At 61.7% G+C, this 54,182-nt stretch carries 64 protein-coding genes (1 of these 64 running past the window's edge); 49 read left to right on the top strand and 15 right to left on the bottom strand.

What is annotated here, in order from left to right; genetic code table 11:
• The 5 genes from creB to creD all read left to right on the top strand — a co-directional run.
• Positions 1–117 carry the final stretch of a two-component system response regulator CreB gene (gene creB, locus F2P46_RS30060; RefSeq protein WP_166897229.1) on the top strand. It extends 570 nt beyond the left edge of the window, so the window shows 117 of its 687 coding nt (coding positions 571–687); the start codon falls outside the window, past its left edge; the stop codon is at positions 115–117.
• Positions 114–1,544 (top strand): two-component system sensor histidine kinase CreC, encoded by a 1,431-nt coding sequence (gene creC / locus F2P46_RS30055; RefSeq protein WP_166897227.1) that lies wholly within the window; start codon positions 114–116, stop codon positions 1,542–1,544. The genes creB and creC overlap by 4 nt, the downstream gene beginning before the upstream one ends.
• 360 nt (positions 1,545–1,904) lie before the next feature.
• Positions 1,905–2,462 (top strand): type IV toxin-antitoxin system AbiEi family antitoxin, encoded by a 558-nt coding sequence (locus F2P46_RS30050; protein WP_166897224.1) that lies wholly within the window; start codon positions 1,905–1,907, stop codon positions 2,460–2,462.
• Positions 2,459–3,466 (top strand): nucleotidyl transferase AbiEii/AbiGii toxin family protein, encoded by a 1,008-nt coding sequence (locus tag F2P46_RS30045; protein WP_208296827.1) that lies wholly within the window; start codon positions 2,459–2,461, stop codon positions 3,464–3,466. The genes F2P46_RS30050 and F2P46_RS30045 overlap by 4 nt, the downstream gene beginning before the upstream one ends.
• A 119-nt stretch (positions 3,467–3,585) precedes the next feature.
• Positions 3,586–4,998, top strand: a complete 1,413-nt coding sequence (creD, locus tag F2P46_RS30040; protein WP_166897221.1) for a cell envelope integrity protein CreD — start codon at positions 3,586–3,588, stop codon at positions 4,996–4,998.
• A 70-nt stretch (positions 4,999–5,068) separates the two neighbouring features.
• On the opposite strand, the gene F2P46_RS30035 is transcribed toward creD, so the two are convergent.
• The 8 genes from F2P46_RS30035 to F2P46_RS30000 all read right to left on the bottom strand — a co-directional run bounded on the left by F2P46_RS30035 (position 5,069) and on the right by F2P46_RS30000 (position 13,530).
• The gene (locus F2P46_RS30035) at positions 5,069–6,328 is read right to left on the bottom strand and encodes a TerD family protein (RefSeq protein WP_166897219.1); all 1,260 of its coding nucleotides are present in this window, start codon (positions 6,326–6,328) and stop codon (positions 5,069–5,071) included.
• A gap of 28 nt (positions 6,329–6,356) precedes the next feature.
• Positions 6,357–7,271 carry an HpcH/HpaI aldolase/citrate lyase family protein gene (locus F2P46_RS30030; RefSeq protein ID WP_166897217.1) on the bottom strand — a complete coding sequence of 305 codons (915 nt, stop codon included), beginning with the start codon at positions 7,269–7,271 and terminating at the stop codon, positions 6,357–6,359.
• On the bottom strand, positions 7,264–8,355 hold the full coding sequence (locus tag F2P46_RS30025) for a cysteine protease StiP family protein (RefSeq protein WP_166897214.1): 1,092 nt from the start codon (positions 8,353–8,355) through the stop codon (positions 7,264–7,266). The genes F2P46_RS30030 and F2P46_RS30025 overlap by 8 nt, the downstream gene beginning before the upstream one ends.
• A complete protein-coding gene (locus F2P46_RS30020) occupies positions 8,352–9,116 on the bottom strand; it encodes a hypothetical protein (RefSeq protein WP_166897212.1) in 765 nt (254 codons plus the stop codon). The genes F2P46_RS30025 and F2P46_RS30020 overlap by 4 nt, the downstream gene beginning before the upstream one ends.
• Positions 9,103–10,269: a phosphoribosyltransferase domain-containing protein gene (locus F2P46_RS30015; protein WP_306667720.1), complete on the bottom strand. Its 1,167-nt coding sequence runs from the start codon at positions 10,267–10,269 to the stop codon at positions 9,103–9,105. The genes F2P46_RS30020 and F2P46_RS30015 overlap by 14 nt, the downstream gene beginning before the upstream one ends.
• Before the next feature lie 2 nt (positions 10,270–10,271).
• A complete protein-coding gene (locus F2P46_RS30010; RefSeq protein WP_166897206.1) occupies positions 10,272–11,306 on the bottom strand; it encodes an ATP-grasp domain-containing protein in 1,035 nt (344 codons plus the stop codon).
• 57 nt (positions 11,307–11,363) lie between these two features.
• Entirely contained in the window at positions 11,364–12,680 is a 1,317-nt protein-coding gene (locus tag F2P46_RS30005; protein WP_166897203.1) for a VWA domain-containing protein, read from the bottom strand.
• 274 nt (positions 12,681–12,954) lie between these two features.
• Positions 12,955–13,530, bottom strand: coding sequence for a TerD family protein (locus F2P46_RS30000; protein ID WP_166897201.1), 576 nt, complete (start codon positions 13,528–13,530; stop codon positions 12,955–12,957).
• Positions 13,531–13,786: 256 nt separating this feature from the next.
• Here F2P46_RS30000 and F2P46_RS29995 point away from each other — a divergent pair, with 256 nt between their 5' ends.
• The 30 genes from F2P46_RS29995 to F2P46_RS29850 all read left to right on the top strand — a co-directional run bounded on the left by F2P46_RS29995 (position 13,787) and on the right by F2P46_RS29850 (position 29,540).
• Positions 13,787–14,290 carry a hypothetical protein gene (locus F2P46_RS29995; protein ID WP_166897198.1) on the top strand — a complete coding sequence of 168 codons (504 nt, stop codon included), beginning with the start codon at positions 13,787–13,789 and terminating at the stop codon, positions 14,288–14,290.
• 380 nt (positions 14,291–14,670) lie between these two features.
• Positions 14,671–15,327: a 50S ribosomal protein L3 gene (gene rplC / locus F2P46_RS29990; protein WP_166870758.1), complete on the top strand. Its 657-nt coding sequence runs from the start codon at positions 14,671–14,673 to the stop codon at positions 15,325–15,327.
• Positions 15,328–15,329: 2 nt separating this feature from the next.
• Complete coding sequence (gene rplD, locus F2P46_RS29985; RefSeq protein ID WP_166897193.1) at positions 15,330–15,956, top strand: 50S ribosomal protein L4; 627 nt, start codon at positions 15,330–15,332, stop codon at positions 15,954–15,956.
• Positions 15,953–16,270, top strand: coding sequence for a 50S ribosomal protein L23 (gene rplW / locus F2P46_RS29980; RefSeq protein ID WP_166870762.1), 318 nt, complete (start codon positions 15,953–15,955; stop codon positions 16,268–16,270). Before rplD ends, rplW begins: the two co-directional genes overlap by 4 nt.
• Complete coding sequence (rplB, locus tag F2P46_RS29975) at positions 16,270–17,097, top strand: 50S ribosomal protein L2 (protein ID WP_054265823.1); 828 nt, start codon at positions 16,270–16,272, stop codon at positions 17,095–17,097. The genes rplW and rplB overlap by 1 nt, the downstream gene beginning before the upstream one ends.
• Positions 17,098–17,106: 9 nt before the next feature.
• Positions 17,107–17,382, top strand: coding sequence for a 30S ribosomal protein S19 (rpsS, locus tag F2P46_RS29970; RefSeq protein WP_054265824.1), 276 nt, complete (start codon positions 17,107–17,109; stop codon positions 17,380–17,382).
• Positions 17,379–17,711 (top strand): 50S ribosomal protein L22, encoded by a 333-nt coding sequence (gene rplV / locus F2P46_RS29965; RefSeq protein WP_181002795.1) that lies wholly within the window; start codon positions 17,379–17,381, stop codon positions 17,709–17,711. The genes rpsS and rplV overlap by 4 nt, the downstream gene beginning before the upstream one ends.
• A 9-nt stretch (positions 17,712–17,720) precedes the next feature.
• On the top strand, positions 17,721–18,572 hold the full coding sequence (gene rpsC, locus F2P46_RS29960) for a 30S ribosomal protein S3 (protein WP_166897191.1): 852 nt from the start codon (positions 17,721–17,723) through the stop codon (positions 18,570–18,572).
• Between the two features lie 2 nt (positions 18,573–18,574).
• On the top strand, positions 18,575–18,994 hold the full coding sequence (rplP, locus tag F2P46_RS29955; protein WP_054265827.1) for a 50S ribosomal protein L16: 420 nt from the start codon (positions 18,575–18,577) through the stop codon (positions 18,992–18,994).
• Between the two features lie 12 nt (positions 18,995–19,006).
• Entirely contained in the window at positions 19,007–19,198 is a 192-nt protein-coding gene (gene rpmC / locus F2P46_RS29950) for a 50S ribosomal protein L29 (RefSeq protein ID WP_054265828.1), read from the top strand.
• On the top strand, positions 19,195–19,467 hold the full coding sequence (gene rpsQ / locus F2P46_RS29945; protein ID WP_054265829.1) for a 30S ribosomal protein S17: 273 nt from the start codon (positions 19,195–19,197) through the stop codon (positions 19,465–19,467). The genes rpmC and rpsQ overlap by 4 nt, the downstream gene beginning before the upstream one ends.
• Before the next feature lie 329 nt (positions 19,468–19,796).
• Positions 19,797–20,165, top strand: coding sequence for a 50S ribosomal protein L14 (gene rplN / locus F2P46_RS29940; protein ID WP_008444317.1), 369 nt, complete (start codon positions 19,797–19,799; stop codon positions 20,163–20,165).
• 9 nt (positions 20,166–20,174) lie between these two features.
• Positions 20,175–20,489, top strand: coding sequence for a 50S ribosomal protein L24 (gene rplX, locus F2P46_RS29935; protein ID WP_166897189.1), 315 nt, complete (start codon positions 20,175–20,177; stop codon positions 20,487–20,489).
• A gap of 6 nt (positions 20,490–20,495) precedes the next feature.
• Complete coding sequence (gene rplE / locus F2P46_RS29930; protein ID WP_054265831.1) at positions 20,496–21,035, top strand: 50S ribosomal protein L5; 540 nt, start codon at positions 20,496–20,498, stop codon at positions 21,033–21,035.
• Positions 21,036–21,039: 4 nt separating this feature from the next.
• Complete coding sequence (rpsN, locus tag F2P46_RS29925; RefSeq protein ID WP_054265832.1) at positions 21,040–21,345, top strand: 30S ribosomal protein S14; 306 nt, start codon at positions 21,040–21,042, stop codon at positions 21,343–21,345.
• Between the two features lie 14 nt (positions 21,346–21,359).
• Positions 21,360–21,755 (top strand): 30S ribosomal protein S8, encoded by a 396-nt coding sequence (gene rpsH, locus F2P46_RS29920; protein WP_166897186.1) that lies wholly within the window; start codon positions 21,360–21,362, stop codon positions 21,753–21,755.
• Positions 21,756–21,767: 12 nt separating this feature from the next.
• A complete protein-coding gene (rplF, locus tag F2P46_RS29915) occupies positions 21,768–22,301 on the top strand; it encodes a 50S ribosomal protein L6 (protein WP_054265834.1) in 534 nt (177 codons plus the stop codon).
• An 11-nt stretch (positions 22,302–22,312) separates the two neighbouring features.
• Positions 22,313–22,675: a 50S ribosomal protein L18 gene (gene rplR, locus F2P46_RS29910; RefSeq protein WP_054265835.1), complete on the top strand. Its 363-nt coding sequence runs from the start codon at positions 22,313–22,315 to the stop codon at positions 22,673–22,675.
• Positions 22,676–22,687: 12 nt separating this feature from the next.
• A complete protein-coding gene (gene rpsE / locus F2P46_RS29905) occupies positions 22,688–23,206 on the top strand; it encodes a 30S ribosomal protein S5 (RefSeq protein WP_054265836.1) in 519 nt (172 codons plus the stop codon).
• Between the two features lie 10 nt (positions 23,207–23,216).
• A complete protein-coding gene (rpmD, locus tag F2P46_RS29900; RefSeq protein WP_054265837.1) occupies positions 23,217–23,405 on the top strand; it encodes a 50S ribosomal protein L30 in 189 nt (62 codons plus the stop codon).
• Between the two features lie 28 nt (positions 23,406–23,433).
• Positions 23,434–23,865, top strand: a complete 432-nt coding sequence (rplO, locus tag F2P46_RS29895; protein WP_054265838.1) for a 50S ribosomal protein L15 — start codon at positions 23,434–23,436, stop codon at positions 23,863–23,865.
• Positions 23,866–23,897: 32 nt separating this feature from the next.
• Entirely contained in the window at positions 23,898–25,232 is a 1,335-nt protein-coding gene (gene secY, locus F2P46_RS29890) for a preprotein translocase subunit SecY (protein WP_166897184.1), read from the top strand.
• Between the two features lie 36 nt (positions 25,233–25,268).
• Positions 25,269–25,487 (top strand): translation initiation factor IF-1, encoded by a 219-nt coding sequence (gene infA / locus F2P46_RS29885; protein ID WP_005663428.1) that lies wholly within the window; start codon positions 25,269–25,271, stop codon positions 25,485–25,487.
• A gap of 37 nt (positions 25,488–25,524) precedes the next feature.
• Positions 25,525–25,638 carry a 50S ribosomal protein L36 gene (rpmJ, locus tag F2P46_RS29880; RefSeq protein WP_010394471.1) on the top strand — a complete coding sequence of 38 codons (114 nt, stop codon included), beginning with the start codon at positions 25,525–25,527 and terminating at the stop codon, positions 25,636–25,638.
• A 28-nt stretch (positions 25,639–25,666) separates the two neighbouring features.
• A complete protein-coding gene (gene rpsM / locus F2P46_RS29875; protein WP_166897181.1) occupies positions 25,667–26,032 on the top strand; it encodes a 30S ribosomal protein S13 in 366 nt (121 codons plus the stop codon).
• A 12-nt stretch (positions 26,033–26,044) separates the two neighbouring features.
• Entirely contained in the window at positions 26,045–26,449 is a 405-nt protein-coding gene (rpsK, locus tag F2P46_RS29870; protein ID WP_008444339.1) for a 30S ribosomal protein S11, read from the top strand.
• 229 nt (positions 26,450–26,678) lie between these two features.
• Positions 26,679–27,302, top strand: coding sequence for a 30S ribosomal protein S4 (gene rpsD, locus F2P46_RS29865; protein ID WP_054265841.1), 624 nt, complete (start codon positions 26,679–26,681; stop codon positions 27,300–27,302).
• A 215-nt stretch (positions 27,303–27,517) separates the two neighbouring features.
• Entirely contained in the window at positions 27,518–28,495 is a 978-nt protein-coding gene (rpoA, locus tag F2P46_RS29860) for a DNA-directed RNA polymerase subunit alpha (protein ID WP_166897178.1), read from the top strand.
• A gap of 108 nt (positions 28,496–28,603) precedes the next feature.
• Positions 28,604–28,999, top strand: a complete 396-nt coding sequence (gene rplQ / locus F2P46_RS29855) for a 50S ribosomal protein L17 (RefSeq protein ID WP_099873839.1) — start codon at positions 28,604–28,606, stop codon at positions 28,997–28,999.
• 103 nt (positions 29,000–29,102) lie between these two features.
• Entirely contained in the window at positions 29,103–29,540 is a 438-nt protein-coding gene (locus tag F2P46_RS29850; RefSeq protein ID WP_166897175.1) for a hypothetical protein, read from the top strand.
• 7 nt (positions 29,541–29,547) lie between these two features.
• On the opposite strand, the gene F2P46_RS29845 is transcribed toward F2P46_RS29850, so the two are convergent.
• Positions 29,548–29,844 carry a hypothetical protein gene (locus F2P46_RS29845; protein ID WP_166897173.1) on the bottom strand — a complete coding sequence of 99 codons (297 nt, stop codon included), beginning with the start codon at positions 29,842–29,844 and terminating at the stop codon, positions 29,548–29,550.
• Between the two features lie 155 nt (positions 29,845–29,999).
• Here F2P46_RS29845 and dsbD point away from each other — a divergent pair, with 155 nt between their 5' ends.
• Positions 30,000–31,823 carry a protein-disulfide reductase DsbD gene (gene dsbD, locus F2P46_RS29840; RefSeq protein WP_166897170.1) on the top strand — a complete coding sequence of 608 codons (1,824 nt, stop codon included), beginning with the start codon at positions 30,000–30,002 and terminating at the stop codon, positions 31,821–31,823.
• A 5-nt stretch (positions 31,824–31,828) separates the two neighbouring features.
• Here dsbD and F2P46_RS29835 read toward each other — a convergent pair whose 3' ends face one another.
• Positions 31,829–32,491 carry a hypothetical protein gene (locus F2P46_RS29835; protein WP_166897167.1) on the bottom strand — a complete coding sequence of 221 codons (663 nt, stop codon included), beginning with the start codon at positions 32,489–32,491 and terminating at the stop codon, positions 31,829–31,831.
• Positions 32,492–32,737: 246 nt separating this feature from the next.
• Positions 32,738–33,223: a Spy/CpxP family protein refolding chaperone gene (locus tag F2P46_RS29830; protein ID WP_166897164.1), complete on the bottom strand. Its 486-nt coding sequence runs from the start codon at positions 33,221–33,223 to the stop codon at positions 32,738–32,740.
• Between the two features lie 173 nt (positions 33,224–33,396).
• Between F2P46_RS29830 and F2P46_RS29825 the strand changes: the two genes are divergently transcribed.
• The 6 genes from F2P46_RS29825 to F2P46_RS29800 all read left to right on the top strand — a co-directional run bounded on the left by F2P46_RS29825 (position 33,397) and on the right by F2P46_RS29800 (position 42,948).
• The gene (locus tag F2P46_RS29825; protein ID WP_126077535.1) at positions 33,397–34,125 is read left to right on the top strand and encodes a response regulator; all 729 of its coding nucleotides are present in this window, start codon (positions 33,397–33,399) and stop codon (positions 34,123–34,125) included.
• Complete coding sequence (locus tag F2P46_RS29820; protein ID WP_166897161.1) at positions 34,122–35,486, top strand: ATP-binding protein; 1,365 nt, start codon at positions 34,122–34,124, stop codon at positions 35,484–35,486. Before F2P46_RS29825 ends, F2P46_RS29820 begins: the two co-directional genes overlap by 4 nt.
• Before the next feature lie 81 nt (positions 35,487–35,567).
• Complete coding sequence (locus F2P46_RS29815) at positions 35,568–36,773, top strand: efflux RND transporter periplasmic adaptor subunit (protein WP_166897158.1); 1,206 nt, start codon at positions 35,568–35,570, stop codon at positions 36,771–36,773.
• On the top strand, positions 36,770–39,862 hold the full coding sequence (locus F2P46_RS29810; RefSeq protein WP_166897155.1) for an efflux RND transporter permease subunit: 3,093 nt from the start codon (positions 36,770–36,772) through the stop codon (positions 39,860–39,862). Before F2P46_RS29815 ends, F2P46_RS29810 begins: the two co-directional genes overlap by 4 nt.
• A gap of 95 nt (positions 39,863–39,957) precedes the next feature.
• Entirely contained in the window at positions 39,958–41,865 is a 1,908-nt protein-coding gene (locus F2P46_RS29805) for an FAD/NAD(P)-binding domain-containing protein (protein WP_166897152.1), read from the top strand.
• Between the two features lie 174 nt (positions 41,866–42,039).
• Positions 42,040–42,948, top strand: a complete 909-nt coding sequence (locus tag F2P46_RS29800) for a hypothetical protein (protein ID WP_166897149.1) — start codon at positions 42,040–42,042, stop codon at positions 42,946–42,948.
• Positions 42,949–43,120: 172 nt separating this feature from the next.
• Here the strand turns inward: F2P46_RS29800 and hemB are convergent, their stop codons facing one another.
• On the bottom strand, positions 43,121–44,131 hold the full coding sequence (hemB, locus tag F2P46_RS29795; RefSeq protein WP_166897146.1) for a porphobilinogen synthase: 1,011 nt from the start codon (positions 44,129–44,131) through the stop codon (positions 43,121–43,123).
• 33 nt (positions 44,132–44,164) lie between these two features.
• Positions 44,165–44,887, bottom strand: coding sequence for a ribosome biogenesis GTP-binding protein YihA/YsxC (gene yihA / locus F2P46_RS29790; RefSeq protein ID WP_229476843.1), 723 nt, complete (start codon positions 44,885–44,887; stop codon positions 44,165–44,167).
• Positions 44,888–45,086: 199 nt separating this feature from the next.
• Between yihA and F2P46_RS29785 the strand changes: the two genes are divergently transcribed.
• The 6 genes from F2P46_RS29785 to F2P46_RS29760 all read left to right on the top strand — a co-directional run bounded on the left by F2P46_RS29785 (position 45,087) and on the right by F2P46_RS29760 (position 52,178).
• On the top strand, positions 45,087–45,764 hold the full coding sequence (locus F2P46_RS29785) for a cytochrome c (protein WP_166897143.1): 678 nt from the start codon (positions 45,087–45,089) through the stop codon (positions 45,762–45,764).
• A 309-nt stretch (positions 45,765–46,073) separates the two neighbouring features.
• On the top strand, positions 46,074–48,176 hold the full coding sequence (locus F2P46_RS29780) for a cytochrome c biogenesis protein ResB (protein WP_166897140.1): 2,103 nt from the start codon (positions 46,074–46,076) through the stop codon (positions 48,174–48,176).
• Positions 48,177–48,215: 39 nt separating this feature from the next.
• Positions 48,216–49,385 (top strand): c-type cytochrome biogenesis protein CcsB, encoded by a 1,170-nt coding sequence (gene ccsB / locus F2P46_RS29775; protein WP_166897137.1) that lies wholly within the window; start codon positions 48,216–48,218, stop codon positions 49,383–49,385.
• Between the two features lie 77 nt (positions 49,386–49,462).
• Entirely contained in the window at positions 49,463–50,434 is a 972-nt protein-coding gene (gene msrP, locus F2P46_RS29770) for a protein-methionine-sulfoxide reductase catalytic subunit MsrP (protein WP_166897134.1), read from the top strand.
• A 4-nt stretch (positions 50,435–50,438) separates the two neighbouring features.
• Positions 50,439–51,056 (top strand): protein-methionine-sulfoxide reductase heme-binding subunit MsrQ, encoded by a 618-nt coding sequence (locus tag F2P46_RS29765; protein ID WP_166897131.1) that lies wholly within the window; start codon positions 50,439–50,441, stop codon positions 51,054–51,056.
• A gap of 42 nt (positions 51,057–51,098) precedes the next feature.
• The gene (locus F2P46_RS29760; RefSeq protein ID WP_166897128.1) at positions 51,099–52,178 is read left to right on the top strand and encodes an Rpn family recombination-promoting nuclease/putative transposase; all 1,080 of its coding nucleotides are present in this window, start codon (positions 51,099–51,101) and stop codon (positions 52,176–52,178) included.
• On the opposite strand, the gene lysA is transcribed toward F2P46_RS29760, so the two are convergent.
• Together lysA and F2P46_RS29750 are read right to left on the bottom strand one after the other, a co-directional pair.
• Positions 52,171–53,448: a diaminopimelate decarboxylase gene (gene lysA / locus F2P46_RS29755; protein WP_166897126.1), complete on the bottom strand. Its 1,278-nt coding sequence runs from the start codon at positions 53,446–53,448 to the stop codon at positions 52,171–52,173. The genes F2P46_RS29760 and lysA overlap by 8 nt on opposite strands.
• 17 nt (positions 53,449–53,465) lie before the next feature.
• Positions 53,466–53,639 (bottom strand): lipoprotein, encoded by a 174-nt coding sequence (locus F2P46_RS29750; protein WP_208296826.1) that lies wholly within the window; start codon positions 53,637–53,639, stop codon positions 53,466–53,468.
• Positions 53,640–53,680: 41 nt separating this feature from the next.
• Between F2P46_RS29750 and cyaY the strand changes: the two genes are divergently transcribed.
• Positions 53,681–54,010 carry an iron donor protein CyaY gene (gene cyaY, locus F2P46_RS29745; RefSeq protein ID WP_166897120.1) on the top strand — a complete coding sequence of 110 codons (330 nt, stop codon included), beginning with the start codon at positions 53,681–53,683 and terminating at the stop codon, positions 54,008–54,010.
• Positions 54,011–54,182: the final 172 nt, after the last annotated feature.

The following is a 54,182-nucleotide window of genomic DNA, read 5'->3' as shown; positions in this document are numbered from 1 at the left end:
GACCGCACCGTCGACGCCCATATCAAGTCGCTGCGCGCCAAGCTGCGCCTGGTCGACGCCGACGACGATCCGATCCAGACCCATCGCGGCATGGGCTACAGCCTGGCGGGCCCATGAGAATCGGCCTGCGCATCTTGCTCGGCTATTTTCTGATTGTCGGGCTGGCTGCGTGGTTTTTGCTGAACGTGTTCGTGGCCCAGGTCAAGCCGGGCGTGCGCTCGACCCTCGAAGACACCCTGCTCGACACCGCCCACCTGCTGGCCGAGGTCGTCGCCGACGATGTCAAGGCGGGCAGCATGGACGATTCCCGGATTCTCGCGCGCCTGCAATCGTTCGGACGGCGCCATGTGGACGTCTCGATCGATGGCGTGAACAAGCGCAGCCTGAACTACCGGGTCTACATCACCGATGTACAAGGGCGCGTCACCTTCGACTCCAGCGGGCACGACCTGGGCAAGGATTATTCGCGCTGGAACGATGTCTACCTGACCCTGCGCGGCGAATACGGCGCGCGCAGCACGCGCGACGCCAGGTCCGACGACGCCAGCGCCGTGATGCACGTGGCCGCGCCGATCATGGATGGCGAGCGCATCATCGGCGTGCTGACCGTCGCCAAGCCGGTCTCGACCGTGCAACCCTTCGTCGAGCGCAGCCAGCGCATCATCCTCACGCGCGGCGCCGTGCTGCTGGTGCTGTCGCTGTTGATCGGGATGGCCTTCGCCTACTGGCTCAACCGCGCCCTGCAAATGCTGATGCGCTACATCGCCGATGTCGAGGCCGGCCGCAAGGCCACCTTGCCGGCGCTCGGCAACAATGAAATCGGCACGCTCGGGCGCGCGCTCGAAGCGATGCGCAACCAGCTCGAAGGCAAGGAATACGTGGAAGAGCTGATGCACACCCTGGCGCACGAGCTCAAGAGCCCGATCGCGGCGATCCAGGGTTCGGCCGAGCTGATGCAGGAAGACATGCCGGCCGCCGAGCGCCGCCATTTCCTGAACAATATCCTGAACCAGAACCTGCGCCAGAAGCAACTGATCGACAAGTTGCTGGCCCTCATTCGCGTGGAAAAGCAGCAACGCCTGAGCGCGCCGGAGACGGTCGCGCTGCGCAGCCTGGCCGAAGAGGTGCGGGCCGATGTGTCGGCGCGTTTGCTCGCGCGCGGGCTGAGCTTGGAAACCTTTATCGACAAGCTGATCGTGAAAGGCGACCCGCTATTGCTGCGCCAGGCGGTGGGCAACCTGCTCGACAACGCCATCGACTTCTCGCCGCCGGGCGGGGTGATCACCATGCGCGCCGAGACAGTGGGGGACGAGGTGATCATCAGCGTGAGCGACTGCGGCGCCGGCATTCCCGCGTTCGCGCGCGAGCGGCTGTTCGAGCGTTTCTACTCGCTGCCGCGCCCGGATGGCGCCAAAAGCACGGGCCTGGGCCTGCCCTTCGTGCGCGAGGTGATGGCCTTGCATGGCGGCACGGTGACGGTTGAGAATGCTCAGTCGGGCGGAGTGCGCGCCGTGCTGCACCTGCCGATGGTGCTGGTTTCTTGACCAGGCGCGGAATGGAGCCCGCTAACATCAACGCCGTCTTTTCAGCTTAATTGCCGCTGGCATCAGCGCCGCCTTAGCAGCGCAAGCAAGAATTCAAGTATCTATCACTTAGCCAACGTGTCTTTGGATGCCGCCTTTGCGGGAACTTGTTTTTAGGCAATATTGGGACCCACAGGACTCTGGACGAATGTGAGAGCATCGCTCAAGCAGACCCTGGTTCACATCCCCAGCTCACCAGTAAGTGACCTAAAACCCTACAAAAAAATAGGGTAATCGATTACTTGTACTTGACCTCAGATCGACATGAGCTTAGACTAAGTCCACCGGTACCCTACTTTAATATAGGGTTTTAGGATACTTATGAAAAAAACCGAATTGATCCGTAAGTTATCGGAACTTGATAGACGCGGGGTGTATATCATGGCCCGACGCGATATCGAGAAGTTATTCCCCGAAGAGGGGGACAAGGCAATGGAGAAATCCTTGCAGCGGATGGTCGCCGATGGCTTTCTTCAGCGGGTCGCCAAGGGACTCTACCTGAACCCGGCCGCGACGAGCAAAAATCGCTGGGTTGCCGAGGAGATCGCCAAGGCGCTACGTCCAGGTTGCCTCTCTTATGTAAGCTTGGAGTCGATCCTGTCCGAGTACGGGGCAATTTCGCAAATTCCGATCAACCGGATGACCGTGATGACGACCGGGAAGAGCGGCGTGGTCGACACCCCTTTTGGGACGATCGAGTTCACCCATACCAAACGTGGCGTCGCGCAGATCATCCAGCGAACAATGCTGGCTAAGGGGCGGCCTCTTCGCATTGCCACCAAGCGCGCGGCCATCCGCGACCTCTTGCGCGTCGGGCGTAACACCAACATGATCGATCAGAGCGAGCTCGAAGACGAGTCACAAGGAGAAGACGCATGAGTGTGGACATGAAGGATTTCAGTGAGTTGGTCGACTTGGTCATGGCCAACCCGGGACTGTCGGCCATGAGGCCGGTGGTAGAGAAGGAACTGCTGCACTACGAGATCTTCCAGGCGCTTGACGCCGAGGGCCTGCTCAAAGATCTGGTGTTCCAGGGCGGTACCTCGCTACGGCTATGCCGCGGGTCGGATCGGTTCAGCGAGGACCTCGACTTCGCCGGCGGCGTGAATTTCTCTTCCGAGAGCATGCAGAAGATCAAGGAGTGCGTCGAGAAGCGTATCGGTGCGCGATTCGGCTTGAATGTTTTGGTCAACAATAAGCCGGCCAAAGTCGGCGAGAATGGCACCAAGCATGTCCGAGTCGACAAGTGGTGGATATCGATTCAGACCTCGCCGGAGAATCCTGCGATGCCGAGACAGAAAATCAAGCTGGAAATCGCGAACATTCCTGCTCATACCCGCGAGCTTGTGCCGCTGAAGGCCAACTACGATGTCTTGAGCAGCATGCCGATGGTGATGGTCAACACCGAGTCTCTAGACGAGATCATGGCGGATAAGGTGCTGGCCTTCCCGACATCACTCCTGGACAATGAAGGTCGGCCGGTCGGGCCTGACTCAGCCAAGATTCGCCACCGGGACATCTGGGATCTGGCCTGGATGGCGACGCGTCGCGCCAAGCTCGCTCCGGAGCTCGTGGTCGCAAAGATCAAGGATTACGGCGTGGTGGACTACCCCGGGCTGCTGGCGCGCGCAATCGAGCAGATCCCGCAGATCGTCAAGAGCCAGGAATTCAAGGCTCAGATGACGCGCTTCATCGATTCGTCGACGATCGCCAGAACGCTGAACGTCGCCGGTTACGATGATTACCTGGCGTCGTCGGTCGGTGACTTGTTCACCCAGATGCAAAGTGCCTTGAACGCCATGCCTCTTGATGCATGGCAGCAAACGACCGATCCCGTGGCGCAAGGTCCTTCCGCAAGCAAGGCCATACCCCCCGAACCTTGAGCTGCCCGCAGGAATCGGCGCTAAGCCGAATGACGCTATTCGCACTTCACTTCACACGCAGCGCATATTGAACGCATACACGCTCCCTACACTGGTGCCATCACCAATCGGGAGCCCCCATGCAAAAAACACTGTTGTACAAGATACTCGCCATCCTGGCGCTCACTGTGCTGATCTGCCTGCCTTTGGCAATGATCCAGAGCACCATCCGCGAACGCAGCGATTTCCGCGCCGAGGCGGTCGCCAGCATCGCCGCCGATTCGGTGCGCGAACAGTCGATCATCGGCCCGGTCATGGTCATTCCCTACACCGACGAGTTCGACGTCACGGTGCCCGTTGCCAACGATGCCAGCAAATCGGAAACCGTGAAACGCTCGGTCAGCCGCGTGCACCTGGTGTTCCCCAACCAGCTCAATGTCGAGGGCAAGTTCGATACCGATTACCGCTATCGCGGCATCCACCGGGTACTGTTCTACAGCGGCCAGCACAAGCTGACGGGCGACTTCGACCTGCCGCTGAAATCGGCGCTGCCACGCGCCAACTCGCTCTCGCGCATCACGCTCGGCCAGGTCAGCATCGCGGTCGGCATCGAGGATGTGCGCGGGATCCGGAATATCCCCACCATCGCCTGGGGCAAGCAGTCGATCGAATTCCAGCAGGGTACCGGTTCCATCGCCCTCGGCAGCGGCCTGCATGCCGACCTGCCGGCCATGGACCTCGAACAGACCGCGCGCGTTCCCTTCGCCTTCAACCTCGGCCTGGACGGCATCGAACGCCAGCATTTTTCGCCGGTCGGACGCAATAACCAGGTCAGCCTGACGTCGAAGTGGCCCCACCCTCAGTTCGCCGGTAACTTCTTGCCGTCGACCAAGGACCGCGTCATCAACGATGATGGCTTCAAGGCCAATTGGGCGATCTCGTCCTTGTCGACTGCCGCCCAGCAGCAGTTGCTGGCCCTGCATAACGGGGCGGCCAGCGCCGATGCCGCGCAGGCCGGGCAAGCCGCCGCCGCGCGTCCGGCGGTGCAGGTGGACCGCTTCAGCGTGGCCTTCATCGAACCGGTGAATGTCTATTCGCTGGCCGAGCGCGCCACCAAGTATGGCTTGCTGTTCGTGGCGCTGACCTTTGCCGCCTTCTTCATCTTCGAAATCCTCAAGCGCCTGCCGATCCACCCGGTGCAATATCTGCTGGTCGGGATGGCGCTGGTGCTGTTCTTCCTGTTGCTGGTGGGCTTGTCGGAGCATATCCAGTTTGTCGTCGCATATGCCATCGCCAGCACGGCGTGCATCTTGCTGCTGGGTTTTTATCTGAGTTTCGTGCTGCGCAACTGGATGCGCGGACTGGGTTTCGGCGTGGCGCTGACCGTGCTCTACGGCGCGCTGTATGGCTTGCTGGTGTCGGAGAATAATGCGCTGGTGCTGGGCAGTATCCTGCTGTTCGCGGTGCTCGGCGCGATCATGGTGGCAACCCGCAAGGTGGACTGGTACCAGGTCGGCAAGACCGACGCGGAGCCGGTCACGGTGGTGGCCTGAAGTAGTGTCCTGAAGCACCGCCGCCGCCGGCCTGCACAGGGCAGGTCCGGCGGCATGCACGCCTAGTCTTTCAGTCTTTCGAGCCGGTGGCCCAGCGCAGGCCGAAGCCGAAGCGGCGGTCCATCAGTTCGTGCGCGCTTTGGCGGCCGACCTGCGAGAAGTACTCGGCCAGCTTGGTCACCTGCATGCTGCCGCCCCGGTTTTCGATCATGGCGATCGCACACATCATCTGGTTGCCGCCCTGGTCGAGCCGCACTTCGATCGGCGCCTGGTCGGGCATGTTGATGGTCACTACGCCGTCGGTGGCGGCCCAGTTCGGCGCGCCGTCGTAGATGAAGGCGAAGATCAGGGCCCGCTTCATGTCGTTGAAGTGGTCGCCGTTGATGGTCAGGTTTTCACCGTCCGTCGCTTGCCCGGTGCGGTCGTCGGCCGCCAGGCGCATGTACGGTGGACGGTCAAAGTCGCCCCAGGCGTTGCCCAGCGCCTGCACCAGGCCCGGACGGCCGTCGGCCAGTTCGTACATGCAACCCAGGTCCAGGTCGATGCCCTTGTTGGCATTGGCGGCGCCGGTCAGGCGCGCCAAGAATCCTTGCTTGGGCGCTGCCGCGGCGGGCGCGCCGCGGTTCCAGTTCAGGTTGACGTGGATGCGGCCGAAACCCCCGCTGCCGCCGCGCTTGTCGAGCGAGACCTTGTCGCCGCGCTTGTCGAGCGTGACTTTCGACAGCGACACCGGCTTTTGCGGCGGTGGCGCGGGTGGCGGCGGTGGCGGCGCCGAAGCTGGAATCGGCACCGCCGCCGGTGGCGTCGGCGCCGCGCTCGGCACCGCCTCGGTGCCGCCGAAGTGTTTCAGCAGGGCCGACAAGCCGCCATTGAAACCCTGGCCGACGGCGCCGAAGCGCCAGATGCCTTCTTTTCGATAAATTTCGCCAACGATGACGGCTTTTTCATCCTGGAAGTCGGCGCCCGACCAGGGGAATTGCACACTGTCGCCGAGCTTGATGCTGCTCGCGCCGACGCTGCGCATGGTGCCGTTGCCGTCGATGGCGGCCACGAACACCAGCTTGGCGATCGAGGCCGGCAAGGCGTCCAGGTTCACCGCGAAGCTGGCGGCGCGCCCGGCCAGGGTCATCTTGATTTCATTGGCGGGGCTGGCCAGCTGGTTGTAGAACACCATGTAGCGCTCGTCCGAGAGCTTGTCGCTGCCGTCCAGGCCGAAGCAGGAGATGTCGACCACCAGCCCGGCCGTGTCGATGTCGACCATGACGGTGAAGGGGGCGGTCAAGCCCAGGTCGGCCAGCTTGCCTTTTTGTCCGCGCGAAAAATGTGTCACGTTGTGGTCCTTTTCACTGAAGTGATGGTCAGAGTTCCCGTGGAATTGCCGGGCTCATCGGCGGGACGTCGTGATGAGCGCCAAATACCTTCGACTGTTCGATGGTGCGTTCGGCCCAGGCACGGTGGGTGGCCACTTCGCACATCGAATTATGCATCTTGAACACAGCCGGCGCATCGACATCGAGGATGGCGCGGGCGGCCGCCAGGTCGTTCGGCTTGACCCGGTAGTGCTGCTCGATCGGCGCGATCTGGCTCGGGTGGATGGCGGTCTTGCCGACCATGCCGTGCGCCAGGTCCTCGATCACTTCCTGGTCCAGCAGTTCGGGCAGGTCGAGGTGTTCGAACACGGGCGCGGTCAGCACAAAACCGTACGGGCGGAACGTGGTCACCAGGCGCGCCATGACCGGCCCCAGGGGCGTGCGGTACAAGGTCATGGTGCGCGGACGGCGCAGGCCCAAGAGGGCCAGCAGGTCGTTGCCGCCGATGCGCAGCGCCAGGATGCGGTGACGTACGCCGGGCGCTTCGAGCATCTTGCGAAATTGCCGCATTTCCCAGTCGTTGAACACTTCGGCTGTCTCCAGCGTCGGCATCAGCATGTGGTCGGTGTTGCGGATCTGCTTGAAGTAGGCATCGAAGTTGGTGCGCGTCGCTTTCGGGATCACGAAGCCGGTCAGCTTGTCGGCGCCCGGCATGGCCAGTACGCGCGCCATGATTTCGGGATTGCGCACGCGCACGAAGCGTTCGGCCGTGCCGTCGGTGCGCATATTGGCCAGCACCACGGACAGGTTGAACAGCGCCCAGCTCAGGTCGGCGTCGGCGACCGCGTCTTCGGTGCAGAAAATCAGCGAGCGCACGTGTCCCATGCGCTCGCCATTGGCCACGTCCATCAAGTATTTGTGATTCGCCGGTACGTACAGCGACGCTCCCATCGATTTAACCATCCAGTGCACTCCTGATCAATGAAACGGCGTGATACGGCAAGCTGCTGTCGACGATCACGGGAATTGCTTTTTCCTGCGCGAGCAGGGCCAGGTGCGCCACGTCGGGCGCGTCGGCGTCGCGCAGGATCAACAGGCGCGGGCTACGGCGCAGCAACACGCGGGTCGCTTCGCCGATGCCCGGCTTGATCATGTTGACGTCGCTGATGCCATGCTGCGCAAGCGCCGCCAGCATGTAGGCGCGCGAAACGTCGCCGGCCTGCTCGCGGTCGACCGCTTCTGCATCGGGCGTGCCATCGGCGGCGGCGATTTCCAGCGCGGCCGCCACCAAACCGTCGGCGAAGCTTTGCGACTGGTCGTGCGCTTCGAACTGCTGATAGTACACGCAGCCGTGGAAGTCGCCGGGTCCGATTGCCTCGTTCAGGATCGAACGGCTGATCAGGCCGGAGACGGTGGCGTTCAGTATGCTCGACGGAATCAGGTAGTCGTCGCAGGAGGCGGCGCAGGCGGCGCTGCCGGCCAGGTCGGACAGCACGTACAGGCCGCCGTCAATGGCGGTGCCACGGCGCGCGTTGAATTCGTCGATGGCGGCGGACAGTTCGCGCGAGATCACGCCCTTGCCGGTCCAGCCGTCGATGAAGACGATCGATTCGGGGGCGTGGCCTTGCGCCAGGATATGTTCGAGCGCAACCTGGTCGATGCCGCGGTCACGGATGATCGAGACCGAATAATGCGTGCTGGCGCGCCCGAACACCTTGGGCAGCAGGCTGTTCAACACCACGCCGACCGGGGTGCCGGCGCGCGCCAGCGAGACCAGGGTTACCGGGCCGCTGCGCCGCTGGGCGATCAGGCCGGCCAGGGTCAGGCAGTCGCGCGCCATGCGCGCCGTGTTGGCCGCGCAGGCTGCGCGGAACACGGCCAGGTAGCGCTCCGACGGCAGCGATTCGGGCGAGAGCATTTCGCTGTAGTGGCGCTGGCCCGACTGGATCAGGAATTCTTTTTCGGGAACATCGACGAAGTCCTGCATCGCCAGCGGCTTGAGCAGGAAGCTGACGTCTTCCGAACGGTAACTGCCGGAAAAATTCATAGGGTCTCCAGGGTCAGGCCGGCCAGCTGGGTGCGGCTCGGCATGATGGCGTAGTCGCAGGCGGCCATGAAGCGCGCGTCGGACTTGCTGTCGCCCATGCCGAAGGTAAGGATGTCGCCATGTTCGGCGCGCAGGCGCGCGCTCACGTGCGCCACCGCGTGCGCCTTGTTCAGCGCTGTTGGCAAAATCGCCAGGTTGTTGCCGTTGCGATGGATGAAGTAGTCGCGATTGCCGGAGGCTATCCATGGTTGGACCACGTCACGCTCGATCGGCTCCAGGTTGGCCGCGATTTTTTGCGGGTCCTTGACCACCAGATAGAAGGGCGTATCGAAATCCTCGATCAGGCGGGCGCGGTTGCCGAAACCGGTGCGTTCGGCCCAGGCGTCGATCAGGCCGCCCAGTTCTTGCAGGCCGGGCAGGGCGGCCTGCATGGCGCCGCGCATGTGTTCCAGCCATTCCTGGTCGACCGAGCCGTCCGGCAACAGCACGATGCCGCCGTAGTCGAGCACGGCGTAGCTGTGGAAGTCGATGCCCACGCGCCGGTACGCATTGACGTTGCGCGCCGTGGTCGGGATCATCGTCATGCCATCCTGGGCAAAGGCGAGAAAGGCGCGCTGGCCCGGCGTGGTGTACGAAATCGGGCTGCCATCCTTCAGGAAGGCGGCCGCTTCGATTGGCGTGCCGCGGCCCTCGCACTTTTCCAGCGACTGGAACAGGGTGTCGTCCAGGTCGGCGAACAGGAATTTCTCAAACTTCTTCAATATGGGTCTCGGTCTTAAAGTGGAAAAGGCGCGCGCCTAGCGTGTCCGCAAGGTCGCGCAGCGCCTTGCTTGGGGCGGTTTCGTGGCAAATGAAGACGTGCCGGTACTGGCCGGGGGTGACGTTATACAGGAAATTGGCCACGCCTTCCCCATAATTATCCGGGAACGTGAGCGCGGCTGCGACCGCGCCCCAGGTCAGGATCGGCGAGCGCGTGGTCGATTGCACAACAACGTCCACGCCCAGTTGTTCCAGGGCGGCGCCGAGCAGGTAGGACGGGTGCATGAATTCGCCGGTGCCGAGCACCAGCACGCGCTCGCCCGGCTTGACATCGGCCGCCAGGCGTTCGGCCAGGCCGCTTGGCAAGCTCAGGGCGCGGTGCAGGCCGTAGCGACCGAAGTCGCCGCTGGCGCCGCGATCGGCCGCCGGGTCGAACAATTGCGCCGGGGCGCTGGCGCTTGCCAGCTGGCCGGGGGTGAAGCGGTATTGCCCGCTGACCGGCGCGCCCATCGTCACCGGCAGGCCGAAACGCGCCGACAGGGCCTCGGTGGCGGTGGCGCCCATGAAGTTGGTGATGGTCGCCAGGTGCACGTGGGCGATGCCGGGATTGAGCTTGCGGCAAGCCTCGGTCAGGTTCAGGAAGGTGTTGCCGGTGCTCGCTTCGTCGTCGACCAGGACCAGGGCCTTTGCGCCCAGCAGCAGGTCGCGCGTGTGCGCGTCCGGCGGCATGTGCAGGAACTGGCGCGGGGCGTGGCTGTGCGCTTCTTCGAATTCGATGATGGGGGCGTCGCCGACCCGGTAGCGCGAGGTGTGCAGGAACAAGCCTTCGCGCCCGGGGTGGGCGGCCAGCCAGGCTTCGAACACGCCCTGGCCCAGGCCAATGGCGGTTTCGGCCATGGCGATGAAGACCACCGGGCCGGGTAGCTCGGGCACGGTGTCGGCCAGGCTCTGGTGCACGGTGCGCATCATGCCTGGGGTGACCGGCCAGTGCTTGCCCAGCACCTTGCTCAGGAACAGGAAGCCGCGCTTGGCGTTGGCGCGCGCGGCAAAACCCATCACCTCGTCCAGCGCAAAGGCGCTGTCGTGGATGTCGAGTTCGAGCTCGCCGGTGGGCAGGCTCAGGCGGTGGCGCTGCACGTGGAGTGCGTCAGGCATGCTCATAGCAGGTCCACCGAGTGCAGCTCGGCCGGGGCGCTCAGCTCAGCCACGCGGATGCCGTCGCGCACGGGCGGCACCAGCACCTTGTCGAAGCCGTCGGCAAAGCCCTTCAGGGCGATGTAGGGCAGGTTGGGACCGGCCACGCAAGCCATGCCGATGCCGCCCGACATGCGCGGATTGATTTCCAGCAGGTGCAGCTTGCCGTCGCCTTCGCGGAACTGGACGTTGAAGGCGCCGTTCAGGCCGTGGATGCGGGTCAGTTCGGCGGTCGCTTCGAGGATGTCGTCGCGCATGTCGATCAGCTGGCCGCGGCCGGCCGTCATCGGTTTCTTGCGCGCCACGGCGGCCACCAGGCGGCCCTTGTCGCCCACGCAGTCGACGCTGTATTCATGGCCGTCCAGGTAGGCCATCAGCAGCATGGTGCGGAATTCGCCCAGCTCGGCCAGGCCGCGCCGCATGTCGTCACGGCCGATGTGATATTCGGCGCCGGCCAGCAGCAGGGCGGCGCTGCTGCGCTCTTCGTCGAGGATGGCAAAGCCCAGGCCGTACACCGAGCGCGAGGGCTTGACGCACAGCTTGGGATAGCGCGCGCGCAGCTCGGCATAGGCGCAATCGAACTGGGCCACGTTTTCGAACACGCGGAATTCGGCCACCGGGGCGCCGGCCAGCTTGGTGGTGGCGTAGAAGCGCGCCTTGTCGTGGATCAGTTCGAGCTGCTCCTGGGTGGCGGCGCTGAGCACGCGCGTGCCCTGCGCTTCAAAGCGCGCGTGGGCGCTGGCCAGTTCGGTCGACAGGCGGCCCGGAATGAAGATGTCCACCCGCTGCTCGCGGCAAAAGGCCAGGCACCAGTCGATGTATTGCTCGTTGTCCAGGCCGGTCGGCTCGACGAAGAAGTCGTGCGCCACGCGTCCGGCCAGGGCGTGTGGATTGGCATTGCTGTAGATGAGGTGGAAACGGCCTTCCAGATCGGCTTCGCGGATGAGGCCGATTGCCGCGTACACGGACGAGAACGTCCTGTTGAACCAGACACGCATGAGTTGCTTTCTTATTGAATCGTAATTGTTGCGATTATTGCTATTGTTGCTGTCGTGCTAGGCGAGCAGGCGGTGTTGTTTTGCCATTTTGATCCAGCCTGGGTATTCTGCCATGAGCAAGTCGTATAACCCGGAATCCGAGTGTTCGTCGGGCGATTCGACCGAAAAGAAGTCGGCATTATCGATCAGGCGGCCGGACAGGTCATCGAGTTGCTCGAGGAAGGGGAAGTCGGAGTGGGCGAATGCCGCCAGCTTTTTGCTCTTCGATTTCTTGCCTTTGCCAATGCCCATGAATTGCCAGAAAATCGGTTCCTGGCTGGCCCAGCGCAACTGTTTTTCGGTGAGTGCCTTGTCCGAGGTGGAGCCGTCGGTGACGAACATCACGAACACCGGCACGGGGGCCGACAGCGGGCTCTTGCGCTCGCCGCCGTTGGCGTCAGGGAAGTAGAAACGGCGCACGGCTTCCATCGCCTTGCCGTAGCAGGTGTCCGCTTCGAGCGGATGGGCTTGGACGACGTCGCGGATATAGGTGCGCGCGTTAGCCAGGCTCATGGGGGCGGGCTGGTGGACATGTTTACCGAACAGGAAGACGTCGATCTCGCCGTCGTCGTCGAACTTGCAGCCCAGGGCCAGGATGCGGTCGGCGAACTGCTGTACCAGGCCTTTGCGGTAGAGCGCACCCATCGAGCCCGAAATGTCGAGCACCAGGGCGACCTTGGCGCGGTGGTCGGCAAGACCGGCTTTTTCCAGCGAGACGGTGGCATGCTTGACCAGGCTGACCAGGTGCGGCGCCGTGCTGGCGATGCGTTTCTCGAGCGAGATGCGGGCCGGCGCCGGGGTGGCCACCGGGGCCGGCGCCGCGACAGCGCCGCCGAAGTGGGCCACCAGCGCGTCCAGGCCGCCGTTGAAGCCCTGGCCGACGGCCATGAAGCGCCACTGGCCGTCCTTGCGATACAGATTGCCCAGCATGATGGCGCGTTCCTGGGCAAAATCGTTGCCGGAAAACGCGAAGCGGGCTTTTTCTTCGCTGCCGGCGAGCAGGCGCAGGTAGCCGCCGCTCAGCTGCGCCATGGTGCCGTCGCCGTCCACGCTGGCGGTGATGGCCAACTGGTCGATATTGGCCGGCAGCAGGCCCGTATCGATGGAAAAGCCGGTGAGGTCGCCGGGAATGCTGGTCAGCCTGGCGCCGCCGCAGGGCGTGCGCGGCTGGTTGAAGAAGGTCATGTACGACTCATCGAGCAGCTTGCCGTCGGCGCCGAGGCCGAAGCAGGCGAAGTCGAGGCGCAGTCCGGCGGCGGACAGGCCAATGTCGATGCGGCCGTCGGGGGCGATGCCGGCCAGCGGCAAGCGCTGCCCGCGTGATAAGTTTTCCATGGTGTTTGTTTTCAGGAAGAGTCAGGTAAGCGGTGCGACGTATTGTCCGTCGCCCTAAAGACCGTCTTTCCCGCGCAGGCGGGAACCCATAGCACCTTCGCTGAGCACAGGTGCTATGGGTTCCCGCCTGCGCGGGAAAGACGGCTCAACAGCTGGAGCTTGTCGACGCGCACAAATATACATACGCAGGCCCACACGTCACAACGCCCGCAAGGCGCTGCGCTTGAGCAGCCATCCTTGCGGGCGCAAACCTGCGGGTCGTGCGGGTCTGGCTTTAAGCGTCGACGCCGAAGGACTTGGCCAGAGGCCCCAGGCCGCCGGCGAAGCCTTGGCCGATCGCCTTGAACTTCCACTCGGCGCCGGCGCGATACAGTTCGCCGAAGATCATCGCCGTTTCGGTCGAGCCGTCTTCCGACAGGTCGTAACGGGCCAGTTCCTTGTCGCCGTCGGCGTTCAGGCAGCGGATGTAGGCCTTGCCGACCATGCCGAAGTTTTGCTTGCGCGCTTCGGCTTCGTGAATGGTCACGCAGAACGAGATCTTGTCGATCTCGGCCGGCACCGCGCTCAGGTCGACATTGACCTTCTCGTCGTCGCCTTCGCCGGCGCCCGAGGTGTTGTCACCCGCGTGCGCCACCGAGCCATCGCTCGACTTGAGGTTGTTGTAGAAAATGAAATCGGCGTCGGCGCGGACCTTGCCGTCAGCCTTGAGCATGAAAGCGCTGCCGTCGAGGTCGAACGCACTGCCGTCGGTCGCGCGCGGGTCCCAGCCGAGGCCGATAACGACCTTGGTCAGGCCCGGAGCTTCCTTGCTCAGGTTGACGTTGCCGCCTTTTTGCAAACTGATTGCCATGTAAAACTCCTTGTAACGGGTTGAGGGACACTTTCACGCCAGCGTACTGGCGGCGATAATAAAATTACAGTGTTGCAATTTCCGGTCGTAATATACAACGTGCTTGCCCGCCTGTATATGGGCGCACTTGATTAGTAGGCAAGCCCTAAATTTTGTTTTTGAGGTTTTCGCGTCACGCCGGCGGGAGCGTTGCTGGACAGAAATCACCGCTGGCCATAAACTGACGAGGTTACCTCCAAGCGTCGCCACCCTGTCCATGACCCCAGATCTTGCTATCCGCCGTTCCATCCGCAAGGTCTCGCATGCCGACTTTGCCGCCTATCCCATCTGGGAATGGGCGATCGACGAGGAAGTCAACCTGGGCAACGGCGAGTCCTTCGTGCGCCCGACCAGCCTGGACGCGGTGCCGCTCGACGGCCCCGGTCATTATATTGTGGCGGCCAACACCACCCTGAGCGATGGCGTGATCCTGCCGTCCTGCGTCGAGGTCAGCACGCGCGGCAAGAAGCAGCATGTCGAGCCGATGTTCGTGTTTCTACTCGACCGGCACCTCGATTTCGCCGGGGTCGAGACCACCGCCTTGTTGAGCCGGTATACCAAGCGCGTGAATATTTATCCGGTGCGCTGGGAAATGGCGGTGCCGATGGCGGGCGAGGCGCGCCTGCGCAGCGGCAAGGTGCGGCGCGGGCTGTGGGAGCGCCTGGCGCAGTTCTGGGCCCGCCTGCGGCTCGGCTCGGGCGGACAGCCGCTGGCGCGCTAGCAATGTAAGGCAGCTAGCCTGGAGACCGTCGTTCCCGCGCAGGCGGGAACCCAAGGAGGTAGCGCTGCCAACGGCTTATCGCAAAACTTGGGTTCCCGCCTTCGCGGGAATGACGGATAAAAGGTTAGCGCACTAAGCAGGCGGTATGCGCCTTCATGTACTGTCAGACGCCAAAAAAACACGCTCCGGCACCTGTCCATCAAGCCCCGCATCCCCCGCCGTACAACACATCGACATACCTCCAACTAAGTTGTTGCGTCAAGCCTTTTTGCGTGCTATCCTAGCCGGCTTCGGTATGGATTCGTGTGTTTTTGGATCTGTCCTTTACTTGGTAGTTAAACAGTCAGCCCCGCCCAATCGCAGGTGGGAATGGAGAAAAAATGAGCCTAGGCCTTCTCGGTCGCAAGGTTGGAATGATGCGCATCTTTACGGATGAAGGGGACTCGATCCCTGTCACCGTTCTGGACGTGTCGAACAACCGTGTCGCACAAATCAAAACCCCTGAAACAGATGGTTATTCCGCTGTCCAGGTCGCATTCGGTCAACGTCGCGCTTCCCGCGTGACCAAAGCTGTTGCGGGTCACCACGCCAAAGCTGGCGTCGAAGCTGGCACCATGTTGCGCGAATTCCGCGTCGACGCTGGTAAAGCAGCCGAACTGAAAGCTGGCGATGTTGTCGCCGCTTCCCTGTTCGAAGTCGGTCAGAAGATCGATGTCCAAGGCGTTACGATCGGTAAGGGTTACGCCGGCGTCATCAAGCGTTACCACTTCGCTTCCGGTCGCGCAACGCACGGTAACTCGCGTTCGCACAACGTGCCAGGTTCCATCGGTATGGCGCAGGATCCAGGTCGTGTTTTCCCTGGTAAGCGCATGACCGGTCACCTCGGTGACGTGAATCGTACCGTACAGAATCTCGAAATCGCCCGTATTGATGCCGACCGTCAGCTGTTGCTGGTCAAAGGCGCGGTACCAGGTGCGAAAAATGGCCAGGTGATCGTTTCGCCAGCTATTAAATCCAAAGTTCAGAAGGGAGCTTAATCATGGAACTCAAGCTTCTGAATGAGCAAGGTCAAGCAGGTTCGAACGTCGCCGCAGCCGATACCGTTTTCGGTCGTGACTACAACGAAGCGCTGATCCACCAGATCGTCGTCGCCTACGCTGCCAACGCACGTAGCGGTAACCGCAAGCAGAAAGATCGTGAAGAAGTTCACCACACGACCAAGAAGCCATGGCGCCAAAAAGGTACCGGCCGCGCGCGTGCTGGTATGTCGTCCTCGCCACTGTGGCGCGGCGGCGGTCGGATTTTCCCGAACTCGCCTGACGAAAACTTCACCCACAAAGTGAACAAGAAGATGTATCGCGCAGGTATCTGCTCGATCCTGTCGCAACTGGCCCGCGAAGAGCGCCTGGTTGTGGTTGAAGGCATGACCATCGATGCTCCAAAGACCAAGCTGCTGTCGCAAAAGCTGCAGGGCATGGGCCTGGAATCGGTCCTGATCATCGCTGACAACCTCGTGGATAACCAGAACCTGTTGCTGGCATCGCGCAACCTGCCGAACGTGCTCGTCGTTGAGCCGCATCAGGCTGATCCGATGTCGCTGGTGTTCTACAAAAAAATCGTGGTCACCAAAGCGGCACTGGCCAAGATCGAGGAGATGTTCGCATGAGCGGCGTAATCAAATTTTCCGAAGAGCGCCTGATGAAGGTGCTCCAGGCGCCGGTCATTTCCGAGAAGGCCACCATGGTCGCGGAAAAGAACGAGCAGATCGTGTTCCGCGTATTGCCGGATGCGACCAAGCCTGAAATCAAGGCAGCCGTTGAACTGTTGTTCAAGGTTGAAGTGCTGTCGGTACAGACAGCCAATCGCCAAGGTAAGCAAAAGCGTTCGGGCCGTTTCAATGGCCGTCGCAACCATACCAAGCGTGCTTTCGTGTGCCTCAAGCCTGGCCAGGAAATCAACTTCTCCGAGGAGGCTAAATAATGGCACTCGTAAAGATGAAACCAACCTCACCAGGCCGTCGCGGCATGGTGAAGGTTGTGAACCCGGACCTGTACAAAGGTCGTCCGTTCGCAGCCCTGGTTGAAAAGAAATCGAAAACTGCCGGCCGTAACAACAACGGTCACATCACCACCCGCCACATCGGCGGTGGTCATAAGCAGCACTATCGCCTGATCGACTTCAAGCGTCAGAAGGATGGTATTCCGGCAAAGGTCGAGCGTATCGAATACGATCCAAACCGTACCGCGAACATCGCCCTGCTGTGCTATGCAGACGGTGAGCGCCAGTACATCATCGCAACCAAGGGCATGTCCGTTGGCGATTCGGTGATGAATGGTTCGGAAGCGCCTATCAAGTCGGGCAACTGCCTGCCTATCCGTAACATCCCAGTCGGCACCGTGATGCATTGCGTCGAGATGCTGCCAGGTAAAGGTGCCCAAATGGCACGTACCGCCGGCGCTGGTGTTGTTCTGATGGCGCGCGAAGGCACCTACGCTCAAGTGCGCCTGCGCTCGGGTGAAGTGCGCCGCGTGCACATCGAATGCCGTGCAACGGTTGGCGAAGTCGGTAATGCCGAGCACAGCCTGCGCAAGATCGGTAAAGCTGGCGCGATGCGCTGGCGCGGTGTTCGTCCTACCGTTCGCGGTGTGGTCATGAACCCGGTCGATCACCCGCACGGTGGTGGTGAAGGTAAAACCGCAGCTGGTCGTCATCCAGTGTCGCCTTGGGGCCAACAGACGAAGGGTAAGAAGACGCGCCGTAACAAGCGTACGACTTCGATGATCGTCTCGCGCCGCGGCAAGAAATAAGGATAAGACATGACACGTTCATTGAAAAAAGGGCCGTTTATCGACGCCCACCTGGTGAAAAAAGTCGAAACCGCGCAAGCGAATAAAGACAAAAAGCCAGTCAAAACCTGGTCGCGCCGTTCGACGATCTCGCCAGACTTCATCGGCCTGACGATCGCAGTGCATAACGGCAAGCTCCACGTGCCGGTATACATCTCCGAGAACATGGTTGGTCACAAGCTCGGCGAATTCGCACTGACCCGTACGTTCAAGGGCCATGCCGCTGACAAGAAGGCGAAGAAATAATGGAAACCAAAGCTATCCTCAAAGGTGTGCGCCTGTCCGACCAAAAAGGTCGTCTGGTTGCCGATCTGATCCGTGGCAAGAAGGTTGACGCAGCACTCAACATCTTGCAGTTCAGCCCGAAAAAAGGTGCAACGATCATCAAGAAGGTTCTGGAGTCCGCCATCGCGAACGCCGAGCACAATGATGGCGCTGACATCGACGAGCTGAAGGTCGTCCAGATCTACGTTGAAAAGGGTCCTATCCTGAAGCGCTTCACTGCACGCGCTAAAGGCCGGGGTGATCGCATCTCAAAACAATCCTGTCACATCTACGTGACTGTCGGCAACTAAGGGGTCACGATGGGACAGAAGATTCATCCAACAGGCTTTCGCCTGTCAGTAACCCGTAACTGGGCATCGCGTTGGTACGCGGGCAATGGTAACTTTGCCCAAATGCTCAACGAAGATCTCAAGGCACGTGCGTTCCTGAAAAAGAAACTGAAGAACGCTTCGGTTGGCCGCATCGTCATCGAGCGTCCTGCCAAGAACGCGCGCTTCACGATCTACAGCTCGCGTCCAGGCGTGGTCATTGGTAAAAAAGGCGAAGACATCGAAGTACTGAAGTCGGCGCTGACCAAGATCATGGGCGTTCCTGTGCACGTGAACATCGAAGAAATCCGCAAGCCGGAAATCGACTCGCAGCTGATCGCCGATTCGATCTCGCAGCAGCTGGAAAAGCGCATCATGTTCCGCCGCGCTATGAAGCGCGCCATGCAAAACGCCATGCGTCTGGGTGCCCTGGGCATCAAGATCATGTCGTCGGGCCGTCTGAACGGCATCGAAATCGCACGTAAAGAGTGGTACCGCGAAGGCCGCGTGCCTCTGCACACCCTGCGCGCCGATATCGACTATGGCACCAGCGAAGCAGCAACGACCTACGGCATCATCGGCGTCAAGGTCTGGGTATACAAGGGTGACCGCGCGCCGAACGGCGACGCACCAGTCATCGATACCCCGGCTGACGAGAAGAAGAGCCGCGGTCCGCGCCGTGATGATGGCAAGCCAGCAGGTCGTCCGCGTCCAGCCGGTGCTCCAGGCGGTCGTCCAGGTTCAACCCCAACTGGCGCTCCAGTCGTCCGTGCTCGTCCTGCAGTCGCAGTGAAGAAGCCGGAAGCGGCTGCTGCTGCACCAGCTGAGAAAGCAGGAGAATAATCATGCTGCAACCAGCACGCAGGAAGTATCGTAAAGAGCAGAAAGGCCGTAACACCGGCATTTCGCACACACGCGGCACCGCTGTCTCGTTCGGTGAATTCGGTCTGAAGGCAGTTGCCCGCGGCCGTATCACAGCACGTCAGATCGAAGCAGCTCGTCGTGCCATGACCCGTCACATCAAGCGCGGTGGTCGTATTTGGATCCGTATTTTCCCGGACAAGCCAATTTCGAACAAGCCAGCTGAAGTTCGTATGGGTAACGGTAAAGGTAACCCGGAGTACTACGTCGCTGAAATCCAGCCAGGCAAAGTACTGTACGAAATGGACGGCGTCGATGAGACGCTGGCCCGGGAAGCGTTCCGTCTGGCCGCCGCCAAACTGCCACTGGCGACGACGTTTGTCATCCGCCAAGTCGGCCAATAAAAGGAGTCGTATATGAAAGCAACAGAACTCCGCGGCAAAGACCAGGCAGCTCTTCAGAAAGAGCTGAATGATTTGTTGAAGGCACAGTTCGGCATGCGCATGCAAATCGCAACGCAGCAGCTGAGCAACACTTCGCAACTCAAGAAGGTACGCCGCGACATCGCGCGTGTGAAGACTGTTATGAACTCGAAGGAAGCCAAATGACCGAAACTACTAAAGTCGCCCTGAAGCGCACCTTGGTCGGTAAAGTGGTTTCCGACAAGATGGACAAGACTGTTACCGTCCTGATCGAGCGTCACGTCAAGCACCCTTTGTACGGCAAGATCATCATGCGTTCGAACAAGTATCACGCGCATGACGAAACCAACTCGGTCAAGACCGGTGATACGGTTGAGATTCAAGAAGGTCGTCCGATCTCGAAGACCAAGGCTTGGACCGTGACTCGCGTTGTGCAAGCAGCGCAAGTTATCTAAGACTTAAAGACGGAAGGATGGTCCAGGCGCAAGCGGGGCGATCCTTCCAGTAATGCCAGTAGTGCCGGATGGGGGTGTCGCATATTTGTGCGGCAGCCAGCTTCCGGATAATTAGTCCTTGCGGGCCCGCCAGTATTGTGTGATACTAGCGGGCTTCGTTCATGTAACGCCGCATTGTTAGTCACCCCGGTGGCCGCGGCCTGCAACGAAAGTTTTTGGAAAGTCCATCACCCAATCAATCGACCCAGCAGGGGAGGTTGGCGGGACCAAGACTGACCGCAGGCCCACATTGTGGGGATTCTTCGGCTTAAGTTGGGAAAGAGAATACTATGATTCAAACTGAAAGCCGGCTCGAAGTAGCCGACAATACCGGTGCCAAGGAAGTTATGTGCATCAAGGTATTGGGCGGTTCCAAGCGCCGTTATGCTGGCATTGGCGACGTGATCAAGGTAACCGTTAAGGTTGCTGCGCCACGCGGCCGTGTCAAAAAAGGTGAAATTTATAACGCTGTGGTTGTGCGTACCGCTAAAGGTGTGCGCCGCCAAGACGGCTCCCTGGTGAAGTTTGACGGCAATGCTGCCGTTTTGCTCAACGCCAAGCTCGAGCCGATCGGTACCCGTATTTTTGGACCAGTCACGCGCGAACTGCGCACTGAAAAGTTCATGAAAATCGTGTCCCTGGCACCTGAAGTCCTGTAAGGAGTCGTAATGGATAAGATTCGTAAAAACGACGAAGTCATCGTTCTGACCGGGAAAGACAAGGGCAAGCGCGGTATCGTTCAGCAACGTATCGATGCTGAGCATGTCGTGGTTGAAGGCATCAACGTCGCTAAAAAAGCGACCAAGCCGAACCCAATGACCGGTGTAACTGGTGGTATCGTCGACAAGACAATGCCGATTCACGTGTCCAACGTTGCATTGTTCAATGCAGCGACTGGCAAGGCAGACCGCGTGGGCTTTAAAATCGTAGACGACAAAAAAGTCCGCGTTTTCAAGTCCTCCGGCGAAGTAGTGAAGGTTTAAGACATCATGGCCCGTCTCCAAGCATTTTATAAAGATAAGGTCGTTGCCGACCTGGTCGCCAAATTTGGCTACAAATCGGCAATGGAAGTCCCGCGCCTGACCAAGATCACCCTGAACATGGGTGTGGGTGAAGCGATCGCCGACAAGAAGGTTCTCGAGCACGCTGTCGCCGACCTGACCAAGATCGCCGGCCAGAAGCCAGTGACCACCAAGTCGCGCAAAGCAATCGCGGGTTTCAAGATCCGTGAAGGCTATCCGATCGGTACCATGGTCACCCTGCGCGGTGCCCGTATGTACGAATTCCTGGATCGTTTCATCACCGTGGCCCTGCCGCGCGTGCGTGACTTCCGTGGCGTTAATGGCCGTTCGTTCGATGGCCGTGGTAACTACAACATCGGTGTCAAGGAACAGATCATTTTCCCTGAAATCGAGTACGACAAGATTGACGCGTTGCGCGGTATGAATATCAGCATCACGACAACCGCCAAGACCGACGACGAAGCGAAAGCTCTGCTCGCCGCCTTTAAATTTCCGTTCAGAAACTGAGATCATGGCAAAACTAGCACTGATTAACCGCGAACAGAAGCGTGCAGACCTGGTGGAGAAATTCGCCCCGAAGCGTGCCGCTCTGAAAGCCATCATCGACGACCAGTCGAAGTCGGAAGAAGAACGTTATGAAGCCCGTCTGAAGTTGCAGGCTCTGCCGCGCAACTCGGCCCCGACCCGCCAGCGTAACCGCTGCGCCGTGACCGGCCGTCCACGTGGCACATTCCGTAAATTCGGTCTGGCCCGTATCAAGCTCCGTGAATTTGCCATGCGTGGTGAGATTCCGGGTATGACTAAAGCAAGCTGGTAATAGGAGAATAAGCAATGAGTATGAGCGATCCTATCGCCGATATGCTGACCCGCATTCGCAACGCACAAGGTGTTCAAAAGACGACCGTGGCCATGCCATCGTCGAAAGTTAAAGTAGCGATTGCTGTCGTCCTCAAGGACGAGGGTTACATTGAAGATTTCGCCGTCACCGCAACCGGTGGCAAGGCGGAACTGAAGATCGGTTTGAAGTATTACGTTGGCCGTCCGGTCATCGAGCGTTTAGAGCGTGTGTCCCGTCCGGGCCTGCGCGTCTACAAAGGCAAAGATGACATCCCTACCGTGATGAATGGCCTGGGTGTGGCGATCGTGTCGACCCCGCAAGGCGTCATGACCGACCGCAAAGCACGCGCCACCGGTGTCGGCGGCGAAGTTATTTGCTACGTGGCTTAAGGAGTATCGACAATGTCCCGAGTAGCTAAAATGCCGATCGCTGTCCCAGCTGGCGCCGATGTGGCGATCACTGCAGCAGCGATCACCGTCAAGGGCCCGTTGGGCACCATGACCCAGGCCCTGAACGGCCTGGTAAAAGTAGAAAACAAAGATGGCACGCTGAGCTTCGACGTCGTCGACGACAGCCGTGAGTCGAACGCGATGTCCGGCACCTTGCGTGCCCTGGTCAACAATATGGTGACCGGCGTGACCAAAGGCTTCGAGAAGAAGCTGTCCCTGGTGGGCGTGGGCTACAAAGCCCAGGCCGCCGGCGACAAGCTGAACCTGTCGCTGGGTTTCTCGCACCCTGTTGTGCACTCGATGCCAGCAGGCGTGACTTGCGCCACCCCAACCCCGACCGAAATCATCATCAAGGGTATCGATCGTCAACAGGTTGGTCAGGTCGCTGCAGAAGTGCGCGCTTACCGCTCCCCTGAGCCTTACAAAGGCAAGGGCGTCCGCTATGTGGACGAAGTGGTTAAGCTTAAAGAAACCAAGAAGAAATAATAGGGCTGACCATGGACAAGAAAGAATCACGTCTGCGTCGTGGACGCCAGACCCGCATCAAGATCGCGGAACTGAAAGTAAATCGTCTGTCGGTACATCGTACCAACCAGCACATTTACGCCAACCTGATCAGCCCGGACGCGAAAATCCTGGTTTCGGCGTCCACCGCCGAAGCCGAAGTTCGCGCCGAACTGGCAGGCAAGTCCGGCAAGGGTGGCAATGCCGCCGCTGCCGCCTTGATTGGCAAGCGCGTCGCCGAGAAAGCACTGAAAGCAGGGATTACCGAAGTTGCGTTCGACCGCTCCGGTTTCCGTTACCACGGCCGTGTGAAGGCGTTGGCAGAAGCCGCGCGTGAAGCCGGTCTGAAGTTCTAAGGAAGAATCGTCATGGCAAAAATGCAAGCGAAAATGCAAAGCGACAAGCCGGATGATGGCATGCGCGAAAAGATGATCGCGATCAACCGCGTGACCAAAGTGGTCAAGGGTGGTCGTATCATGGGTTTTGCAGCACTGACCGTTGTGGGCGACGGCGATGGCCGTATCGGCATGGGCAAGGGCAAATCGAAAGAAGTGCCAGTGGGCGTGCAGAAGGCAATGGAAGAAGCCCGTCGTAACCTGATCAAGGTTCCTCTGAAGAACGGTACTTTGCACCACACAGTCACCGGCCGTCACGGCGCATCGAAAGTAATGATGATGCCTGCCAAGCCTGGTACCGGCGTGATCGCGGGTGGCGCCATGCGCGCTATCTTCGAAGTAATGGGCGTAACCGATGTCGTGGCGAAATCCACGGGCTCGTCGAACCCTTACAACCTGGTCCGCGCTACCCTGGACGGTTTGTCGAAAATGAGTACTGCAAGCGACATCGCCGCCAAGCGCGGCAAGTCGGTTGAAGACATTCTGGCTTAAGGCGGACAAAATGACACAAGCTACCAAAACAGTCAAAGTTCAGTTGGTCATGGGCCTGATCGGCACGCGCGAATCGCATCGCGCTACCGTTCGCGGTCTGGGTCTGCGTCGCGTCAACTCGGTTTCCGAGTTGGAAGACACCCCTTCGGTGCGCGGCATGATCAACAAAGTTTCGTACCTCGTTAAAGTTGTTTCGTAAGCCTTCGGGCTTATGAACGGAGAAAACAATGGAATTGAATACAATTCAACCAGCTGAAGGCGCCAAGCATTACAAGCGCCGCGTAGGCCGTGGTATTGGTTCGGGCATCGGTAAAACCGCTGGCCGTGGCCACAAAGGTCAGAAGTCGCGTTCGGGCGGTTTCCACAAGGTCGGCTTCGAAGGCGGTCAGATGCCTCTGCAGCGCCGTTTGCCTAAGCGTGGTTTCAAATCGCTCAACGCAACGTTCAAGGCTGAAGTGCGTCTGTCCGACTTGAACAACCTGGCGGTCGGCGATGTCGACATCCTGGTGCTCAAGCAAGCAGGCGTTCTGCAAGTGCTGGCGCGCGATGTGCGCGTGATCCTGTCCGGCGAGATCACCAAAGCGGTGAACCTCAAGGGCTTGAAAGTAACGGCAGGCGCGAAAGCGGCCATCGAAGCAGCTGGCGGCACGGTAGCGTAAGTTGCAGGCTAACAGCTTGATCGGAGCATAAATTGGCGACTAATTCACAACTTGGTAAAAGTGCGGCAGCCGGTTTCCCATGGAGTCGGCTCTGGTTTTTGCTCGGCGCGTTGGTCGTGTATCGTCTGGGTGCCCATGTCCCTGTTCCAGGGATTAACCCGGATGTACTGGCTGAGACGTTCAGCAGGAATCAAGGCGGCATCCTGGGCATGTTCAACATGTTCTCGGGTGGCGCGCTGGAGCGCGCGGCAGTTTTCGCTCTCGGTATTACGCCGTACATTTCGGCTTCGATCATCATGCAGCTGGCCGGCCTCGCAATTCCGGCCGTTGAGGCACTGAAGAAAGAAGGCGAATCCGGACGCCGCAAGATCACCCAGTACACGCGCTACTTCACGGTGGTGCTGGCACTGGTGCAGGCAACCTTCATCGCCGTCGGCCTCGAAGCATTGCCGGGCCTGGTGATCGATCCTGGCATGGCTTTCCGTTTCGTGGCGGTCGTTTCGCTGCTGACCGGTACCATGTTCCTGATGTGGCTGGGCGAACAGATTACCGAACGAGGCCTCGGCAACGGGATTTCGATCATTATCTTTGCCGGCATTGCAGCTGGTTTGCCATCGGCGCTGAGCAGCTTGTTTGCACTCGTGTCGAACGGCGCCATCAGCAGCCTGTCAGCGATTTTCATCATCCTGCTGGTCGGATTCGTTACTTTTGGTGTGGTATTTGTCGAACGTGGCCAACGCAAGATCCTGGTCAATTATGCGAAGCGCCAGGTTGGCAACAAAGTCATGGGTGGTCAGACCAGCCATTTGCCTTTGAAGCTGAACATGGCAGGCGTGATCCCGCCGATCTTCGCATCGTCGATCATCTTGTTCCCGGCCACCATCGTGGACTGGTTCACGAAGGGCAAAGATTCCAGCACACCGGTAGTCGGTTTCCTGAAAGACTTGGCGGCATCGATGGGGCCAGGCGAGCCTATCCATGCTCTGTTGTATGCGGTGGCAATCGTGTTTTTCTGTTTCTTCTATACGGCGCTGGTCTTTAACAGCAAGGAAACAGCGGATAACCTGAAGAAAAGTGGTGCCTTCGTGCCGGGGATTCGTCCCGGCGACCAAACGGCGCGATATATCGACAAGATCCTGATGCGCTTGACACTGGCCGGAGCGGTGTACATCACCTTAGTGTGCTTGTTGCCGGAATTTATGCAGGCCCGTTGGAAAGTGCCATTCTATTTTGGCGGTACTTCCCTGTTGATTATTGTGGTTGTCACCATGGACTTCATGGCTCAAGTACAAAACTACGTCATGTCGCAGCAATATGAATCGCTGCTGCGCAAGGCAAATTTCAAGGGCGGAATTCCGACGCGCTAACCGGCGGTTACCGCGAACCAGGAGTGTACAGACCGAATGGCAAAAGACGACGTCATACAAATGCAGGGCGAGATTCTTGAGAATCTCCCTAATGCAACGTTTCGAGTAAAGCTGGAAAACGGGCACGTGGTGCTCGGACACATTTCGGGTAAAATGCGGATGAACTACATCCGCATCCTGCCCGGCGACAAAGTCACGGTGGAGTTGACGCCGTACGACTTGAGCCGGGCCCGCATCGTGTTCCGGACCAAGTAAATTTAAGTAATCAATCCGAACATAAGAGAGTGCAAATATGAAAGTTCTCGCATCAGTCAAGCGGATCTGCCGCAACTGCAAGATCATCAAGCGCAAAGGCGTCGTCCGCGTAATCTGCGTGGAACCGCGTCACAAGCAGCGTCAAGGTTAATTTAACGTTATTTATTGAGGAATAACGAATGGCACGTATTGCAGGGGTTAATATCCCCAATCATCAGCACACCGTAATCGGCCTCACGGCTATCTACGGTGTTGGCCGCCCGCGCGCACAGAAGATCTGCGCACAAACGGGTGTTGCGACCAACAAAAAGGTCAAGGACCTGGACGACAGCGAACTGGAAAAACTGCGCGAGGCCGTCGGCACTTTCGTAGTCGAAGGCGATCTGCGTCGTGAACTGTCCATGAACATCAAGCGCTTGATGGATCTGGGCTGCTACCGCGGTATGCGTCATCGTAAGGGTCTGCCTTGCCGCGGCCAGCGTACACGCACCAATGCTCGTACTCGCAAGGGTCCGCGCAAGGCCGCACAATCGCTTAAGAAATAATAGGACAACACCATGGCTAAGCAACAAAGCAGCGCCGCAGCAGCGCGCGTTCGCAAAAAAGTTAAAAAGAACGTCGCTGAAGGCATCGCACATGTCCACGCATCGTTCAACAACACCATCATCACGATCACCGATCGCCAGGGCAATGCCCTGTCGTGGGCGACGTCCGGCGGTGCTGGCTTCAAGGGTTCGCGTAAATCGACCCCGTTCGCAGCGCAGGTTGCGGCAGAAGCAGCAGGCAAGGTCGCTGTCGAGTGCGGCGTGAAGAACCTCGAAGTACGTATCAAGGGCCCAGGTCCTGGTCGTGAATCGGCAGTTCGCGCTTTGAACAACCTGGGTATCAAGATCACCGAAATCCAGGACGTGACGCCAGTGCCGCACAACGGCTGCCGTCCACCAAAGCGTCGTCGTATCTGATACGGCCCGCTGGCGACCGGAACACCGTTTCCGGCCGTTTGTTGTAAATTAGTCGTTGATGATCGCCGGCGCAGTCCCCGAATAGGGTATACTGCCCGGCTGTTGTCGCCTGTCGCGGTTTTTCCGCACGGGTTTATTGTCAGCCACCGTCTGGCGCATTGCGTACGGACTAGCGCCTGGCCAGCATCACAGGATGCCGCCGGGGCGTCATTATTCTAAAGGAAACATTGTGGCACGTTATATCGGACCTAAAGCAAAACTGTCCCGCCGTGAAGGTACGGACCTGTTCCTCAAGAGCGCACGTCGCTCGCTCGATTCGAAATGCAAACTGGACGTCAAGCCAGGCCAGCACGGTGTCAAATCCGGTGCTCGTACCTCGGACTACGGTAACCAGTTGCGCGAAAAGCAAAAAGTCAAGCGCATGTACGGCGTCCTCGAGCGTCAGTTCCGCCGCTACTTCGCTGAAGCAAACCGTCGCAAGGGCAACACCGGCGAAGCGCTGCTGCGTTTGCTGGAAGCGCGTCTCGACAACGTCTGCTACCGCATGGGCTTCGGCTCGACCCGCGCTGAAGCGCGTCAGCTGGTCAGCCACAAAGCGTTCACCGTCAACGGTAACGTTGTGAACATCGCTTCGTACGCTGTCAAGACCGGCGACGTCATCGCTGTTCGCGAAAAGTCGAAAAAGCAAGTGCGTATCGTTGAAGCCCTGTCGCTGGCTGAACAAGTTGGTATGCCTAGCTGGGTTTCGGTTGACTCGAAGAAAATGGAAGGCACCTTCCGTTCGTTCCCAGAGCGTAACGAAATCGCTAACGACGTCAACGAATCGCTGATCGTCGAGCTCTACTCGCGTTAATCGACGGCATTGCGGGCGGCAATGCCGCCCGCCCAGCGGTCGTCCCCGCGCAGGCGGGGAACTAATTTTCGGCTTCCCGCCACGCGGGGAGCCGTCCCCGACCTGGGCGGCCCCCTGGTCGGGGAGTCAAGTTTCTCGCGCAAGCGAGAATTTTCATTTCTAATGCCATCAGCCTTATCGGTGTAATGAGCCGAGGGTATTGAAAAGGACATTTCATGCAAAACAGTCTGTTGAAGCCACGTATTATCGATGTTGAAACTCTCGGTGCCGGTCACGCCAAAGTCGTGATGGAGCCGTTCGAGCGTGGCTATGGCCACACATTGGGTAATGCGTTGCGCCGCGTACTGCTGTCGTCGATGGTCGGCTACGCGCCAACCGAAGTGACGATCGCCGGCGTTGTCCATGAGTATTCGTCGCTGGACGGCGTGCAAGAAGACGTGGTCGACCTGTTGCTGAACCTGAAGGGCGTGGTCTTCAAAGTCCACAACCGCGATTCGGTCACGCTGACCCTGAAAAAGGAAGGCGAAGGCGCGATCCTGGCTTCCGACATCGACCTGCCGCATGACGTCGAACTGATCAATCCAGACCACGTGATCGCCCACTTGACCGCTGGCGGCAAGCTGGACATGCAGATCAAGGTCGAAAAAGGCCGTGGCTATGTGCCGGGCAACGTCCGTCGCCTGTCGGAAGACACCAACAAGACGATCGGCCGCATCATCCTGGACGCCTCGTTCTCGCCGGTGCGCCGCGTGTCGTACTTCGTTGAATCGGCCCGCGTCGAACAGCGTACCGACCTCGACAAGCTGGTGATCAACATCGAAACCAACGGCGTGATTACGCCGGAAGAAGCGATCCGTCAATCGGCGCGCGTGCTGGTCGATCAACTGAACGTGTTCGCGGCGCTGGAAGGCACCGAAGCGGCTGCCGAAGCACCGTCGCGCATCCCGCTGGTCGATCCGATCCTGCTGCGTCCGGTCGACGACCTGGAACTGACCGTGCGTTCGGCCAACTGCCTGAAAGCAGAAAACATTTACTACATCGGCGACCTGATCCAGCGTTCGGAAAACGAACTGCTCAAGACGCCGAACCTGGGCCGCAAGTCCCTGAACGAAATCAAGGAAGTGCTGGCATCGCGCGGCTTGACCTTGGGCATGAAGCTCGAAAACTGGCCACCAGCCGGCCTCGAGAAGTAATCGCAGCACCGTCCGGGACAGGGGTTCCGGGCGTATTACTCCATACCAACCGGCCCGCGCTGAAAGGCGATCGAAGAGCTGGATTTAAACAACTCGAAAGGAATTACCATGCGTCACCGTCACGGCCTTCGCAAGCTGAATCGTACTTCGTCCCACCGTCTGGCAATGCTGCGCAACATGACCGTTTCCCTGCTGCGTCATGAAGCCATCAAAACCACCGTGCCAAAAGCCAAGGAACTGCGCCGCGTAGTCGAGCCGATCCTGACGATGGGCAAGACCGACACCCTGGCCAACAAGCGTCTGGCATTCGCCCGCCTGCGCGACCGCGAAATGGTGTTGAAGCTGTTCGCCGAACTCGGCCCACGTTACGCAAACCGCAACGGCGGCTACCTGCGTATCCTGAAAATGGGTTTCCGCGTTGGCGACAATGCACCAATGGCTTACGTTGAACTGATGGACCGTCCAGAAGTCACCGAAGTTGAAGACGCACCAACCGCTGAGTAATCGGCGCGGTACGTAGAAAAAAGCCAGGCTCAGCCTGGCTTTTTTTCGTCCATTGGCTATCGAGGGCGGCGACATCAAGAGATCCGGCCATGAGAGGATGAGGATGGTCAAATTCAGAATTTCCCGATTTGACAGGGAGGCACCGGCCCATGTGCTCGACATGGGCGATCTGACGTTTGTTTTTGACGACAAAATCATGTCGACAGAGGGCAATTCCCGCTATGCGAACATGGTGTACCTGTCCGTCGTCGAGCTGATCGATATTTTGACTACGTTACGGCGCGGTGCGAAAAGTCGACGATTTGTCGCTGCTGATTCGTCATTTACCCTGATGTTTGAACAGAAAAGACAACACATTTACGTTTGGAATGAAATCAAGAAATATGGACCCTTCTTTGTGGATGAACTTCTCGCGGCGGTGAATGCCGGCATCGACCATTTCCTTGCTGATCCGCTTAACGAGCTCCTTCCGAATGGCCCCATGCACGGCGACTTCCATGAAAGTTGTCGCGAACTCAAAGAAATGTTACTCGGACTGTGAGTCGACGCTACGATGCACTGGCGAACAGGTCTCCATGCCAGTCCTGCTGCTCCTCAGCCAACCACGCATACTTCTTCTTTTGCGCCAGAGGCGCCAGAGGTGTCAATCGAATCTGATATCGGCGCAACAGGGCAATAAGATCCCGGAGCGCATCCCGGTTGAGGTGCTTTTGAATGATGCCAATTTCCAGCTGGCGCGCTATTCCCCGATATCCGGAGACAGCGGCATTGTCGTCCAAGCCGTGGAAGAAACGCCGTTCGTCTCCCGCGGAATAGAAAGTGTTCAAGTCAATCATCAGTTTCATCTGTGCCCTGTTAATCTGTCTTGCTACCCATCGCGAACGTGCGTGATCCAGCGCGGCACTTTGCGGCCGTCATTATAGGCCCCGGCCATGTCCCGCCGCAGACGGGAACTCTTCCCCGGGTGTACTATTCTGCTTCGCATCCCGCTAAGGAAGTCATGTTTGCCTTTTCGTTGAAAGCGCCGGCCCACGCCTTCGCGCTGTTCCTGCTCGCCCTCTCGTTCCTGTTCGCCGCCCCCGCGCGCGCGGAAGACGACTATCTCGCCCCCGAGGTGGCCTTCAAGTTTTCGGCCCGCATGGTCGACCCGCAAACCATCGCCGTCACCTACGACATCGCCGACGGCTACTATATGTACCGCGAACGCTTCAAATTCACTGTCGCCAACGCCACCCTCGGCGCTCCGGTCATCCCGGCCGGCAAGGTCAAGTTCGACGAAACGTTCCAGAAGGACGTCGAAACCTACCGCAAGAAGGTCACCATCACGATTCCCGTCGAATCGTCCGGCATGTTCACCTTGACGGCATCCTCGCAAGGCTGCGCTGACGCCGGCCTGTGCTACGCGCCGCAGGAAGCGGTCGCGCGCCTGGTCGGTTCCGGCGGTTCGTCGCCCGTGCCCGGCATGAAGCCCGGCATTGCCATCCCCGGCGCCACGCCAGCGATGCAGGACATCGGCAACCCTGCCGTCCTCGAGCAAGCGGCAAGCGCACCGGCCACCTCCACCCCAGCGCCTGGCGACAGCGCCGCGCTGCTCGGCGGCGGCAAGCTCTGGCTGATCATTCCTGCCTTCATCGTGTTCGGCCTCGGCCTGTCGTTTACCCCCTGCGTGCTGCCGATGGTGCCGATCCTGGCGTCGATCATCGTCGGCGAAGGCGCCAACACCACGCGCGCGCGCGGCTTCATCCTGGCGCTGGCGTATTCGCTGGGCATGGCCCTGGTCTACACCGCCCTCGGTGTGGCCGCCGGCCTGATGGGCGAAGGCCTGGCCGCCGAGCTGCAAAAGCCATGGATCCTGATCGGCGTGGGCATCATGATCGTCGGCCTGTCGCTGTCGATGTTCGGCGTGTACGAACTGCAAGTGCCTACCTTCCTGCAAAGCCGCCTGGCCAGCGCGTCGGACCGCCAGTCGGCCGGCAAACTCGCCGGCGTGTTCGTCATGGGCGCCATTTCGGCCCTGATCGTCGGTCCGTGCGTGGCGGCGCCGCTGGCCGGCGCGCTGACCTTCATCTTCCAAACACGCGACGGCGTCATCGGCGGCGTGGCCCTGTTCTCGCTGGCGGTGGGCATGAGCATTCCGCTGCTGCTGGTCGGCTTGTCGGCCGGTTCCCTGCTGCCGCGTACCGGCGGCTGGATGAACAAGGTCAAGAAATTCTTCGGCGTGACCATGCTGGGCATGGCCTTGTGGCTCACTTCCCCGGTGTTGCCGCCGCTGCTGCACATGCTGCTGTGGAGCGCGCTGTTGCTTGGCTACGGCGTCTATCTGCTGCGCGACACCCGCCACTGGGGCGCGATGGCGCTGGGGGCCGCTTTCGCCATTCTCGGCGCGGTGCAACTGGTCGGCCTGGCCACCGGTGGGCGCGACCCGCTCGCGCCGCTGGCCCACCTGGGCGTGGGCGGGCAGCAGCATGGGCTGGCGTTCACCCGCATCAAAACCGTGGCCCAGCTCGACGCCGCGCTGGCGCAAAACGCCGGCAAGACCGCGATGCTTGATTTTTATGCCGATTGGTGTGTGTCTTGCAAGGAAATGGAAAAGCTGACCTTCGTCGATGCGCGCGTCAAGCAACAACTGGCCGGCACCCTGCTGCTGCAGGTGGACGTAACCGCCAACGATGCCGACGACAAGGCCATGCTCAAGCGCTTCGGCCTGTTCGGGCCGCCGGGGATCATCTTGTTCGACAAGGGCGGCCAGGAAATCGCCGCCAGCCGCGTCATCGGGTATCAGAATGCGGATAAGTTCACGGCATCGCTCAGGAAGCTGAACTAGCCAGCTTAGTTATCCGGCAGGATGAAGTCGTCATTCTCGGGTTTGCCGCCCAGCAGTTCATCGAGACGGCCGCGCAGGCTGCGCGCCATCTCGCTGCCTTTGGCCTTGAGCACGGCTTGCAGGTACTGCAGGCGCAGCGCGCGGAAGTCGCTGACGTTATTGCACTTTTCAACCTTGAGTTGCAGCATGATGCCGCGCAGGCCGATGGTGCTCTTGATGGTCTGGTTGTAAAAATCGTACAGGTGACGGAAACGCGTAGCGTCGTCGAGCAGGCTTTCGGCCAGCGCTTGCGGCGATTGCAAGTGCGCACTGGCCACCTGCGGTAGCGGCGCCTCGTCAGGGACATCGGCTTCCAGGTGGGCGCCCTCGACGCCGGCCGCGCGCCGCGCCATCTGGCGCGCACGGGCCGACTGCGGCAGCTTCGATGGCGGCCCCGCCGCCGGATCCGGTTCCGAGCCGCTGGCCAGGAAGATGTAGCCGTCGTGCAGCAGTTCCTTGACACTCTCCTCGGTCACGCCCACGCCGGCAAAATTGCGCAGCAAATCGTCAAGCGAGTGGCGGCCGTCGATCATCACCAGCAGCGTACGCAGGCGCGACGCCAGCTGGTGCTTGCGGGTGGATATTTCCTCTCGACCCTTGTCGGTCTTGTCGTACACCATCGTGCCCATGCTGCCTCCGGATTGTGGTTTTTAATGCCGCAGCCGGAAAAGGTTTTTGGATTGCCGCGCGGATAGATTTCCTCAGGATACACTATGTTACACTTTGTGAGAATGCTGTAGCGCCTTTATGTGAGGCAGCGGGCAACAAGTGCGGTGTAAGTACAACATTGCTAAAAATTAAGCCCTGCACGCCGGAGGGGCGCGCAGGGCGTGATCAAGCATGCTGTGGCCCGGGAAAGCGGCCGGGATCACGGCTCAGGCAGGGCGCTTGTGCTTGCCGTGATGGCCGCGCCGCATGCCTTGCTCGTCAAACACTTTCTTTTGTTCCGGCGTGAGCGTCGCATACAAGGTGTTCAGCGCGGCCAGCCGGGTTTCCATGTGGGCCACGTGCTGCTTGGCCATGTCCAGCTGCTGTTCCATGCGTTCCGGCGCGCTCTTGCCGGCCCACTGGCCGCGTGCGCCACGGGCAGGGCGCTCGCCCGGCTTGCTGGCGGCGCTCCACGCGGCCCAGGCCGGTTCTTGTTCCGCGCTCAGCTTGAGCTGCTCGTGCAGGCGCGCCTGGCGCTCGGCCATGTGGGCTTGGCGCTTGGCCACGTGCGCGGCGCGCTCGCCGTGATGGCGTTCCACGCTGGCCGCTTTCGGCTTGCTCTCCTGGGCGTGCACGGCAACGGCGGCGCCGCCCATGCCCAGGACGGCCAGGCTGATCACGAGGGTGTTGCGGACGGTAGTGAGTACGTTCATGGCGTTTCCTTTGGATGAAATGTGCGGGGTGCAACTGCATCATCTGCCTTGCATGTTTCCATGCCGTTTCCGCTGCCAATCAGTTTGTATCAATATGTATCGGCCCCATGCCAATATACATGACGATACAAAACCGCTATCCGGGGCCACGGTAAGTGGGGATAATTGCGGGCATGGATACTCCTTCTACCATTCTCATCGTCGACGACGACCGCGACATCCGCTCGCTGCTGGCCGATTACCTCGAATCGAACGGCTACCGCGCCCTGGCGGCCGCCGACGGCACGGCCATGTGGAAGACGCTCGACGAAGCGCGCCCCGACCTGATTGTGCTCGACCTGAACCTGCCGGGCGACGACGGGCTGACCTTGTGCCGCAAGCTGCGCGCCAATTCGACCCTGCCGGTGATCATGCTGACCGCCCGCAACGAGCCGCTCGACCGCATCCTGGGCCTCGAAATGGGCGCCGACGATTACCTGCCCAAGCCGTTCGAGCCGCGCGAGCTGCTGGCGCGCATCCGCAGCGTGCTGCGCCGCAGCCACGCGATGCCGTCCAACGCCCCCTCCGACAACGCCCAGCAGATGCGCTTTTCCGGCTGGACGCTCGACCTGACCGCGCGCCACCTGCTCAATCCCGAGGGCATCGTGATCATGCTCTCGGGCGCCGAATTTCGCTTGCTGCGCGTGTTCCTCGAGCATCCCAACCGCGTGCTCAACCGCGACCAGCTGCTCAACCTGACCCAGGGCCGCGACGCCGATCCGTTCGACCGCTCGATCGACATCCAGATCAGCCGCCTGCGCCAGAAGCTCGGCGAAGACGCGCGCCTGCCGCAGATCATCAAGACAGTGCGCAACGGCGGCTACGTGCTGGCCGGCCAGGTGACGGTGGAGCCGGGCACGTGAAGGCCTTCTTCGGTTCGATGACCGGGCGCGTGTTCCTCACACTGTTGCTCGGCGTCGTGATCACGGCCGTGCTGACCCAGCTGCTGGCCGAAAACGAACGCCAGCGGGTCATCGAAGCCTTCCGCGACCAGCACGCCATGGACCGTGCCGAGCAACTCATCACCGCCACCGAAACCGTGCCCGCCTCGGCCCGCCTGGCCTATCTGTCGGTGGCCAACCGGCCCGGCATCCAGCTGGTGGTCATCGCTGACGACTTGCCGGTCAAGCCGGCCCAATCGGCCTTCACGGCGGCCCTGGCCGTGCGCATGGGGCCGCAGTACAAGCTGGCCACCATCGCGGCCCGGCCCGCCGCCTGCGACGTGCCGCGCATCCAGAACAGCATGTTCGGCCCGACCGAATCGCAATGGAAAGGCGTGTGCGAAAGCATCAACGTGCGCCTGCGCGACGGCGAACTGCTGCGCCTGCTGGTGCTGCCGCCGCCGCCGTCCGTGATCGCCCACGAAACCGATTACCGCATGATCATCGGCATGTTCCTGGTCAGCATCGCCTTCCTCGCTTACCTGGTGGCGCGCATGACCACCCGGCCGCTCAAGCAGCTGGCGCAGGCCGCCAAGGACCTCGGCAACGACATCAACCACCCGCCCTTGCAACTGTCGGGCGCGAGCGAGATCCGCCAGGCCAGCGCGGCCTTCAACGCCATGCAGGCGCGCATCCGCCAGTACATTTTCCAGCGCACCCAGATGCTCGCCGCCATCACCCACGACCTGCAAACGCCGCTCACGCGCATGCGCCTGCGCCTTGAAAAGGTCGGCGACGGCGAGCTGCGCGACCGCCTCGTGGGCGACCTGTCGGCCATGCAGGAAATGGTGCGCGAAGGCTTGGACCTGGCGCGCAGCACCGACACCACCGAAGCGATGCAGGCGCTCGACCTCGATTCCCTGCTCGATTCGGTCAGCTGCGACGCCACCGACGCCGGCCAGCAAGTGGTGGTGCACGGCCACGCCGGCATGGCCTTGCTGGGACGGCCGATGGCGCTGCGGCGCTGTCTGGTGAACCTGATCGACAACGCCGTCAAGTACGGCCAGCGCGCCGACCTGACGGTGGAAGCGGGCGCGGGTGCTGCGCGCATCCGCGTGCGCGACAACGGCCCCGGCATCGCCCCGGGCGAGCTGGCGCGCGTGTTCGAACCGTTCTACCGGGTCGAAACCTCGCGCTCGCGCGAATCGGGCGGCACCGGGCTGGGCTTGACGATCGCCCGCAATATCGCCGAGCAGCACGGCGGCAGCATCGCGCTGATCAACCATCCGGAGGGCGGCCTGGAAGTGACCCTGGTCCTGCCGGAGTACTATGCTGGCGCATAGCCCGCACGCCGCCTTGCCTCACCTTTGCCTCATTGAATTGAATCGATCATAAGCCGCCCGCAGTGGCGACCAGGGAAACGCATGAAAAAGAAGAGCATCGTCATCATCGTCGGCCTGGCCGTCCTCGTCGGCGCCGGCGCATGGCTCGCGGGCCGCGACAAGCAGGCCGACGCGGGCGAGCGGCAGGGCGCCGCCGCTGGCGAGCAGAGCGGCAAGAGCGATGCCAAGGGCGGCAACGGTGGCGCCCAGCCGCCGGCCATCGTCAACGTGGTCTCGCCCCAGCGCCAGGATGTGCCGGTGGTGTTGCAGGCCAATGCCAGCGTGACCCCGGTCAGCACGGTCGACCTGCATCCGCAGACGACCAGCACGATCCGCAAGGTGCATATCAAGGAAGGCCAGTTCGTCAAGGCCGGTGAACTGATGTTTTCGCTGGACGACCGCAGCGAGCGCGCCAATATCGACAAGGCGCGCGCCCAGATGGCGCGCGACGCCGCCAGCGCCGCCGACCTGGAACGCCAGTACAAGCGCAGCGAGGAATTGTTCGCGCAAAAGTTCATCGCCAGGAGCGCGGTCGACACCCTGAAAAGCCAGCTCGATTCGGCGCGCGCGCTGGTCGGCGCCGGTCAGGCCGCGCTCCAGGCCGAGCAGGTCAACGCCAGCTACAGCGCGATCCGCGCGCCGATGGCGGGTCGGGTCGGCGCCATCAATGTGTTTCCGGGCAGCCTGGTGCAACTGGCCACGTCGCTCACCACCATCACCCAGCTCGATCCGATCAATATCGCTTTCAACGTGCCGGAAAGCGCGCTCGGCGACCTGCTGGCGGCCCAGAAAAACGACGCGGTGATGGTTGACGCGCTGGCCGGGCCGCAGGCCAAAGCGCTCAGCGGCAAGCTCAGTTTCATCGATAACGCCGTCGATCCGCTGGCCGGCTCGATCAAGGTCAAGGCCCTGTTCGATAACAAGGACGCCAGCCTGTGGCCGGGCCAGTACGTCAGCGCGCGCGTGACGGTGCAGACGATCAAGAACGCGGTGGTGATTCCGCAGGCGGCCATCATCAGCAATACCCGCGGCACCTTCGTGTACGTGGTCGACGCCGACCACAGCGCCAAACAGATGCCGGTGGTGCGCCTGCACGCCTTTGGGGTGAACGCGGCCGTCTCGGGCTTGAACGGCGATGAAAAAGTCATCACCGAGGGCAAGCAGAACCTGCGCCCCGGCGGCAAGGTCAGGCTGGCCGACGCCAGCGGACCGAAAAGCGATGCCAAGACTGCGGTGGCGGCACAATGAATTTGTCCGAACTGTGCATCCGGCGCCCCGTCATGGTGGTGCTGCTTTCGCTGAGCATGATCCTGGTGGGCGTGCTGTCGTACCTGGCCATTCCGGTCGCGGCGCTGCCCAGCTATAACACCCCGGTCATCAACGTCCAGGCCAACCTGTCCGGCGCCAGCCCGGAAACCATGGCGTCCTCGGTCGCGCTGCCGCTTGAAAAGCAGTTCTCGACGATTGCCGGCATTAACCTCATTACCTCGACCAGCACCCAGGGCCAGACCTCGCTGACCCTGGAATTCGACCCCAGCATCGACGTCAACGTGGCCGCCATCGATGTCCAGGCGGCGCTGCTCGGCGCCCAGCGCCAGCTGCCGCAGGAGATGACCGAACTGCCGTCCTACCGCAAGGTCAACCCGGCCGACGCGCCGGTGCTGTTCATGGCCATGACGTCGCCGTCGATGAATTTGTCGGAACTGAACGACTACGCCGAAAACCTGGTCGCGCCAAGCTTGTCGACCCTGCCCGGCGTGGCCCAGGTGACGGTCAATGGCCAGAAGCGCTTCGCGGTGCGGGTGCGCGCCAGGTCCGACCTGATGAACGCGCGTAACCTGTCGATGGATGAACTGGCGCTGGCGCTGCGCGCCGCCAACTCGAATGCGCCGCTGGGCGTGCTTGATGGTCCGAGCCAGACCATGACGATCCAGGGCAACGCCCAGTTGATGAACGCGGCCGCGTTCTCCGACCTGATCGTCGCCACCCGCAACGGCGAACCGGTGCGCCTGAAAGACGTGGCCACGGTCGAAGACAGCTACCAGTCGGTGAAAACCGCCGGCAGCTACAACGGCGAGCGCTCGATCGTGCTGCTGGTGCAGCGCCAGCCCAACGCCAACACGGTGCAGGTGGTCGACGCGGTGCGCAAACTGCTGCCGCGCTTCCAGGCCCAGTTACCAAGCTCGATCAAGATCAACCTGGTCAACGACCGCTCGGTGTCGATCCGCGAAGCCATCCACGACGTCAACCTGACCCTGGCCGGCACCGTGGCGCTGGTGGTGCTGGTGATCTTCCTGTTCCTGCACCGCGCCGCCGCCACCTTCATTCCGGCCGTGACCATGCCGATTTCGCTGCTGGGCGCCTTGTCGCTGCTGTACGCCTTCGGCTACAGCCTGGACAACGTGTCGCTGCTCGGCATCACCCTGGCCGTCGGCTTGGTGGTCGACGACGCCATCGTGGTGCTGGAAAATATCGTGCGCCACATCGAAATGGGCAAAAAACCGGTGGACGCGGCCCTGATCGGCTCGCGCGAAATGGGCTTTACCATCGTCTCGATTTCGATCTCGCTGGTGGCCGTGTTCATCCCGATCTTCTTCATGCCGGGCGTGATCGGCCTGTTGTTCCATGAATTCGCGGTGGTGGTGGGCCTGTCGGTGCTGGTGTCGGCGCTGGTGTCGCTCACGCTCGTGCCGATGCTGGCCAGCCGCCTGCTGCCGGCGCATGCGAGCGAAGAGGGCGGCGAAAAGAGCTTCATCGGACGCCACTTCGAAGCCGGATTCGCGCGCGTGCGCGACGGCTACGCCAGCTCGCTCGACGTCGCGCTGGCGCATCGCTTCATCGTGCTGGCGCTCGCCCTCGGCACCTTTGTGCTGACGATTATCCTCTACACCACCATCCCCAAGGGCTTCTTCCCCGAGGAAGACCTGGGCCAGTTGCGCATGACAATCGAAGCGGCCGAGGATACTTCGACCGACGCCATGCTGATCCTGCAAGAGAAAGTGGTGGCCGTGATCCGCGCCGACCCGAACGTGCAGGATGTGACGTCGTTTACGGGCGGCGGCAACACCGGGCGCGGTTTCATCGCCTTGAAGCCGCGCGACGTGCGCGTGAAAATGCCGCTGGTGGTCGAAGGCCTGCGCAAAGCGACGCGCCAGGTGGCCGGCGCGTCGGTGTTCCTCTCGCCGATCCAGAATCTGCAGCTGGGCGGGCGACCGAGCAAGAGCCGCTACCAGTACACCTTGCAAAGCGTCAGCTCCGACGCGCTGGGCGACTGGGCCAACAAATACCTCGAGCGCATGCGCGCCGATCCAAGCTTTCGCGACGTGACCAGCGATTCGCAGAACCGCGGCCTGCAAGCGACCTTGAAAATCGACCGCGACAAGGCCAACGCCATGGGCGTGCAGATCGCCGACGTGCGCACCGCCCTGTATGCGGCGTTCGGCGAGCGCCAGGTCTCGACCATCTATTCGGCCGCCGCCAGCTACAACGTGATCCTGGAAGCCGAACTGGCCGACCGCCAGTCCGAGGATGCTTTGGGGCGCGTCTCGGTGCGCAGCAAGGGCGGCCAGCTGGTGCAGTTGTCGAGCTTTGCCACGGTCGAACGCACGGTCGGGCCGACCTCGGTCAACCACCAGGGGCAGTTGCAGGCGATCACCTTGTCGTTCAACCTGGGCGCCGACGTGCCGCTCGGCGTGGCCACCGGCAAGATCGACAAGATGGGCGTGGACATGAAACTGCCGGCCTCGGTCATCACCAAGTACGGCGGCGACGCCGCCGTGTTCCAGGATTCGCAGTCGAGCCAGATCATCCTGATCGTGGCCGCGCTGGGCGTGATCTACGTGTTGCTGGGCGTGCTGTACGAAAGCTTCATCCACCCGCTGACCATCCTGGCGGGCCTGCCCTCGGCCGCCGTCGGGGCGCTGCTGACCTTGCGCATCTTCGGGCTAGACCTGACCATGATCGCCATCATCGGCATCCTGATGCTGATCGGGATCGTCAAGAAGAACGCCATCATGATGATCGATTTTGCCCTGCATGCGCAGCGCAACGAGGGCCTCACGCCGGCCGAAGCGATCCGCGAAGCCTGCATCCTGCGCCTGCGGCCGATCCTGATGACCACCCTGGCCGCGCTGATGGGTGCGCTCCCGATCGCGCTCGGCCTGGGCGCCGGCGCCGAACTGCGCCAGCCGCTCGGCCTGGCCGTGGTCGGCGGTTTGCTGTTCTCCCAAGTGATCACGCTCTACATCACCCCCGTGATCTACCTGTTCCTCGACAAGTACAGCGGCAGCGGTCCGATGACCGACGCCCAGCTGGCCAATATCGCGCAAGCGCACTGACATTTCCACAAGGTATTTAATTGACTGGAAACAACACGATGATTTGACCGCCTGCCACCATGGAAGCCATGCATCTTCATTGACAGGCGGTCACCATGAAACCTTACAGCGTCACCCTCATCGGCATGGGCCCGCGCGGCCTGTCCCTGCTAGAGCGCATCGCCGCATTCGCGCGCGCCCACAACACGCCCCTGCAAGTGAACCTGATCGACCCGGCCGAGTGCGGCCCGGGCGTGCATGCGCCAGGCCAGCCGCAGCACCTCCTGATCAATACCGTGGCCAGCCAGGTCACGATTTTCCCCTTCCGCGAGGCGGTCGAGCTGGCGCCCGTGTGCGCCACGCCCTCGCTCACCGAATGGGCCCACGCCGAGGGCTACCGCCGCTTCGGCGGCCAGTTCGTGCAGGTCGCGCCCGGGGAAGAGGGCGGCGTCGCGATCACCCCGCTCGACTATCTGCCGCGCTATTTGCTGGGCCGCTACCTGGTCTGGGCCTACGACGCGATCCGCGCGGCGCTGCCGCCCACGGTGGCGCTGACGCACTTGCGGCAGCGCGCCATCGACATGTTCCAGATGCCCGACGGCAGCTTCATGGTGGAGCTCGACAGCGGTTTTTCGGTCAGCAGCGATTTCGTCTTCATGACGACCGGCCACAGCCGCAATAACCTGACCGATGAAGACGCCTGGTGCCACAAGTTTGCCCAGGACCACGCGCGCTACAACGGCAAGCTGGCCTTCATCCGCCATGTGTATCCGCTCGACAAGCTGGTCGGCATCGCCAGCGACGCCCGGGTCGCCATCGAAGGGCTGGGCCTGACCGCGCACGATGTGGTCTCGCAACTGACGGTGGGCCGGGGCGGGCGCTTCGAGCCGTCCGGCAGCGGCCTGCGCTACATCGCCTCGGGACGCGAGCCGGCGCTGCTGCTGTTTTCGCGCAAATGCCTGCCGGCGGCGGCGCGCGGCGTCAACCAGAAAGGCTTGAACGGACGCCACCAGACCCGCTTTTTCACGCGCGACGCGCTGCGCGTCCTGCGCCAGCAAGCCCAGCGCGAGCGCGGCAGCCCCCAGCTCGACTTCGACCGCGAACTGCTGCCGCTGCTGATCCGCGAAATGGGTTACGCCTGGCGCTGCGCGCTGGCCGAGGCGAGGAGCGCGCCCGCGCCCGATCCGCTGCACTACGCGCTCGGCGCCGAGGAGCGCGCCGCCATCGACGCCATGCTGTTTCCCCTGCAGGGGCGCAAGTTCGCCACGGCCGACGACTTTGCCACCTTTTTCACCTGCATGATCGCCGACGACCTGTCGGAAGCGCGCCGGGGCAACCTGGGCAGCCCGATCAAGGCCGCCACCGACGTGCTGCGCGACGCCCGTGCCGTGCTGCAGGACGTGATCGAGCATGGCGGCCTGACCGCCGCGTCGCACCGCAAGTTTCTCAGCGTCTACAATCCGGCCATCAACCGGGTCACCTTCGGCCCGCCAGGCCAGCGCAACGAACAGTGGCTGGCGCTGCTCGAAGCCGGCGTGCTGAGCGTGGCCGCCGGTCCCAACGCGGCCGTGCGCATCGATGAAGACCGTTCCCAGTTCGCCCTGCACACGCGCTTCGCCTCGGGGGCGACGGTCCAGCATGTGGACGCGCTGGTGGTGGCCCGGCTGGATGTGTTCTCGCCCGAAACCGACGAAAGCCCCTTGATCCGCAACCTGCTCAAGCGCGGCACCATCCGCCCTTATTACAATGGCACCTTCCATCCGGGCGGGGTGGACATCGACCAGGCCAACCATCCGCTCGACAGCGCGGCGCGCCCGGTGGGCAACCTGTGGGCGCTCGGCTACCTGGTGGAGGGGCCGCATTACTACACGCACGCCTTGCCGCGCCCGCAACTGCACTCGCGCCAGGTGCTCGACGCCGAGCGCTGCGTGCGCGAACTGTTCGCGCAAATGGCCGAGCGCGACAGTGCGCGGCGCCAGGTGCGTCCGCGCGTGTTTGCCGGCGCCGAGCGGGTGACGAGCTGAGGCTTGGGACGGTCATATTGTTGCAGCGTTGATACATATAGTAACAACCATCAAGACACTCATCTTGTAAGCTGCACAGGGTGAGCTTGCCAATGCGCAAAAACCACAAAACGGTTAGACTTCGGCTCCTGAGCCGCATTTTGCTGGCGCCGTCCCTGGAAAGCTGTTTACATTTTGCGCGACCATTCCCACCATTCGACCGAGAACAGCGGCTACTGCGAGCATTGCGGTCAGCCCTTGCCCGGTTACGCGGTGCCCAGTTATGAGGTCAAGCGCTTCAATTCGGTCGGCGTGGCTGTCACGGTGGCCTTGCACGTGCTGTTGGTGCTGTTGTGGGTCTTGAAGCCGCAGGAAGAGAAAAAAGCGCCGCCCCCAAATTCGGGCGGGGAAATCACCTACGTCACGCCGCTACCCGAGAACAAGCCCAAGCCGCAGCCGAAGGAACAGCCGAAAACCACGCCCAAGCCGACCACCCAGGCGCGGCCCAAGCCGCCGACCGTGGCCAGGGTCCAGCGTTTGCCCGACACCATCACTGTGCCGAATGAAAAGCCGGTCAAGCAAGCCGACGTTCCCGAGCCGCCCAAGCCGGTGCGCCCGACCGCGGTGGCGCCCGAGACCGACATGGCGGCCGCGATCGAAGCGCGGCGCCGCGCGCGCGGCCAGACCGAGAGCGAGCAGCCGGCCGAGGAAAGCGCGGCCGAGCGCGGCATGCGCATTGCCAAGGCGAATATCGCGGCGGCCAACGGGCGCAGCCAGGGCGACGACCGCAACGATACCGGCGGCGTGTTCGAGGTCAAGAAGAATGCGATGACGGCCACGGTCAAGTTCCGCGGCTGGAATCCGAGCTTCAAGCGGCGCTGGCTGCAGGAAGTCACGGTCGAGCTGGGTAATGAGAGGGATATCGAGACGGCCGTGATCAAGAAGATGATCGAGATTATCCGCAAGGAAAAGACCGGCGACTTCGAATGGGATTCGCACCGCTTGCAGCGCGTGGTGAAGATGAGCGCGCGGGTGGAGGATACGGCGGAACTGGCTGATTTCTTGCAGAAGGAAATGTTTCCGGAGAACCGGCGCGGGCGCTGACTGCCAGCTCCCAAACCGTCGTTCCCGCGCAGGAGGCTGTCTCAAAACGCTAAAATCACCGCTAGGCGGTAGACTCTCATCCGTCATTCCCGCGCAGGCGGGAACCCAAGTTGGTTCCGAAGCTAACGATTAAGCACCTAACTTAGGTTCCCGCCTGCGCGGGAACGACAGTTCATGCGTGCGCCTTGAGCAGCCGCGCAATATCGAGTGCAAAATACGTCAGCACGCCATCGGCGCCGGCGCGCTTGAACGCCATCATCGCTTCCATCATCACCTTGTCATGATCGAGCCAGCCGTTCTGCGCGGCCGCCATGATCATCGCGTACTCGCCGCTGACCTGGTAGGCGAAGGTCGGCACCTTGAACTCGTCCTTGACGCGGCGCACGATGTCCAGGTAAGGCATGCCCGGCTTGACCATGACCATGTCGGCCCCTTCGGCGATATCGAGCGCCACTTCGCGCAGCGCTTCGTTGCCGTTGGCCGGGTCCATCTGATAAGTGAACTTGTCGCTTTTGCCCAGTGACGCCGCCGAGCTGACCGCCTCGCGGAACGGTCCATAGAACGCCGACGCGTACTTGGCCGAATACGCCATGATGCGGGTGTGGATGTAACCCTGTGCTTCGAACACGGCGCGCAAGGCGCCGATGCGCCCGTCCATCATGTCCGACGGCGCCACCACGTCCACGCCGGCTTGCGCGTGGCACAGGGCCTGGCGGATCAGCATGGCGGTGGTTTCGTCGTTGAGCACGTAGCCGTTCTCGTCGATCAGGCCATCCTGGCCGTGGCTGGTGTACGGGTCGAGCGCGATGTCGGTCAGCACGCCCAGTTCCGGGAAGCGCTCTTTCAGTGCGCGCACGGCGCGCGGAATCAGGCCGTCCGGGTTGGTCGCTTCGACCCCGTCCGCGGTTTTCAGCGCCACATCGATCGATGGAAACAGGGCCAGCACCGGAATGCCGAGCTGGACGCACTCCTGGGCCACGTCCAGCAGCAGGTCGACCGACAGGCGCTCGATGCCCGGCATGGCCGAGATCGGCTGGCGCTGGTTGACGCCGTCGACGATGAAGACCGGATAAATCAGGTCGGAAGAGGTGATCGTGTTTTCGCGCACCATGGCGCGCGAAAACGGGTTGCGCCGCATGCGGCGCATGCGCGTGGCGGGGAACTGCACTGGCAGAGTAGACATCGTTTTTTTCCGAGTGAACAAAAAATCAGGGAATCAGGCCTCGTCGTCGCTGTCGACCGGGTCGACCAGCGGCGTGTCCGGATCGGCCTCGATCGGCGTCAGGCCGAGCAGGTCGATGATCTTGTCGTTGGCTTCCTCGATGCCGACGCGCTTGAGCGCCGAAAACAGTTGCACCGTGAACGGGAAGCCTTCGCCATCTTCATCGACATAGCTTTCGAGCATCATGCGCGCCTGGCGCAGGGCGTTGGTCGATTCGTTGCGGTTGAGCTTGTCGGCCTTGGTCAGGATGCAGTGGATCGGTTTGCCGGTCGGGGCGAACCATTCGAGCATCTGCACGTCCAGTTCGGTGAACGGACGGCGCGAATCCATGATCAGCACCAGCGCGGCCAGCTGTTCGCGGCGCTGGACGTAGTCGCCCAGCAGCTTTTGCCAGTGCAGCTTGGCCGAGCCGGACACTTCGGCGTAGCCGTAGCCGGGCAAGTCGACCAGCAGCGCTTCGATTTCCTCGACGATGGTGGCATCCTTGCGGTGTTGCCCGACGTGCGCGCCACCGATCGAAAAATAATTGATGTGCTGGGTGCGACCCGGCGTTTTGGACGCGAACGCGAGGCCTTTCTGATTTGTCAGAATGTTAATGGCGGTCGACTTTCCCGCGTTGGAACGGCCGGCGAAGGCGATTTCCGGGGCCTGCGTATCGGGCAGGTCACGCAGTTGGTTGACGGTCGTAAAGAAGCGGGCTTGCCAGAGTTTGGACATGGGATGGGCAGAAAATGCAACAAGAGGGGCGATAACGCGAGAAAGCTATTGTACAATAAGGGGTTACGAATTGTTGTCACGCAAAAGCCATGGCGAGCACACAAGATCGTTTGCACTACATTAGAACCGAATTTCCGGGGCAGGTCTGGACCGGAAATTTTCAACAAAACCAATTTTCGACTTGTCTCAGGGTGTTTGAATGAATCGTGCGTTTTTACCGGCCGCCGGAGCGGCGTTTGTGAAATCCTTGCTGCTGGCTACGTTTGCCGTGTCGGGCCTCGTGTCCGCCGCCGAGCATGCACCCGCCCCAGTCAAGGCCGACGCCGCTAAAGGCGCTACCCTGTACGACAGCGGCGACGCCGCGCGCGGCTTGCCCGCCTGCGCTTCCTGCCATGGCGCGGCCGGCAATTCGACCATCGCCGCCAATCCGAAGCTGGCCGCCCAGTTCGAGGCCTACACCCACAAGCAACTGATCGATTTCACCACGCCCAACCGGGTCAATCCGGTGATGACGAGCTTCGCCAAGATGCTCTCGGACGATGAAAAGAAAAACATCGCCGCCTATCTGTCGACGCAAACCCAGAAAGCGGGCGCGGCCAAGAACAAGGATACCGTCCTGCTCGGCAAGAACATCTATCGCGGCGGCATTGCCGCCACCGGCGTGGCCGCCTGCGCCAGCTGCCACGGCGCCAACGGCAACGGCATGCCGGCGCAATTTCCGCGCCTGTCCGGCCAGCACCAGGATTACACCGTCAGCCAGCTGCAAGCTTTCAAGAGCGGCGCGCGCAAGAACAGCGTGCAGATGACGACCCTGGCCAAGCGCATGTCGGACGACGAAATGAAAGCGGTCGCGGACTACATCGCCGGCTTGAAATAAGCACGACAAAACGCGTGCCGCACGGTGCGCGTTTTGCCAGGGAAGGTCGAAGGGGCGGCGGCGCGCAAGCGGGCTGCCCTTTTTGTTGGTATCCTCGCGGGTTGAGCCTATTCCAGTAGGCGGGGGGAAGCACATGGCGATGCCTGCCATGCGCGGGCAAGGCGCGAGGAGGCCGCATGGCTAGCCATGCAACGACGAGGGTATTTCGTAGGAATACCGAAGCCGCCCCCGTTTGGCAGGCGCGCCAGGTGCGACTCCTGCCTACTGGAATAGGCTCTAAGTCGTGCCTGCACATAGGGATTTGTAGAAATGAGCACCACCGGAATTGTCATAAATACGCGCCGTCCCGTCCTGGCCGAGGCGGTCGAGCTGGTCTCGTCGATGCGCTTTGCCATCAGCATGCTGACCATCATCGCGATTGCCTCGATGATCGGCACGGTGCTCACGCAAAACCAGCCGATGCCCAACTATGTCAACCAGTTCGGTCCGTTCTGGTTCGATGTCTTCAACAAGCTCGGCCTGTACGCGGTGTATTCGGCCTGGTGGTTCCTGCTCATCCTGGTGTTCCTGATCCTCTCGACCTCCCTGTGCATCGTGCGCAACGCGCCGAAAATGATCAAGGACATGCGCAGCTGGCGCGACAATGTGCGCGAAAGCTCGCTGCGCAATTTCCACCACAAGGCCGAATGGACGGCGCCGCTGTCGCGGCCCGAGCTGGCACGCCAGAGCGCCGCCCGCCTGGTCGACGCCGGCTACGCGGCCAAGATCGTGGAAAAAGACAATGGCACCCTGGTGGCGGCCAGGAAGGGCGCGGCCAACAAGTTCGGCTATATCTTCGCGCACAGCTCGATCATCATCATCCTGATCGGCGGCATGCTCGATTCGGATATCCCGATCCAGTTCCAGGAGTGGTTCCTGGGCAAGACGCCATTCGTGGGCGGCGGCCTGATTTCCGAGATTCCCGAAAAGCACCGTCTCAGCCTGGGCAATCCGACCTACCGCGGCAATACCCTCATTCCCGAAGGCCAGTCGAGCGATATCGCGATCATCCCGCGTCCGGACGGCTCGCTGCTGCAGCCGCTGCCGTTCACGATCCAGTTAAAGCGCTTCAATATCGATTTCTACTCGACCGGCATGCCCAAGCTGTTCGCCAGCGAAGTCGTGATCCGCGACCATGAAACCGGCAAGAGCTTCCCGGCCACGATCAAGGTCAACGAACCGCTGATCTACAAGGGCGTGGCGGTGTACCAGTCGAGCTTCGAAGATGGCGGCAGCAAGCTCAAACTGGTCGGCTACCCGATGAGCGGCACCGACCAGGCGTCGTTTACGATGGAAGGCGAAGTGAACTCGTCGACCCCGCTCAAGCGCGGCGCCGACGAGTACACGGTCGAATGGAGCACCTTCCGCCCGTTCAACGTCGAAAACACCGGCGGCAAGGACGATGCGCGCGCCGTCACCAAGGGCCAGAGCCTGAACGATCAGTTCGCCGCCAAGCTCGACAAGCATTCCGGCTCGGCCGGCAAGAACGCCGGCAACAAGGACTTGAAAAACGTCGGCCCGAGCGTGCAGTACAAGCTGCGCGACAAGACCGGCCAGGCGCGCGAATACCAGAATTACATGCAGCCGGTGACCATCGACGGGGTCCAGGTGTTCCTGGCCGGCGTGCGCGCCTCGCCCAACGAGCCGTTCAGCTTCCTGCGCATTCCCTCGGACGAGGCGCATACGGTCAAGGAATGGATGCGCCTGCGTGCCGCCCTGGCCGACCCGGCCCTGCGCGAACTGGCGGCCGAACGCTACGCGCGGCGCGCCATGCCGTCCACCAGCAACAGCCCGGCCGCCGCCCTGGCGCGCCAGTTGCAGGAATCGTCCTCGAAAAGCCTGGCCATTTTCGCCGGCGACGGCAAGCAGGGCGGTTACGCGGCGGTTTCGCGCTTCCTTGAAAAGATCCCCGCCGCCGAGCAGGAAAAGGCTGCCAATATCTTCATGAAGATCCTCAACGGCACCCTGTGGGAGCTGTGGCAGGCCGCGCGCGAAAAACAGGGCTTGCCACCGGTGGCCGGCGACGAGACCCAGGCGCGCTTCCTGCAACTGGCCACCAACGCCCTGTCCGACAGTTTCTTCTACGGCGCCCCGGTCTACCTGCAGCTCGACGAGTTTGTCGAAGTCAAGGCCTCGGTGCTGCAGGTGACGCGCTCGCCGGGCAAGGCCGTGGTCTACCTCGGCTGCGTGTTCCTGGTGCTGGGCGTGTTCGCCATGTTCTACATCCGCGAACGGCGCCTGTGGGTCTGGGTGCGCGACGGCGAGGCAGGCGGCCCCGCGCACGCCTTGATGGCGATGAGCACGCAACGAAAAACGCTTGATTTCGAGCATGAATTTAACGATCTGAAAGCCAAGCTGCCGCAGTTGGCGTAAGCTGGGCCGACACGCGTATCAGCAGCACTGGAGAACATGATGCAAGCCACACAACCACCGCAAGGCGCACCAGCGCAGACTTACCAGCAAGCGCCAGGCTATTTCAAGCGGCTCGATCCGCTCGACTGGCTGTTCGCCGCCGTCCTGCTGGGCGCGGCGCTGTTCGCGCTCAACCGCTACGGCGCTTTCATGGATATTTACGAAAAGGTGATCCTGGTGCTGGCCGCGCCCACCTTCGCCGCGCTCGGCTGGCACTGGAAGCCGGTGCGCTGGCTGATGCCGCTGGTGGCCTTGCTCTCGTTCTGGGCCATCGCGATGTACGACCATGATCTGGCCATGGCGAACAAGAAATTCTTCCTGAAATACATGCTGTCGAGCCAATCCGCGATTTTGTGGATGAGCGCCCTGTTCATTTTTTCGACCGCGTTTTACTGGGTCGGACTGGCCAGCCGCGCCAATTTCGGCTTCTCGGTCGGCTCCAAGCTGTGCTGGGCCGCCGTGGTGCTGGGCTGGACCGGCATGATGGTGCGCTGGTACGAGTCGTACCTGATCGGCCCCGACGTCGGCCACATTCCGGTCTCGAACCTGTATGAAGTGTTCGTCCTGTTCTCGATGATCACCGCCATGTTCTATCTGTATTACGAGAAACACTATGCCACCCGCCAGCTGGGCGCCTTCGTGCTGCCGGTGATCGCCGCCGCGGTCACTTTCCTGATGTGGTACGCGGACTCGCGCGACGCCGCCGACATCCAGCCGCTGGTGCCGGCCCTGCAGAGCTGGTGGATGAAAATCCACGTGCCGGCCAACTTCATCGGCTACGGCACCTTTGCGCTGGCGGCCATGGTCGGTTCGGCCTACCTGATCAAGTCGGCCGGCTACCTGCAAGACCGCCTGCCGTCGCTGGAAGTGCTCGACGACGTCATGTACAAGTCGATCTCGGTCGGTTTTGCCTTCTTCACCGTGGCCACCATCCTGGGCGCCCTGTGGGCGGCCGAAGCCTGGGGCGGCTACTGGTCCTGGGATCCGAAGGAAACCTGGGCCCTGATCGTCTGGCTCAACTACGCGGCCTGGCTGCACATGCGCCTGATGACCGGCCTGCGCGGCCGCGTGGCGGCCTGGTGGGCGCTGATCGGCCTCCTGGTGACCACCTTTGCGTTTTTGGGCGTGAACATGTTCCTGTCGGGCCTCCATTCTTATGGCAAACTTTAATGACGAAACTGTCATCAACGGACAGCGGCAAGTTGGTGTAAGGTAGCTCCACCCTATCTGAATTGCCGGAGCCGCCCATGCTGATCAAACGTCGTCCCAACGGGCTTGACCTGCCCTTGTCATCCGAAATCACGCCGCAGGCGGTGTACGAATCGCGTCGCCGCTTCATTGCCCAGATGGCGGTCGGCGCGGTCGCCGGCGGCGCGCTGTGGGAAATGGCCAACCGCGAAGTCTTCGCGGCCGCGCCGCAAAAGCTGGCCAGCAAGCCCAATCCAGCCTACGCCGCGCTCGACAAGCAGACCCCGTTCAAGGATGCCTCGACCTACAACAACTTCTACGAATTCGGCCTCGACAAGTCCGACCCGGCCCAGAACGCCCATACGCTTAAAACGCGTCCGTGGACGGTGACGATCGAAGGCGAAGTCAAGAAGCCGATGACGCTCGATATCGATGCGCTGCTCAAGCTGGCGCCCCTCGAAGAGCGCGTCTACCGGCTGCGCTGCGTGGAAGGCTGGTCGATGGTGATTCCGTGGATCGGCTATTCCTTGTCCGAGCTGATCAAGAAGGTCGAGCCGACCGGCAACGCCAAGTACCTCGAGTTCGTCACCCTGGCCGACAAGGCGCAGATGCCGGGCGTTTCCAGCCGCGTGCTGAACTGGCCGTATGTGGAGGGCTTGCGCATCGACGAAGCCAATCATCCGCTGACCTTGCTGACCTTGGGCATGTACGGCCAGGCCCTGCCGAACCAGAATGGCGCGCCGGTGCGCTTGGTGGTGCCCTGGAAATACGGTTTCAAGTCGGCCAAGTCGATCGTCAAGATCCGCTTCGTCAAGGACCAGCCGCGCACGGCGTGGAATGTGTCGGCGCCGTCCGAGTACGGCTTTTACTCGAACGTCAATCCCGAGGTCGATCACCCGCGCTGGTCGCAGGCCAGCGAGCGCCGCATTGGCGAAGACGGCTTCTTCCAGAAAAAGCGCAAGACCTTGATGTTCAACGGCTACGACGTGGGCTCGCTGTACAGCGGACTCGACCTCAAAAAGAACTTCTGAGCCGATGGCGTTCAATCCCGCTCCGAAGCAACTGTCGGCGATCAAGGCCGCCCTGTTCGCGCTGGCGCTGGTGCCGCTGGCGCGCATGGTGTACCTGACCGTCAGCGGGCAACTGGTCGAGCCGCTCGAATTCATCACGCGCGGCACCGGCGACTGGGTGCTGTATTTGCTGTGCATCACCCTGGCGCTGACGCCCCTGCGGCGCGTGACGGGCTGGAACTGGCTGGTCAAGCTGCGCCGCATGGCGGGCCTGTTCACCTTTTTCTACGGCTGCCTGCATTTCCTGACGTTTTTGTGGTTCGACCATTTTTTCGATGTGGCGGAGATGTTCCGGGATGTCCTCAAGCGGCCCTTCATCACCGTCGGCTTTATTGCCTTCGTGCTCCTCATTCCGCTGGCCGTGACCAGCACCAACGGCATGATCAAGCGCCTCGGCGGCAAGCGCTGGCAGTGGCTGCACCGGCTCATCTATGTGATCGCGCCGCTGGCGATCCTGCATTTCTGGTGGATGAAGGCCGGCAAGAATAACTTCACCGAACCGCTCATTACCGGCGCCATCGTCGTGTTACTGCTGGGTCTGCGGGTGTGGTGGAGCCGCCAGAAGGCTGCCGCGCGCGTTTGAGGCAGCGCAAAGGCGGGGCAGGGGCACTGGCTAGAATGCCCCATGACTACCCAATCCCACGACCTCGGCTACCGCGCCCTGTTTGCCCACCCGGAAATGGTGCGCGAACTGATCACCGGCTTTACGCCGTTCAAGCTGCTTGACGGGGTGGCCCTGTCGGCCTTCAAGCGCATCAACACGGACTACGTCAGCGAGCGGCCGTCGGCACGCCAGGGTGACCTTGTCTGGCGCGTGCAGCTCGGCGACGAATTTCTGTACGTCTACATTCTGCTCGAATGCCAGTCCGGCGTGGACCGCTGGATGGCGCTGCGCATGCAGACCTACGTCGGCCTGCTGTGCCAGGATCTGGTCAAGCGCCACGAACTGTCGCCGGGATTGCGCTTGCCGCCGCTGTTGCCGCTGGTGCTGTACAACGGCGGACCGCGCTGGAATGCCAGCATCGATCTGGCGGAGTTGCTGATGGAAGCCCCCGCCGGGCTGGCCGCGCTGCAGCCATCGCAGCGTTACGTGCTGATCGACCAGCAGCGCCTGGACCCGGCGGCGCTGGAGGCGAACGACGACCTGCTGGCGCTGCTGTTCCGGATCGAACTTTCGCACATCCCCGATGTCTTACATACGCATTTGCGCGCGCTGCTGGCCTGGTTCAGGGACACGCCCCAGACCAGTCTGCGCACTTCGGTATGGGCGTGGTGGAAGACGCTGGCGGCGCGCAGGAATGACAATCAGGCATTGTTTGACATCGCTAGCTTGGAGGACGCTGACATGGACGCGACAATGATCAACTGGGCCGAGGAGTTGCGGGAGATCGGCCGTCAGGAGGGGCTCGCCCTGGCCGGGATATCCAAAGAAGAAATGAGGGCGGAAGGCAGGGCGGAAGGCAGGGCGCAGGGCAGGGCGCAGGGCAGGGCGGAAGGCAGGGCGCAGGGCAGGGCGGAAGGACAAGTCATGGCCCTGCGGGCGACGCTCGAGAAGGTATTGCGCATCCGCTTCGGCGCGGTCGCGGAGCAGGCCGTGCAACGCCTGGGCCGGGCCACGCAAGAAGAACTGGAAACCTGGATCGAGCGCAGCGTCACTGCGCCCAGTCTGGCGGGCTTGTTCGGCGACGACGCCCGGCTTACTTGAGCATCGATTCGAGCGCGAACAGCTCGGCCGGCTCTTCGCGCCGGCGCACCAGGTGCACCGTGTCGCCATCGACCATGACTTCGGCGGCGCGGCCGCGCGTGTTGTAATTCGACGACATCGTAAACCCATAGGCGCCGGCCTGCATGATCGCCAGCAGGTCGCCCTGTTCCACGCTCAGGTCGCGCTCGCGCGCCAGCCAGTCGCCCGACTCGCACACCGGCCCGACCACATCGTAGCTGAGCGCCGGCGTCGTGCCGGCCCGGACCTGCTGCACATCCATCCAGGCCTGGTACAGGGCCGGGCGCATCAGGTCATTCATGGCGGCGTCGACAATGCAGAAATTCTTTTCGGCGCCAGGCTTGAGGAACTCCACGCGGGTCAGCAGCACCCCGGTGTCGCCCACGATGGCGCGGCCCGGCTCGAAAATCACCTTGATCGGCGTGCCGCCATGGCTGGCCGCGCGCCAGGCGTCGATGCGCGCGAACACGCGGCCCAGGTAATCGGCCACCGGCACCGGCGCGGCCTCGCCGGCGGCACCGTAGTTGATGCCGATGCCGCCGCCCATGTCGAGGTGCTTGAGCACGATGCCTTCGGCGCCCAGCGCGTCGACCAGTTCGATCAGCTTGTCGAGCGCTTCGAGCAGCGGCGCGTCGTCCAGCAGTTGCGAGCCGATGTGGCAATCGATGCCGACCGGGGTCAGGTGCGGCAGGGCGGCCGCGCTGCGGTAGGTGGCCAGCGCATCATCAAACGCGACGCCGAACTTGTTCGCTTTCAGGCCGGTGGCGATGTACGGATGGGTCTTGGCGTCGACATTGGGGTTCACGCGCAGCGACACGCGCGCCTGTTTGCCCATGGCGCCGGCCACCTCGTTCAAACGGTGCAGTTCGGAAATCGACTCGACGTTAAAGCACAGGATGTCGTGCGACAGCGCCAGGCGCATTTCGTCGACGCTCTTGCCGACCCCGGAAAAAATCACCTTGGCCGGATCGCCGCCGGCGGCGATCACGCGCAGCAGTTCGCCGCCCGAAACGATGTCGAAACCGGCGCCGCGGCGCGCCAGCAGGTCGAGAATGGCCAGGTTCGAATTGGCTTTCATCGCATAGCAAACCAGTGCGTCGCGCCCGGCGCAGGCGTCGGCGAAGGCATCGAAGTTTTCCAGCAATGCCGCTTTCGAATACACATAGGTCGGCGTGCCGAACTCCTCGGCGATGCGGGACAGGGGGGTGCTTTCGGCGTGCAGGACGCCGTCCAGATGAAAGAAATGCGACATGGTCTGAGGGAAAAGGGTTATTCAGCAGCCGGGGTGGCTGGCGGAGGTGGCAGCGGCGGAAGTGGAACGACCGGTGTGGCGGGCTTGGCCGGTGGCTTGGGCAGGTACAGCGGGCCGGCCTGGCCGCAGCCTGCCAGCAAGCCAAAGACCACGGCGGCGATGCCGATATTGAGCGCGGATGAAGACTTCACGATTAGAATCACGGTTTGATTGGCAGACCTTGGAGTGTAGCATGAGCGAAAAAGAATTTTTGGACCTGGCCGAAACGACCTTGAACACGATCGAAGAGGCGATGGACCGGCTGAACGACGAGGATGTCATCGATGTCGAGTGCAAGCGCAGCGGCAATGTGCTGGAGATCGAATTCATCGACAACGGCAGCAAGATCATCGTCAACAGCCAGGCCCCGATGCAGGAACTGTGGGTAGCGGCCAAGTCGGGCGGCTTCCACTACAAGCGGGAGGGCGGCGCCTGGATCAACACGCGCGACGGCAGCGAACTGTTCGCCGCGCTCTCCGATCTGGCCAGCGCCCAGGGCGGCGCCAGCGTCACGCTGGTGTAAAACCGGACAACCGGGGTCAGACCCCGGTGTTGCCGGTTGGGGTCTGACCCTGACCCTTCCCCTCAAATTTTGCTTGTAAACGAATTAGGATGGTGTTAACTTTCAATCCCAAAAACGGTGCATGCATGGCTGTGTTACCCCTTTACTTCGTAGCGACCAAACTGCGAAGAGA

It is taken from the genome of Massilia sp. CCM 8734 (assembly GCF_011682155.1).
Taxonomy (GTDB): Bacteria; Pseudomonadota; Gammaproteobacteria; order Burkholderiales; family Burkholderiaceae_D; genus Telluria_A; species Telluria_A rubra.
This window is presented reverse-complemented; position numbering and strand designations above follow the sequence as displayed.

Bases quoted from the DNA above. Each gene is read 5' to 3' on its own strand.
- rplW (WP_166870762.1), top strand. From the start codon at position 15,953: ATGAGCGGCGTAATCAAATTTTCCGAAGAGCGCCTGATGAAGGTGCTC.
- rpsQ (WP_054265829.1), top strand. From the start codon at position 19,195: ATGACCGAAACTACTAAAGTCGCCCTGAAGCGCACCTTGGTCGGTAAA.
- yihA (WP_229476843.1), bottom strand. From the start codon at position 44,887: ATGTCCAAACTCTGGCAAGCCCGCTTCTTTACGACCGTCAACCAACTG.
- F2P46_RS30005 (WP_166897203.1), bottom strand. From the start codon at position 12,680: ATGGAAAACTTATCACGCGGGCAGCGCTTGCCGCTGGCCGGCATCGCC.
- rpsM (WP_166897181.1), top strand. From the start codon at position 25,667: ATGGCACGTATTGCAGGGGTTAATATCCCCAATCATCAGCACACCGTA.
- F2P46_RS30025 (WP_166897214.1), bottom strand. From the start codon at position 8,355: ATGAATTTTTCCGGCAGTTACCGTTCGGAAGACGTCAGCTTCCTGCTC.
- rplP (WP_054265827.1), top strand. From the start codon at position 18,575: ATGCTGCAACCAGCACGCAGGAAGTATCGTAAAGAGCAGAAAGGCCGT.
- ccsB (WP_166897137.1), top strand. From the start codon at position 48,216: ATGCAAGCCACACAACCACCGCAAGGCGCACCAGCGCAGACTTACCAG.
- F2P46_RS29810 (WP_166897155.1), top strand. From the start codon at position 36,770: ATGAATTTGTCCGAACTGTGCATCCGGCGCCCCGTCATGGTGGTGCTG.
- infA (WP_005663428.1), top strand. From the start codon at position 25,269: ATGGCAAAAGACGACGTCATACAAATGCAGGGCGAGATTCTTGAGAAT.
- rpsE (WP_054265836.1), top strand. From the start codon at position 22,688: ATGGCAAAAATGCAAGCGAAAATGCAAAGCGACAAGCCGGATGATGGC.
- rpsS (WP_054265824.1), top strand. From the start codon at position 17,107: ATGACACGTTCATTGAAAAAAGGGCCGTTTATCGACGCCCACCTGGTG.
- rpmJ (WP_010394471.1), top strand. From the start codon at position 25,525: ATGAAAGTTCTCGCATCAGTCAAGCGGATCTGCCGCAACTGCAAGATC.
- rplQ (WP_099873839.1), top strand. From the start codon at position 28,604: ATGCGTCACCGTCACGGCCTTCGCAAGCTGAATCGTACTTCGTCCCAC.
- F2P46_RS30045 (WP_208296827.1), top strand. From the start codon at position 2,459: ATGAGTGTGGACATGAAGGATTTCAGTGAGTTGGTCGACTTGGTCATG.
- F2P46_RS29830 (WP_166897164.1), bottom strand. From the start codon at position 33,223: ATGAACGTACTCACTACCGTCCGCAACACCCTCGTGATCAGCCTGGCC.
- rplD (WP_166897193.1), top strand. From the start codon at position 15,330: ATGGAACTCAAGCTTCTGAATGAGCAAGGTCAAGCAGGTTCGAACGTC.
- rplN (WP_008444317.1), top strand. From the start codon at position 19,797: ATGATTCAAACTGAAAGCCGGCTCGAAGTAGCCGACAATACCGGTGCC.
- rpsH (WP_166897186.1), top strand. From the start codon at position 21,360: ATGAGTATGAGCGATCCTATCGCCGATATGCTGACCCGCATTCGCAAC.
- rplO (WP_054265838.1), top strand. From the start codon at position 23,434: ATGGAATTGAATACAATTCAACCAGCTGAAGGCGCCAAGCATTACAAG.
- F2P46_RS29805 (WP_166897152.1), top strand. From the start codon at position 39,958: ATGAAACCTTACAGCGTCACCCTCATCGGCATGGGCCCGCGCGGCCTG.
- F2P46_RS29995 (WP_166897198.1), top strand. From the start codon at position 13,787: ATGACCCCAGATCTTGCTATCCGCCGTTCCATCCGCAAGGTCTCGCAT.
- F2P46_RS29845 (WP_166897173.1), bottom strand. From the start codon at position 29,844: ATGAAACTGATGATTGACTTGAACACTTTCTATTCCGCGGGAGACGAA.
- rplC (WP_166870758.1), top strand. From the start codon at position 14,671: ATGAGCCTAGGCCTTCTCGGTCGCAAGGTTGGAATGATGCGCATCTTT.
- F2P46_RS30015 (WP_306667720.1), bottom strand. From the start codon at position 10,269: ATGCCTGACGCACTCCACGTGCAGCGCCACCGCCTGAGCCTGCCCACC.
- lysA (WP_166897126.1), bottom strand. From the start codon at position 53,448: ATGTCGCATTTCTTTCATCTGGACGGCGTCCTGCACGCCGAAAGCACC.
- F2P46_RS30010 (WP_166897206.1), bottom strand. From the start codon at position 11,306: ATGCGTGTCTGGTTCAACAGGACGTTCTCGTCCGTGTACGCGGCAATC.
- rplB (WP_054265823.1), top strand. From the start codon at position 16,270: ATGGCACTCGTAAAGATGAAACCAACCTCACCAGGCCGTCGCGGCATG.
- rplE (WP_054265831.1), top strand. From the start codon at position 20,496: ATGGCCCGTCTCCAAGCATTTTATAAAGATAAGGTCGTTGCCGACCTG.
- F2P46_RS29785 (WP_166897143.1), top strand. From the start codon at position 45,087: ATGAATCGTGCGTTTTTACCGGCCGCCGGAGCGGCGTTTGTGAAATCC.
- creC (WP_166897227.1), top strand. From the start codon at position 114: ATGAGAATCGGCCTGCGCATCTTGCTCGGCTATTTTCTGATTGTCGGG.
- F2P46_RS29850 (WP_166897175.1), top strand. From the start codon at position 29,103: ATGGTCAAATTCAGAATTTCCCGATTTGACAGGGAGGCACCGGCCCAT.
- F2P46_RS29760 (WP_166897128.1), top strand. From the start codon at position 51,099: ATGACTACCCAATCCCACGACCTCGGCTACCGCGCCCTGTTTGCCCAC.
- rplR (WP_054265835.1), top strand. From the start codon at position 22,313: ATGGACAAGAAAGAATCACGTCTGCGTCGTGGACGCCAGACCCGCATC.
- F2P46_RS29765 (WP_166897131.1), top strand. From the start codon at position 50,439: ATGGCGTTCAATCCCGCTCCGAAGCAACTGTCGGCGATCAAGGCCGCC.
- rpmD (WP_054265837.1), top strand. From the start codon at position 23,217: ATGACACAAGCTACCAAAACAGTCAAAGTTCAGTTGGTCATGGGCCTG.
- F2P46_RS30000 (WP_166897201.1), bottom strand. From the start codon at position 13,530: ATGGCAATCAGTTTGCAAAAAGGCGGCAACGTCAACCTGAGCAAGGAA.
- rpmC (WP_054265828.1), top strand. From the start codon at position 19,007: ATGAAAGCAACAGAACTCCGCGGCAAAGACCAGGCAGCTCTTCAGAAA.
- rpoA (WP_166897178.1), top strand. From the start codon at position 27,518: ATGCAAAACAGTCTGTTGAAGCCACGTATTATCGATGTTGAAACTCTC.
- cyaY (WP_166897120.1), top strand. From the start codon at position 53,681: ATGAGCGAAAAAGAATTTTTGGACCTGGCCGAAACGACCTTGAACACG.
- rpsK (WP_008444339.1), top strand. From the start codon at position 26,045: ATGGCTAAGCAACAAAGCAGCGCCGCAGCAGCGCGCGTTCGCAAAAAA.
- hemB (WP_166897146.1), bottom strand. From the start codon at position 44,131: ATGTCTACTCTGCCAGTGCAGTTCCCCGCCACGCGCATGCGCCGCATG.
- F2P46_RS29780 (WP_166897140.1), top strand. From the start codon at position 46,074: ATGAGCACCACCGGAATTGTCATAAATACGCGCCGTCCCGTCCTGGCC.
- rplF (WP_054265834.1), top strand. From the start codon at position 21,768: ATGTCCCGAGTAGCTAAAATGCCGATCGCTGTCCCAGCTGGCGCCGAT.
- msrP (WP_166897134.1), top strand. From the start codon at position 49,463: ATGCTGATCAAACGTCGTCCCAACGGGCTTGACCTGCCCTTGTCATCC.
- F2P46_RS30030 (WP_166897217.1), bottom strand. From the start codon at position 7,271: ATGGTTAAATCGATGGGAGCGTCGCTGTACGTACCGGCGAATCACAAA.
- rpsC (WP_166897191.1), top strand. From the start codon at position 17,721: ATGGGACAGAAGATTCATCCAACAGGCTTTCGCCTGTCAGTAACCCGT.
- rpsN (WP_054265832.1), top strand. From the start codon at position 21,040: ATGGCAAAACTAGCACTGATTAACCGCGAACAGAAGCGTGCAGACCTG.
- dsbD (WP_166897170.1), top strand. From the start codon at position 30,000: ATGTTTGCCTTTTCGTTGAAAGCGCCGGCCCACGCCTTCGCGCTGTTC.
- F2P46_RS29815 (WP_166897158.1), top strand. From the start codon at position 35,568: ATGAAAAAGAAGAGCATCGTCATCATCGTCGGCCTGGCCGTCCTCGTC.
- F2P46_RS30050 (WP_166897224.1), top strand. From the start codon at position 1,905: ATGAAAAAAACCGAATTGATCCGTAAGTTATCGGAACTTGATAGACGC.
- F2P46_RS29835 (WP_166897167.1), bottom strand. From the start codon at position 32,491: ATGGGCACGATGGTGTACGACAAGACCGACAAGGGTCGAGAGGAAATA.
- creD (WP_166897221.1), top strand. From the start codon at position 3,586: ATGCAAAAAACACTGTTGTACAAGATACTCGCCATCCTGGCGCTCACT.
- rplX (WP_166897189.1), top strand. From the start codon at position 20,175: ATGGATAAGATTCGTAAAAACGACGAAGTCATCGTTCTGACCGGGAAA.
- F2P46_RS29825 (WP_126077535.1), top strand. From the start codon at position 33,397: ATGGATACTCCTTCTACCATTCTCATCGTCGACGACGACCGCGACATC.